Genomic DNA, 54,453 nt, shown 5'->3' on the forward strand with positions numbered 1-54,453 from the left:
GACCACGCTGTCGGCAAGCATCTTGGATGGGCGGATGCGACCGTGCTCGATCTTGTAGAGCAGTTCGCCGTTGTCGCCCTGGCGCACATGCTGACGGATGAAGTCGCGCAGCTTGCGCTTCTCTTCCACGCCGCGCAGGAACAGTGGGGCCTTATCGGTGTAGGGGATGTAGCGTGGGTCATCGATGGTCCCATCGCGAAAATGGTTGTGCAGGTAGGCACATGGCCGTAGCTGCACGCCCCCTTCGTGCACCGCTTCGTTGAAGCCCTGCAGCAGAGCCGCATACGACCAGGCTTGGTAGGACGGGTGCGGGCCTTCGGTCTCGGTCGGCCCGCCGCGCTGCGCGCGGACGATGCCGTCCTTGTCGGTAACAGCGGAGGTGGACCATTGCTTGAGTTCGACGATGATCGCGCGTGGCTCTTCGGCTTCGCCAAGCCCGCTCAGGATGAAGTCGATACGCTTGGCGGTCTGGGGGATGCCGAACTCGATGCCCACCCCCATGTCCGCGGGTAGGCTGTCGTCGCTGAGGACATCGGCCATCTGGGTCAGCGAGTGGCGCCACGCGCGAAACTCGCTATCCGGCGCGTAGCGGCCGGTCTTCTGCAGGAATGCGGTGGCGATGATCTCCTCGATTGCCTGCCGCTCTGAGTCGTGCAGGAACGCGGCACGTGTGGACTGATAGACGATCACGCTCGGCGATCCCTCTGAATGCATTCCGTTCGCTAGAACTTTGAACCGATGCGCAGTGGCTGACAAGCCTCTATATGCGGTTCCTGGCGCGACTAGCGCTGCCACGCACATTGAACGAAGAGCACAAGTCCGCCCGGACGGTGCGCGTGGGCGAGTTGGCGGTATGCATGGAACTGCTGGCGGAGCAACTGGACATGGTGCTGCGCGAGGTGCCGTGGCCGGCGCAGTGTCCAGCACCCCATATCAGACGCGCGGCCTGGGCGCCAATAGCGGACTGCCGCGAGCGAGCATCCTTTACGGTGGGCGCGTTGCCATTGTCTCCCTGCTTCCGGCCAGCCTGGAGGCCGGTCGACGCCGCGGCCGCACTGGCACGGGGGAGCAAGGCCCGCGGCGTCTACATCGAACGGGCCGGCGTCGCTTGCGTCTGCACAGTCTCCTGCTGTTGGCTACGCTGCAGTTCTTCGGTCCTGGCTTGCTGTTGCACCGCCTCCAACTGCGCGAAGCGCTGTTCCGCCGGCACCGCGAGCGCGTCCTGCATGGGCATGTGCGCTCGGTGCGCAGCGGGGTCGGGCGATGGGTGGCCGGTGCGCCACAGGTGCACCACCTCGCCGCTGCCCAAGGTGGCGGTTGGCGTGTTGGCGGCGATCTTCAGGTCGTCCTTCGCCGTGAATCCCTTTTCGCCCGCCAGCAGCAACAGGCTTGCGCTCAGCCGCTCGCTGTTCTCGTCCCACGGTTTGCCGGCTTGTTGATCCAGCCCGCGCACGCCATCGCGAATCTTCTCGAACAGCGGGGTGTCGGGATGTCCAGGGTCGCCCGGCTGAGCGCGTCCTGCTTGCGGCAGGGCGAGCTCGGGCGTTGGGCTGATGTGCTGGTGGGAATCCTGGGTGTGTTGCAGCAGGCCGGGTGTTGGCGGGGTCGTGCTGGTATCCCAGAACGCCTGAGGGGTGGCCGTGCTGCCTTGCGGCAAGGTGATGCCGTTGCGCTCCAGCAAGGTCTCGTTGAAGTGCAGACGTTGCATGTTCAGATGCATTTGCGGCGCGACGCCGTCGACCGGGTGCGCATAGGCGCGATCGGTCGCAATCGCGTGGCTCACGGCGCCGGCGCCGTAGTAATTGGGGTAGTCCGAGTCGCCGTGGTAGCCGATGCTCGTCGTCTGACTTGGCGACAGGCCGGGAGTGCCCTTTGGGCTTTTATCGAAATAGTAGCTGGCTTCTGTGACGATGTTCTCGGGTGTCATCGGGAGCGAGCCGTCGGTATTGAAGGTCAAGCCCGGCTTTGCTTGTGCTTGCCGGATGTTCGACGGATTGGGTTCGACAAAGTCATCCAGACGGCTATTGCGAAGCGTCATCATCGACGTCAGGTCTGCACCGGGATCGCGCTGCTTCACCTTGTCCAGCAATGCGTTCCATCCTGCAATCTGGGCTTTGGCTTCGTCTTGCCGATTGCTTGCGACCAACTGTTCAATCGGTACGGTGTAGTCGTTAATCGGGTTGTTGTCTTTGGCGATGGCCTTGGCAGCTTCGTCGAACTGCCGATAGGCAGCGGCCATGCTGACTTGATTGAAGGCGTGCTGGGTCTCGTGTCCCAACACAAACGTCAGGTCCGTGGCGTCGTACCGATTGAATTGGCTGGGCGATTGTCCCAGCGTGGTGGGTGGGATGCTCATCGTCTTATTCGCAGGATTGAAGGTCCCGCCTGCGACGGTTCCGCTGAGCGGTGCGAAATTTTCAAGCAACATGCGTTGTTGCCTGTCGTTGCTGTCGACGGTGGTGACCGCCCGCCTCATTTCGTTGGCCAAAGCGGGGGAGCTGTTGATGGTTGCCTGTAGGTTGGTAACCATGTCTTGGGTCACCGCCTGACTTTGCTGGTTCGCATCCATGTAGGTGCTGTGAGCGAAGCGCATGCTCATTTCCTGCAGGCGCAGAGAGCCACGCAATGCTTCGTCAGCGGACGGTCCAGGCTGGAGCGCCGGTAGGGTGACGACGCCGGACGCCTTGTCGTAAGACCCGGTCAAGGATTCTGAGCCGCTTGGGCCCAAGGCGAACCCGGTCAGATGTCCATTGGCGGCTTCTTGGGTGAGGCGCTGTGTCAGATCCCGGTCCGCGGCGATTGTTGCGCGTAATTTCGCTTCTTGATCGGCGGTCACTCCTGGCTGGTTGGCAAACTGAGCCAAGGCGGCCTCCAGCTGGGCGTTAGCGTTTGCCATACCGGTCACTCTCCAAATTTCTGGATGCTGATCGCTTTGATGCAGGCCGGGTTTTGGTGTTGTGGGACGATCTGGACATGCATGTCGTTGCGCGCGTAGTGGAGCGCCAAGAGCCCGCCGATCTCGTTTTTCGTACTTGGCCTTATACTGAATCCTGCCGCCTTCAAGGTGCGGTTGTACTCGTCAATGCCAAGGTCGCAAGGCGGATGGCTCTCGTCGACTGAATTGGTTGCCCTTATCAATTCAATCGTTACGTTCGAGTATTCCTCAATTTTGCTATCGAAGTTGTAGGTTATTCCGTATTGCCACTTCCCATTTGGCAATTTAAGCGAATAGGCTCCTGATTTTTCGTCTCCCTCGAAGGTCGCTCCGATAGTAGACTGGATCGATTTTGCCGATAAATCGTTGAAATTCTGCGTGCTCTCTATCAGCGATAAGAAACGATGCCCAAGATCGGCTGCAGTCATCTCATTGTTCGATTTCATGTTTCTTCCTTGGCTTTTGTCGGCTGCCAGACCAGCAGTTGCACAGGAGGTTGAAGAAATGGTTAGCGCCAAGGCGAGTAGGATTTTTTCAGTGCTTTTCATGCTGTTCACTCCTCCTCGGCGTCCTACGAAAGTGGATGCATTTCATGCCGAATTCGACCTTCATGCCTCAGCCTCTTGGGTGCGTTATACCGCAGTTCCTCGGTGCGTTCCTGCGCCAACATGCGGTTGTCGACGCCAGGTTCGAGACGTCCAGGAAACTTCTGCACGGGCACGCCCATCAGTTCGCCGAAAGTGCGGTAGGCGGAGTTGCTGTTGACGGTCTCGCCAAAGACCTTGAAGCCGTAGTTCGGGTAGTCGCGATCCTGCGCGTTCAATTCCGGCACGGCACGCACGGCGGTATTCCAGCGCTCCATGATCGCGTGCTTGTCGCCGGTGGCGACCGTGCGCGCCGGCTGGTCGTCGCGGATGTAGGTGGTGCTGTCGACCTTCTCGCCGATGGAGCGGGCGTAGGCGGGATCGTGCGGGTAATGCCAGGCGCGCAGCGAGTGCCGGGTCGCGTCGGTGCCGATGGGAATGGCCTGGCCGCTCTGTCTGTCGGTGGCCAGGCCGTGCAGTTCCGCCACGGCTTTGCCGTGTTCGTCGCGCAGCACCCAGAAGGCGTGGCCGGCGATGCCGACCACACCGAGCGAGCGGGCTTCGATGGCGTATTTGGGCATGGGCGTGTCCTTCCTTGGTCGATGTGACTGGAGGGGGGATCAGAACGGCCGTGCTCCGTCGTGCTCCGTTCGGTGGACTCACTGTGGTGACGTGGCGACGCAGCGGTCCAGTGCGGTCTTGAGATCCCGCATCGCCTGGTCGACGCCCAGGTCGACGAAGTAGGCGCCGGTGCCCTTGAGGGCGAGCTTGGCCTGGTTGGCGCCCGGTGGGCGCTCCAGGTGCAGGCGAAAACCGCTGCGGTTCGTTTCGGGGAAGTCGCCCGATTCCAGGATGCCCTTGGCCGGGTCTTCGCGGGTGACCTTGGGCCAGGAACTGCTGGTCTCGGCCAGGGTGGCGATGCTGGATTCGGCGCAGTCGAACAGGCGCTGGTTGGGCAGGTCGGTCGGGACGCTCAGTACCGCCGACGCCATGGGCGCCTTGCGGGCGGCGGCGGGCATGCTGCACGCGCTGGCGACGGGCGCCAGGCCAGCGACGTGGACGATGCGGTGCCATTGCTTCATGGGGCATTCCGTGCGCAGGCGGTGCCGAGCTTCCTGCTCGGCGCATGCTGCCGAATGCGCTGGGTGTTGCGGCTGGGTCAGCGCCGCGCGCGCCGCCAGGCAATCAGTGCCACGGCGGCCAGGGCGGCGACGGTGCCGACCGCGGCCACCTGCGCCGCGCGCTTGGCGCGTTGTTCGCGCAGGCGCAGGGCGTCGCCGCTGGCGTCGTCGGCGGACAGCGGCGAGCGGTACACGCTGTGCGCGGCGGCGCGACCGGTGATGGCGGCGCGGCGCGCGGGCGGGGTCGGGGCGCTGTCGGTGGCGGTGTCGTCCACGGCGTGGGCGGTGTCGGTGATCATGGTGGGTTGCATCCTCGGCGCTGCGTTCATGCGTGTCTGTCGATCGAGCGGTCGGTTGGTGGCTGACGCCCTATCTTTCCAAGCGCCACGTTAACGCGGCGCGGGGGAAAAGTAATGTGCAGACGCCGCGGTCCCGCTGACTTTGGCTCAGCCCACATCGCGGACCATCAGCAACACGCGGGTGCCGTAGGAATCGGCTTCCTGCACGGGCTGCCAGCCGTGGCGGGCGTACAGTCCGCCGTCCAGATGCTCGGTCTGCAGGTGCAGGGCACCCAGGCCCAACTCCGCGGCGTCGGCCAAGGCATGGGCAAGCAGGCGGCCAGCGATGCCGCGTCCGCGGTAGGGATCGGCGACGTACATGCCGCCCAACCAGTACGGGTATTGCGGGAAGGCGTCCATTTCCCGGTATTTCAGCTGCACGGCGGCGATCGGTCGAGGGCCGTCGAAGGCCGCCAGCACGCGCGGCAGGCCGTGCCCATCCGGGGCGCGCTGGAGCTGGCGCAGTTCGTCGTCCAGCGAGAAGCCCGCCTCGCGGCCCCAAGCCGCGTGGTACCAGGCGGCGATCTGCGGCAGTGCCGGGGCGTGCTGGTCGAGATGACGGACGTCCATGTGCGGCGTTGCGATGATAGGGGAGCAGGCAAGTGTAAGCGGGGAAAGAGCTTCGGCCAGGGCAGGGCGACGCGGCGGCCTGCGTCCGTGCGGGCTGTCGGCCGATCACGCAGGCGATGCCCGCACGCGCGGCTTGAACGGCTGCCACGTCCACTCGCGTCTCCACGCGCTCACGCCGGCAAGTTTGGCGATAATGCCGGCCTGTTCCGCCAGGATCGCCGCATGACCGCTCTCACCGAACGCTACGCGCGCGCCGTGGACTATGCGCGCATCGCCCACGCCGGCCAGTTCCGCAAGGGCGGCATGGTGCCGTATCTGAGCCACGTGCTGGGCGTATCGACGCTGGTGCTGGAGGCCGGCGGCGACGAGGACCAGGCGATCGCGGCGCTGCTGCACGATGTGGTGGAGGACTGCGGCGCCGGCCACGAGGCGGTGATCCGCGCGCAGTTCGGCGAGGCGGTGGCGGACATGGTGATGGCCTGCACCGACGCCACGGCCGAGCGCAAGGCAGTGCCCGCGGACGTGCCGGCCAAGCGCCGCGACTGGCGCATCCGCAAGCAGGCGTATCTGGCGCATCTGGCCGAGGCGCCGGATGCGGTGCTGCTGGTGTCGGCCTGCGACAAGCTCTACAACGCACGCAGCATCGTCGCCGACCTGGAAGATCCCGAGGTCGGTGTGGCAGTGTTCGAGCGCTTCACCGCTGGGCGCGACGGCACGCTTTGGTACTACCAGGCGCTGCATGCGATCTACGCCGAACGCGGCGTGGCGGTGCTGCGCGCGTTCGCCAGTGCGGTGACACGGATGCAGGCGCTGGCCGCGCGCGACGAGGATGCCGACACGCTGGTGGCGCCTGCGTTGAGCTGAGACTTGCGTCGCCGGCGAAGGCGCGCCGTTCTGCGTCGATAGCGGGCTGAACACGCCGCAGCAAAGTCGCCACGACACGCCCGTGGCAGCCGACCGGATAAGCTTGCGCGCTCCTTCGCGTTGCCGGTCAAGCCTATGTCCACGCCTCCCGCTTCCGCCGCTTCCGGCTTCGTGCGCGTCCGTGGCGCGCGCGAGCACAACCTCAAGGACGTGGACGTGGAACTGCCGCGCGACGCGCTGGTGGTGTTCACCGGCGTGTCCGGCTCGGGCAAGTCGTCGCTGGCGTTCGGCACGCTGTTCGCCGAGGCGCAGCGGCGTTATCTGGATTCCATCTCGCCGTATGCGCGGCGCCTGATCGACCAGGCCGGCGTCGCCGACGTGGACGCCATCGACGGCCTGCCGCCGGCCGTGGCGCTGCAGCAGCATCGCGGCGCGCCGAGCACGCGCTCGTCGGTGGGCAGCGTCACCACCATCTCCAACTCGCTGCGCATGCTGTATTCGCGTGCCGGCACCTATCCGCCGGGGCAGGACATCATCCATGCCGACGGCTTCTCGCCGAACACGCCAGCCGGCGCCTGCCCCACCTGCCACGGGCTGGGGCGTATCTACGATGCCACCGAGGCGTCGATGGTGCCGGACCGTTCGCTGAGTATCCGCGAGCGGGCAGTGGCGGCGTGGCCGCCGGCTTGGCACGGGCAGAACCTGCGCGACATCCTCACCACGCTCGGCCACGACGTCGACGTGCCGTGGGCGAAGCTGCCGAAGAAGACCCGCGACTGGATCCTGTACACCGACGAGCAGCCGACCGTGCCGGTGTATCCCGGCTTCAGCCTGGCCGAGACCCAGCGCGCGCTCAAGCGCAAGCAGGAGCCGGCGTACATGGGCACTTTCAGCAGCGCGCGCCGCTACGTGCTGCATACCTTCGCCACCACGCAGAGCGCGCTGATCAAGAAGCGCGTGGCGCAGTACCTGATCAGCACCGCATGCCCCAGTTGCGACGGCAAGCGGCTGGGCCGCGAGGCGCTGTCGGTGACCTTCGCCGGGCTGGACATCGGCGCACTGTCGCAGCGCCCGCTCGGCGAGGTGGCCGAGCTGTTGCGGCCCGCGGCGGAAGGCCGCATGCAGGGCCGTTCGCGGCATCCTGAGCAGGCGCTGGCCGCGCAGCGCATCGCCCAGGACCTACTGGCGCGGATCCAGGTGGTGGAGGCGCTGGGCCTGGGCTATCTGACCCTGGAGCGCAGCACGCCGACGCTGTCGCCCGGCGAACTGCAGCGGCTGCGCCTGGCCACGCAGATCCGCTCGCAGCTGTTCGGTGTGGTCTACGTGATGGACGAGCCGTCGGCGGGCCTGCATCCGGCCGACACGCAGGCACTGCTGGGCGCGCTGGATCAGCTCAAGGGCGCGGGCAATTCGCTGTTCGTGGTGGAGCACGAGATCGACGTGATCCGTCATGCCGACTGGATCGTCGATGTCGGCCCGGGTGCCGGCGAGCACGGCGGGCAGGTGCTGTACAGCGGTCCGCCGGCGGGACTGGCGCAGGTGCAGGCCTCGTCCACGCGTCGCTACCTGTTCGCCGAACCGCAGGCCGCTGCCCATGCGCCGCGCACGCCGGAGGACTGGCTGCAGTTGCGCGAGGTCAGCCGCAACAACGTGGTCGCGCTGGACGTGGACATTCCGCTGGGCGTGTTCACCACCGTCACCGGCGTGTCCGGCTCGGGCAAGTCCTCGCTGGTCAGTCAGGCGCTGGTGGAGCTGCTGGGCGCACAACTGGGGCAGCAGCCGGCCGAGGCGGAGGAGGAACTGGATCCGCTGGAGCGCGGTGCGCGCGTCGCCACCGATGGCTACATCGCCGACGGCCTGCAGCACGTGCGGCGGCTGGTGCAGGTGGACCAGGCGCCGATCGGACGCACGCCGCGCTCCAATCTGGCGACCTACACTGGCCTGTTCGACCACGTGCGCAAGCGCTTCGCGGCCACGCCGGCGGCGCGCAAGCGCAAGTACGACGCCGGTCGTTTTTCGTTCAACGTCGCCAAGGGCCGCTGCGAGACCTGCGAAGGCGAGGGCGCGGTGAGCGTGGAATTGCTGTTCATGCCCAGCGTGTATGCGCCGTGCCCCACCTGCCATGGCGCGCGCTACAACGCCAAGACGCTGGAGATCGAACTGCGCGGCCAGACCATCGCCCAGGTGCTGCGCATGACCGTGGCGCAGGCGCTGGACTTCTTTGCTGACGATGCAGCGATCGCGCGGCCGCTGCAGGTGTTGGTGGAGGTGGGCCTGGGCTATCTGCGGCTGGGCCAGCCGGCCACCGAACTGTCCGGCGGCGAGGCGCAGCGGATCAAGCTGGCCAGCGAGCTGCAGCGTGCGCAGCGCCGCGGCACGGTGTACGTGCTGGACGAACCCACCACCGGTCTGCACCCGGCCGACGTGGACACGCTGCTGCGGCAGTTGCACGGGCTGGTGGAGGCGGGCAACACCGTGGTGGCAGTGGAGCACGACATGCGCGTGGCCGCCGCCAGCGACTGGATCATCGACATGGGGCCGGGTGCGGGCGGGGCAGGTGGCAAGGTGGTGGCGGCGGGCGTGCCAGGTGTGGTGGCGCAGCAGGCCGACAGTCGGACCGCGCCGTTTCTCGCGGCGGAGTTGGCGGAGTAGCCGGTGAACGTGCGTCGCTTGCTGTAGATCCATCTAGGAGCGGAATCCGCCGCGGCGGACATTCCTCGGCATACCTGTCGCGGCTGAAGCCGCTCCTACGACGGTCGACGAGCCGGCCCGCGCGCCTGGGGCGCGCGGCGCTGCGGCCGACGAGGGCTACTGTTCGTCCAGCCCGACGTTCTGCGCTGCGCTGGCCGGCGGGACGTAGACCCGCTCGTGCGGCACCTGCAGCGCCGCCTCGCCGTGCTGCAGGTTCACCGCCTGCGCGTGCACGAAATCGGTGATGTCGGTGATCGAGATGGCCTGCCGTTCGCCGTACTGGCGCAGCGCCTGGCCGCGCAGCCCCAGTTGCAGTGCGCGACGCGGCAGCGCGCTGCCGTCGGGCGCATGATCCGGGTCCCACTGCAGGCGCACGTCGGACTGCTGGACCGCGTTCTTCCACGCGTCACGACTGGCGAAGCGCACCGGATCGAACGTCGACGGGACCGCGTCACGCAGCAACGCGTCGAAGAAGGCGCGCGGCAGCCGGATCGCCAGGATCCGCTCCTGTCCTTCCTTCTGCGCCCAACCGGCGCGGTACATCATCCACAGGAAGTTCGGTTTGATCCAGCTCATCCGGTCGTAGCTGAACGCGCCGCCGAAGCGTTGATGGGCCACCGCGAACTGCGCGATCGCGGGGCGGTAGGCCTGGTAGACATCGATCGTGTCGGCGTCGAAGCGCGCCAGGATGTGACGGCCCTGGCGGGGCCAGGTGGGCTGCAAGGCAGCGTAGGGAACGGAATGCATCTGCGCGCAGTCTACGTCGTCGCAACAGCGTCGTCGATCTGCTGCCGCGTCTTCCCGTGTCGGTTGGCTGCGGTCGCACGTGCGTGCACTGAACCACTCAGCCTGCGCTCGCCCCCCAGGCTCGCGCACTGAGACCGGCACTGGCTACCCTGGTGCACCGCCATTTCCGGAGCCCCCATGAGCCGACGTTCCGGCAGCGCCGATCTGCCCCTGCACGGTGGCCGCGTGCCGCACTGGCTGGGTGCGCGCATGACCCGGCTCGGCGCGGTGATGTGCCAGGCCATCGTGCACAGCTACGGCCGCGACGAACTGCTGCGGCGTCTGGCGCATCCATTCTGGTTCCAGTCGCTGGGCGCGGTGATGGGCATGGACTGGCATTCCTCCGGCATCACCACCAGCGTGCTGGGCGCGCTCAAGCGCGGCCTGGCGCCGCTGTCCGGCGAACTGGGCATCCATGTGTGCGGCGGCCGCGGGCGGCATTCGCGGGCCACGCCGGACGAACTGCTGGCGGTGGGCGAGCGCACCGGCCTGGACGGCGCGGACCTGGCGCGGGTCAGTCGCCTGGTGGCCAAGGTCGACAGCGCTGCGGTGCAGGACGGCTTCGACCTGTACCTGCACGGCTTCATCGTCAGCGACGACGGGCGCTGGGTGGTGGTGCAGCAGGGCATGCACGGCGCGCGCAAGCAGGCGCGCCGCTATCACTGGCTGTCGGAAGGCCTGAGCAGCTTTGTCGATGCGCCGCATGCGGCCATCGACGGTCCGCGCCAGGGCCGCATCGTCAATCTTGCCGATCACCGTGCCGCCGCGGCGCGCGCGGCGCAGGTGGACCTGCTGCAGACGCTGACACCTGAGCGCATCGCCCGCGAGTACGCCGCGCTGGAGGCCGCGCAGGCCTCGGCGCCGGTCGCCGCAGCGCCGGCCCGCACCGCGCCGCGGCCATGCGAGACGCCCGCCACCGATGCGCTGTTCGCCGAGACCGGCGACCTGTTCGCGTCGGCAGCGGCCGCGCAGCCCGAGCGTCGGCCCGCCGACCTGCCGCATCTGTCGCTGCCCGACCACCACGACGTGCGCGGCAGCGACGTCGTGGTGCGGCGCCTGCACGGGGCGCTGGCCGCCGCCGCCGAATGCGGCCCGCGCGATTTCCAGGACCTGCTGCAGGTACCGGGCGTCGGTGCGCGCACGGTGCGCGCGCTGGCGCTGGTGGCCGAGGTGCTGCACGGCGCGCCGTGCCGCTTCAGCGACCCGGCGCGTTTCTCGCTGGCCCACGGCGGCAAGGACCGGCATCCGTTCCCGGTGCCGACGCGGGTCTACGACCACACCATCGGCGTGCTCAAGACCGCGGTGGCGCAGGCCAAGCTGGGTCGCGAGGAAAAGCTGGAGGCGATCCGCCGCCTGGACGCGCAGGCGCGCCTGCTCGAGCCGACCGCGCGCGGTCCGTCGGTGGAGGACTACATCGCCGAGGAGCGCGCGCAGTCGCATGCCTATGGCGGGCGCAGCGTGTTCGGCTGGGAGCCGGCGCCGGAGGCGGTCGCGGAGTTGCGTGCCGCACGGGCGAGGTAGGGCCAGTTGCTGGTGGTCTGAGTTCGCCACGATCGGGCCGGATGCAGGTTGCCGTGCAGGCGTCAACGGCGATTCGGCCACGATAGGTGCGTTCATCGGCGCATCCGGCCGCGTTGCAGTCGGGACTGAAGTCCCTCCCACAAGGAGGAATGGGCTATCAGGGTCGCTGTCAGCGTGTGCATGGGACACCAGGGGCGTGCTTCTTTGGAAGTCCGCTGTCATGCGATGGCGATGGTCGCAGGCGGATAAGCTGCCTGCCGGCGTACCACGGTCCTTCTGGTCGAGCGATCGCCCGTATCATGGCCGCCCCCGGCGCACGGTGCCGGTAGCCCCCAACGACGCGTACGCCGAAGGACGTTTTCCAGCATGTGGTCTGCCATCAGCAACTTCGGCGACGCGGCGATGACGCTGCCGCTGGCGCTCGTCTGCGCCCTGTGGCTTGGGCTCGGCGGGAGCGGTTGGCGCGCCGCCGGTACCTGGCTTGGCCTGGTGGCGGCTGCCGCGGCGCTGGTGGGAGCGACCAAGATCCTCTATGCCGGCTGCGGCGTGGAGGTGCGCGCGCTGCAGTTCCGGGTGATCAGCGGGCACACCATGCTGGCCGCCTGCGTGTGGCCGATGGCCTGCATGCTGTGCCTGCGTGCGCGCCCACGACCGCGGCTGGCGATCGCTTGCGGATTCGCCATCGCCAGCGTGATCGCCATCGCCCGCGTCTACGCGCGTGCGCACAGCCTGTCCGAAGTCGCGGCCGGCGTGGTCGTCGGGGCCGCGACCACCGCCTGCCATCTGCAATGGCGCAGTGCGCCGCAGCTACCCGCGCGTCTGCGCGTGTACGCCATCGCCTCGGTGCTGTTGGTCTGCTTGCTGATGTACGGGCGCCACGCGCCGATCCAGCGCGCCATCCAGACCTATTCGCCGGCGCTGTGCGGTCGCGACGGCTGATCGTGGCGTCGCTGGCGTGCAGGCATGTGCACGCGCGCTTCGCCTGTCGTATGCCTGCTCTTGACCTGGGCGTTGCTACACCCGGAAGCGATGGCCGTCATGGCCGCTTTCAGGAGACGTCGCGATGCCGGAGCAATCCACCACCACCCGTGCGCGCCGCGCCAAGCGCGAAGGCAAGGCCGGCACCACCCAGGCCGGCGAATTCGTGCGCGAGGAGATCGACCGCGTGCGCGAGGGCAAGACCCAGGTGAAGTCGACCAAGCAGGCGATCGCCATCGGCCTGTCCAAGGCGCGCCGTGCCGGGGTCAAGACCGGTGCGTCGAAGACCGCGTCGAAAGCCACCAAGAAGAAGGTTGCGCAGGAAGAGGCCAAGGGCGGCAAGCAGGGCAAGCCGTCGCCGACGCGTTCGCGTGGTGCCAAGAAGGCACTCAAGACCGCCAGCAAGGGCACGACTGCGCGCAAGACCGTTGGCAGCGAGGCGCTGTCGACGCAGACCAAGCGCGCAGCGAAGAAGCGTAGCGCCGGCAGCCGCTCGGCCGCGGCGAAGAAGGCCGCGCAGACCAAGGGCGCGACGGTGCGTAAGGCCGCGGCCAAGAAGGCGGCGCAGACCCGCGCCAAGACGTCCGGGACGCGCACGTCGGCCGCAAAAAAGAGCACGGCCAAGTCCGCCTCGACGAGGAAGACGACGGCCAGGAAGGCCGCGAGCAAGACTGCTCCGGCAAAGAAGGCAGCGACGAAAAAGACCGCGACGAAAAAGACTGCATCGAAGAAGACCGCTTCGAAGAAGTCGACGGCCAGGAAGACGCCGGCGAAGAAGAGCGCCACGCGTGCGAGCAGCAAACGTGCCAGCAAGACGTCGTCCGCGCGCAAGGTCAGTACGCGGTAACAACGCCCGGCTGCCGCATGCTGCGCCGTGGCGCATGGCGGGCCTTCCTGATCGCTCAGGAACGTCCGCTGTAGGAGCGGCTTCAGCCGCGACGGGCGTTTCCGGGGAAAGCCCGTTGCGGCCGAAGTCGCTCATTGGGGGGGGGCTGGATTCGGCTTGTCGCGGAGGCCAGTGATTGGGGCGGCTTGCCGCCGCGTCGCGCGGCAACCGCCGCGTGCGCCCCTACAGCTCGGTGTACTTGGTGATGCGCCCCTTCGCGCGCTCCACCGGATACTTTGCGGCGTTGACCAGCATCTTGCGCTGCGCGGCCTCGATCGGGTCGATCTGCAGCTTGTCGCACAACTGCACCAGATACAGCAGCACGTCGGCGATCTCGCTGCCGACCTGCTGCTTTTTTTCTTCTGGAAGCTGCCGGCTTTGCGCATCGTCCAGCCATTGGAAATGTTCCAGCAGTTCCGCCGCTTCCACCGAGAGCGCCGCGGCAAGATTGCGCGGACTGTGGAACTGGCCCCAATCGCGGGCGTCGGCGAAGGCGCGCTGCGCGGTCTGCAGGTCGTGGAGGCTGTCGGGCATGGGCGTCGGCTCGCAGTGGGGACGGCGCATGGTAATGCAGCGGTGGCTCACGCACGCAGGGCATTGCCTGCAAGGCACACACCGCGGTCGCGACATCGGACTCACGGCATGGTCACCGACGATGCACGGCCTCGACGGCAACACTGCAGTCACGTATTCGCAGACGAAAGGAATGACCCATGCAAGCTTTGACCTATCACGGCACCCGGGATGTGCGCGTGGAAACCGTTCCCGATCCGGTGCTGGTCGAGACCGACGACATCATCCTGCGCGTCACCGCCACCGCGATCTGCGGCTCGGACCTGCATCTGTACCGCGGCAAGATCCCCGATCTGCACACCGGCGACGTGCTCGGGCACGAGTTCATGGGCGTGGTGGAGGAGGTCGGCCCGGACGTACAGCGGGTGAAGAAGGGCGACCGCGTGGTGATCCCGTTCGTGATCGCCTGCGGCGAGTGCTTCCATTGCCGCCTGACCGAATACGCCGCCTGCGAGACCACCAACACCGGCAAGGGCGCGGCGCTGAACCAGAAGGGCATCCGCCCGCCGGCGGCCCTGTTCGGCTACAGCCATCTGTACGGCGGCGTCGCCGGCGGCCAGGCCGAATACGTGCGCGTGCCCAAGGCCAATGTCGGCCCGCTGGTGGTGCCGGACGTGCTGCACGACGAACAGGTGCTGTTCCTCTCCGACATCCTGCCCACCGGCTACCAGGCCGCGGTGAATGCCGGCGTGCGCCAGGGCAGCACGGTGGCGATCTTCGGCGCCGGTCCGGTCGGGCTGATGACCGCCGCCTGCTGCCGGATGCTTGGCGCCGAGCGCATCTTCATGGTCGACCGCTACCCGTACCGGTTGGACTTCGCCCAGCGCACCTACGGGGTGATCCCGCTGAACTTCGAGGAGATCGACGACCCGGCCGACATCATCGTCGGCCAGACCGACGGCCGCGGCGTGGACGCCAGCATCGACGCGGTGGGCTTCGAGGCCAAGGGCAGCACGGTGGAGACGGTGATGGCCACGCTGAAGCTGGAAGGCAGCAGCGGCACCGCATTGCGCCAGTGCATCGCCGCCACGCGTCGCGGCGGCACCGTCAGCGTACCGGGCGTGTACGCCGGTTTCATCCATGGCTTCCTGTTCGGCGACGCCTTCGACAAGGGGCTGAGCTTCAAGATGGGCCAGACCCACGTGCAGCGTTTCATGCCCGAGCTGCTGGAGCACATCGGCGAGGGCCGGCTGCGCCCGAACGAGATCATCACCCATCGCCTGAGCCTGGCCGAGGCGGCGCAGGGCTATTCGATTTTTGACAAGAAGGAACAGGACTGCCGCAAGGTGATCCTGACGCCGTAAGCGCACGCAGCGCCATCGCTCCGCTGCACCGGTGGGGCGAGGGCAACGCACTGGCGATGAATGCTTCATGCGTGTGCACATCGCGGTGTGGTGCGCACACGCGGTGTGCGCGTGCACGCTGTTGTGATTGCCCACCGCCTTCGTTTCATCTCGGCCGCTTCGCATTGCAGCCTTCGGCAGTTTGCCTGGCGCGTTACCACAGAGGATTCGCTTGACCGAACTGCGTTCCCCCACCGCCCTTGGCGATGCCGCCGACCTGCGCGGCGCCGCGCTGCATGCGCTGGCGCGCTACCCACGCTTGCCGCTGCCTGGCGGCGGCGACACGCTCGACCGCTGGCGCATCCTGGCCGAGATCGCTGCGGTCGACGTGTGCTTGGCCAAGGTGCTGGAAGCGCATTACGACGCGCAGGCGATCCTTGCCGAACTCGGCGCGCCGGCACCGCCGCCCGGGCAGCTGTTCGCGGTGTGGGCGGCAGAGGCGCCGGACGCGCGCCTGGCCTACCGTGGCGATGCGCAACGCGGCGAGGTGCTTGGCCGCAAGGCCTGGTGTTCCGGCGCCGGCATCGTCGACCAGGCGCTCATCACCGCGCACGATGCGGAGCGGCAGCAGTTGGTACAGGTGCAACTGCGCCAGCCGGGCATCGCCATCGACGCACAGGCCTGGGCCGCGGTCGGCATGGCCCGCGTGGTCAGCGGGCCGGCGACCTTCGATGCCGTGCCGGCGCTGGCGGTGGGTGCGCCGGGCCAATACCTGCAACGTCCCGGGTTCTGGCACGGCGGCGCCGGGATCGCGGCCTGCTGGTACGGCGCCGCGAGCGCGGTGGCCGAGCGCCTGCGCGCGCATCCGAAGCTGCAGCGCGACGCGCATGCGGCGATGCACCTGGGCGTGATCGACCAGCAACTGGGCGCCGCGCGCGCACTGCTGCGCGAATTGGCGGTCGCGATCGATGCCGCACCCGAGCAGGCGCATCGGCACGCGGTGGTCCGGCTGCGTTCGTTCGTGGAGCGCGCCGCCACCGAGGTGCTCGATCGCGTCGGCCGTGCGCTCGGCCCGGCGCCGCTGTGCAGCGACCGCGAACACGCCATGCGCTGCGCGGATCTGGCCGTGTTCGTGCGGCAGAGCCATGCCGAGCACGACTGGGCCGCACTCGGCCAGGCCCTGGGCGAGCAGGAGCGGCCATGGCGGCTGTGAGCGCGCCGCCGCCGCAGATCCATGGCGACGGCACGCCCGAGTCGGCGTGGCAGCGGTCGGCGTGGCTGGCCGCGTTGCCGCAGCGCCCGATCGAGGACCTGCTCGCGGGCGCAGCGCGGTTGCTGGTGGTGTCGCCGCATCCGGACGACGAGGCGCTGGGCTGTGGCGGCGCGATCGCCTGCGCGCGCCGGCTCGGCGTCCCCGTGCAATTGATTGCGGTGACCGACGGCGAAGCCTGCTATCCGCACGATCCGTACTGGACGCCGCAGCGCCTGCGCACGGTGCGTCGCGCCGAACTCGCCGCGGCCATGGCCTGCTTGGGCGTCGATCCTTCCGCGATCCACCACCTTGGTCTCGCCGATGGCGAGGTCGGCGCCCAGGAGACGATGCTGTCCGAACGCCTGCATGCGCAGTTGCATGTCGGCGACCTGGTGCTGACCACCTGGCACCGCGATGGCCATCCCGACCACGAGGCCAGCGCTCGCGCGGTGGGGCAGGCCGTCGCCGCCGTCGCCGCACGGCTGCTCGAGTTCCCGGTCTGGGCCTGGCATTGGCTGCGGGCCGACATGGCGCCACAGGCCCTGCACGGCGCCGTCCGCTATGCCTTGAACGATGCCGACTGGCAGGCCAAGCAGGACGCGCTGCAGTGCTTCGCCTCGCAACTGGGCACCGCGCAGCCAACGGTGCCGGCGCCGATCCTGCCGCCGCAGATCCTGCAACGGTTCGCACGCCGCTTCGAGGTCTTTGTCGCATGAGTTCGGTCCAGGCCTATTTCGGCGCCCTCTACCGCGACGACGATCCGTTCGGCTATCGCGAGCGCTGGTACGAGGCGCGCAAACGCGCGTTGCTGCTGGCCAGCCTGCCGCGCGCACGCTTCGCGCGTGCCTGGGAGGTCGGCTGCTCCAACGGCGAACTGACCGCGGCCCTGGCGCCGCGCTGCGATGCGTTGCTCGCCACCGACCTCTCCGAGCGCGCGGTGGCCCTGGCCGCGCAGCGCAATGCCGGCGCGGCGCACGTGCAGGTGCAACAGGCCGAGCATCCGCGCACCTGGCCGCCGGGCCGTTTCGACCTGATCGTATTCAGCGAGGTCGGCTACTACCTGCCGTTGCCGCAGTTGCAGGAGTGCGCGCAGCGGCTGCGCGCCTCGCTGAGCGAGCAGGGTGTGCTGGTCGCCTGCCATTGGTTGCACCCGTTCGCCGAGGCCTGCATGGAAGGACGCGCGGTGCACGCCTGCCTGGCGCAGCGCCTGGAGCTGCCGCGGCTGTTGCGCTACGAGGACGAGGACGTGGTGCTCGAAGCCTGGAGCGCCACGCCGTATTCGGTGGCCGCGGCGGAGCGCCTGCGGTGATCGCGGTGCTGATCCCGGCGCACAACGAGGAAGCGCTGATCGGCGCCTGCCTGCGCTCGGTGGCGCTGGCGGCGCAATGCGCCGGCCTGCATGGCGAGCCGGTGCAGGTGTTCGTCGCCCTGGACCGCTGCAGCGACGGCACCGCCGGCATCGTCGCCGCGCATGGGGCGCACGCCATTGCGCTGCACAGCGGCAATGTCGGCAGCGCGCGGGCGGCGGCGGCGCAGGCGGCGCTGGCCGCCGGCGCGCGCTGGCTGGCCTGTACCGACGCGGACTCGGTGGTGCCGGCGAACTGGCTGTCGGCGCAGCTGGACTGCGCCAGCGATGCGTTCTGCGGCATCGTCACGGTGAACGACTGGGCCGACTACGACATCACGGTGCGCGATGCCTACCTGGCAGGCGAGTGCCGTACCGATGGTCACCCGCACGTGCATGGCGCCAACCTCGGCCTCAGCGCCGAGCTGTACGTGCGCTGTGGCGGCTTCCTGCCGCTGGCCGCGCACGAGGACGTGGCGCTGGTGGAGGCGCTGGTGCGCGCGCAGGCGCGGATCGCCCGTCGCGCGCAGCCGGTGGTGGTCACCAGTGCGCGGCGCGCGGCGCGTGCCTGCGGTGGCTTCAGCGACTATCTCAAGCAGATGGAGCGCCGCCTAGCCGCTGCGCTGCTGCCGGCGGCCGACGGCGACGTGCTGGCCTGAGCGCGCGCCGATTCATGCGGCAACGGGGCAGGTGATGGGCGCGGGTTATCTGACGGGCCGACCACCGTTGCGGTCGGGTACCGCAGGGGCAGGATGCCTCGCGGTGGCACCGCAGTGCAGCATCGTCGCTGCGGTGGTGCTCCCCTGACCGGGGTCGTCGGCCAGTACAGCAGAGGCCCATCGGGCGCCTGTCAGCCGTCCGTCGTCAGCACGTGAAAATTTCACGCCTGCTTCACGCGGGGTGGCTGTAGACACACCGCCCCCGGGTTCGGGATAAGTTTTTGCCGCTGCGCCTGCCAACCGCCCGCGCAGGAGCCGCTCACCGGCTTCTTGTCAAGCCTGTGACATTCATTTTTCTTCTGAATCAATCACTTGGTTGTCTGGAGGAAGTGAGGGCAGCCGAGCGCCGTTGTCCACAGGGGGTGTGGATTAGTTCTGCATAAGGGTGTGGATAAGGCCGATCCCGGCCCGTGACACAACAGTGTCAAGAGGGGTGGCGAAAAATTGACCAGGCGATTTTCGGGCCGCCAATGGGGTGGCCTGAGAGCCCCTCGTCGGGCGGATCTGGGGGCGGGGGTGGGTGATCACAGGCGCCGGATCGCGGCGCCTCGCGTCAGCTGTTCTGGCGACATGACAATCCTGGTGCATGCGCTGGTGCGCGACCATTGCCCGACGTCATGGCTGGCACGCATGGTGGCATCAGGGGCCTTCCAGATGGCTGGCTACCGTCGTCCTGATGCACCGTGTCGCATGCGGCGAGGGCGCTCCGCAACCCCCGGTGACAGGCGCCGCCGTGGCACCACTGCGTGGCGCCACGGCGATTTGCCGTGCCTGCTCAGGCGAGCAAACGCAGCTTCGGCTCGCGGCTCCACTGGCGGGTCTTGGCCGCGGTCACGAAGTCCTTGCTGTCGCTGGCCTCGACCACCCCGGCATCCTTCTGCACGTTGCCGGCCTTCAGCAGCGGCTGCGCGCCGGCGTCGGCGGCGATCGCCTTGAGGTGGGCGAAAGCGTTGCTGACGAAGTCGATGGCCGCCGACTCCTTGCTCAGCCGCTTGCCGGCCTCGGCCGACAGCACCACCGCCACCGCGTCGAACACGAACGAGGGTGTACCGGCCAGTTGGCCGTCGGCGGCCAGGCGCTTGCCGTCGCTGAGGACGGCGCCACCCAGCTTGGGCGCGACGATCTTGACCGCCGCGCCGGCGTCGGTGGCGGCCTTGCGCAGGTCGCGCACCAGTTTCGCGTCCGAGCCCTCGTCGATCAGGATGCCGATCGCGCGGCCCTGCAGGGTCGGCTTCATGCGGCCGATGAGCTGCAGCGCCGGCGACAGCGGCAGGTCCTGCGGCGAGACCGCGGCAGGAGGCGCCGGCGGCAGTGCGTCCAGGCCGAGGCCGTCGGCGACGCGCTGCGCCAGCTTGGGATCGACGTGGCGCAGGTGCCCGACCACGGCCTCGCGCACGTGCGCGGTGTCGACCTTGGACAGTTCGAACACCAGCGCCGAGGCGACGTGCGCCTGTTCCGGCGGCGTCTGGCTGCGGTAGAACAGCCGCGCCTGGCTGTAGTGGTCGGCGAAGCTCTCGGCACGCACGCGGCCCTTGGCGCCGTCGTCGGGCTGGGTGCGGTGGCTGACGAAGCCGCGCGCGGTCTCGCGCGGGCTGTCGGCCTGCAGCGAGCTGGGTTCGTAGGCGACGCGGCCCTTGGGCACGCCCATCTGCATGTGGCCGTCGCGCTGCATGTTGGCGAACGGGCACTTCGGCGCATTGATCGGCAACTGGTGGAAGTTGGGTCCGCCCAGGCGGCTGAGCTGGGTGTCCAGGTACGAGAACAGACGACCCTGCAGCAGCGGGTCGTTGGAGAAGTCGATGCCGGGCACGATGTTGGCCGGGCAGTACGCCACCTGCTCGGTCTCGGCGAAGAAGTTGTCCGGCCAGCGGTCCAGCACCATGCGCCCGACGATCTGCAGCGGCACCAGTTCTTCCGGAATCAGCTTGGTGGCGTCGAGATGGTCGAACGGGAAGGCGTCGGCCTGCTCCTCGGTGAACAGTTGCACGCCCAGTTCCCACTCCGGGAAATCGCCGCGCTCGATCGCCTCGAACAGGTCGCGGCGGTGGAAGTCCGGATCGGCGCCGGCAAGCTTCACCGCCTCGTCCCAGATCGTGGACTGCAGGCCGAGCTTGGGCCGCCAGTGGAACTTGACGAAGGTGCTGCGCCCTTCCGCGTCGAGCAGGCGGAAGCTGTGGATGCCGAAGCCTTCCATCATGCGCAGCGAACGCGGGATGGTGCGGTCGCTCATCGCCCACATGATCATGTGCAGCGATTCGGGCATCAGCGAAACGAAGTCCCAGAACGTGTCGTGCGCGCTGGCCGCCTGCGGGAAGCCACGGTCCGGTTCCATCTTCACCGAGTGGATCAGATCGGGGAACTTCAGCGCGTCCTGGATGAAAAACACCGGGATGTTGTTGCCCACCAGGTCCCAGTTGCCTTCCTTGGTGTAGAACTTGACCGCGAAGCCGCGCACATCGCGCGGCGTGTCCACCGAGCCGGCGCCGCCGGCGACGGTGGAGAAGCGGGTGAACACCGGGGTCTTCACCCCGACCTCGGTGAGCAGCTTGGCGGTGGTGTACTTGGCCAGCGAGGCGGTCAGCTCGAAGTAGCCGTGTGCGGCGCTGCCGCGCGCGTGCACGATGCGCTCGGGAATGCGCTCGTGGTCGAAGTGGGTGATCTTCTCGCGCAGGATGAAGTCTTCCAGCAGCGTGGGCCCACGCGGCGTGGCGCGCAGCGAGTTCTGGTTGTCGGCGACCGGAATGCCCTGGTTGGTGGTCAGCGGCGGATGCGTGCCGCCGGCCTGCTGATGCAGTTCGTCGCCATGGCCGCGCTGGTCGGCGGGCGCGGCGGTGGAGGCGAGGGCGGTGGACGATGCGGGATCGCTGGGCGTGCGTTTGCGGCTGGCCATGGGGGTGCTCCGGTGCGTGGCGGAAGAGGCGTCGCAGTGGTGTGCCCGGTGCGTGAAGATACGGGCGCGGCGGAAGTCCCGATCCTGGGCGGCGCGGCGTGAACGAGCCGTGCAACGCGTTGCATCGCATGCACTTGTCTACTGCCGTGCGCGCGATGCGCAGGCATAAAAAAACCCAGCCTCGCGCACGAGGCTGGGTCTCGGATGCAGCGCCGAACGAGGGCGCGGCTCAGACCACCGCGTCTTCCTTGTACGCGTCCACCGGGATGCACGCGCACATCACGTTCTTGTCGCCGTATACGTTGTCCACGCGCGCCACCGGCGGCCAGTACTTCTGCTGCTTGAGCGTCGGCAGCGGGAACGCGGCCAGTTCGCGCGGGTAGGCGTGGGTCCACTCGCTGGCGGTGACCTGCGCGGCGGTGTGCGGGGCGTGCTTGAGCGGGTTGTCCTCGCGGTCCAGGCGGCCGTCCTCGATCGCGGCGATCTCTTCGCGGATCTGGATCATCGCGTCGATGAAGCGATCCAGCTCGTGCTGCGATTCGCTCTCGGTCGGCTCCACCATCAGCGTGCCGGCGACCGGGAAGCTCAACGTCGGCGCGTGGAAGCCGAAGTCGATCAGGCGCTTGGCGATGTCCTCGGCGCCGATGCCGCTGGTCTTCTCCAGCGGGCGCACGTCGAGGATGCACTCGTGCGCGACCAGGCCGTTGCGGCCGGTGTACAGCGTCTTGTAGTACGGCGCCAGGCGCTTGGCGATGTAGTTGGCGTTGAGCAGCGCGACCTGGGTGGCCTTACGCAGCCCGCTGTTGCCCATCATGGTGATGTACATCCAGCTGATCGGCAGGATCGAGGCCGAGCCGAAGCTGGCCGCCGAAACCATGCCGACGTCTCCTTCGCCGCCGAGCGTGCGCGGCAGGTACGGTGCCAGGTGCGCCTTCACCGCGCACGGGCCGACGCCGGGGCCGCCGCCGCCGTGCGGGATGCAGAAGGTCTTGTGCAGGTTCAGGTGCGACACGTCCGAGCCCCACTTGCCGGGCTTGGCCAGGCCGACCAGCGCGTTCATGTTGGCGCCGTCGGTGTAGACCTGGCCGCCGTGCGCGTGCACCGCTTCGCAGATCGCCACCACGTCTTCCTCGAACACGCCGTGGGTGGACGGGTAGGTGATCATCAGCGCGGCCAGCCGGTCCGAATACTTCTCGGCCTTGGCGCGGATGTCGGCGACGTCGACGTTGCCGTTGCCGTCGCACTTGGTCACCACCACGGTCATGCCGCACATCTGCGCCGAGGCCGGGTTGGTGCCGTGCGCCGATTCGGGGATCAGGCAGATGTCGCGATGGCCTTCGCCGCGGGCGCGGTGGTAGGCGCGGATCGCCAGCAGACCGGCGTACTCGCCCTGCGCGCCGGAGTTGGGCTGCAGGCTGACCGCGTCGTAGCCGGTGCATTCGACCAGCATCGCTTCCAGTTCGTCGATCAGTTGCTTGTAGCCGACGCTCTGCTCGGCCGGGGCCAGCGGATGGATCGCGCCGAACTGCGGCCAGGTCACCGGGATCATCTCGGCGGTGGCGTTGAGCTTCATGGTGCAGCTGCCCAGCGGGATCATGGTGCGATCCATCGCCAGGTCCTTGTCGGCCAGCGCGCGCATGTAGCGCAGCAGTTCGTGCTCGCTGTGGTGGGTGTTGAACACCGGATGCTGCAGGAACGCGCTGTGGCGCAGCAACTGCGGCGGCAGCGCGTCGGCGGTGGCGGCGTCGAGCGCGTCCACGTCGGCCTGGGCGCCGAACAGCTGCGCCAGCGCCACCACGTCGGCGCGGGTGGCGGTCTCGTCCAGGCTGATGCCCAGCGCCGCGCTGTCGATCGCGCGCAGGTTGATGCCGGCCGCGCGCGCCTTGGCGTGGATGGCCTCGGCATCGACGCCGGTGACGTGCAGGGTGTCGAAGAAGCGCTCGCCGACGGCGACGCCGGCGCCGCGCAGCGCCGCGGCGAGGATCGCGGCCAGGCGGTGGGTGCGGCGGGCGATGCGCACCAGGCCCTCGGGGCCGTGGTACACCGCGTACATCGAGGCCATCACCGCCAGCAGCACCTGCGCGGTGCAGATGTTGGAGGTGGCCTTCTCGCGGCGGATGTGCTGTTCGCGGGTCTGCAGGGTGAGGCGGTAGGCGGGGTTGCCGGCGGCGTCGATCGACACGCCGATCAGGCGGCCCGGCATCGAACGCTTGTAGGCGTCGCGGCAGGCCATGAACGCGGCATGCGGACCACCGAAGCCGAACGGCACGCCGAAGCGCTGCGAATTGCCGACGACGATGTCCGCGCCCCATTCGCCGGGGGCGGCGATCAGGGTCAGCGCGAGCAGGTCGGTGGCGACCGCGACCAGGCCGCCTTGCGCATGCACGGCGTCGGCCAGCGCCTTGTGGTCGCCGATGTGACCGAAACTGTCGGGGTATTGCAGCAGCACGCCGAAGCACTCGGCCTGCAGCGCTTCCTCCGGGGTGCCCACGCGCAGCACGATGCCCAGCGGCTCGGCGCGGGTGCGCAGCAGTTCCAGGGTCTGCGGATGCACCGCGTCGTGCACGAAGAAGGTGTCGGACCTGGACTTGGCCGAGCGCTTGGCCAGGGTCATCGCCTCGGCCGCGGCGGTGGCTTCGTCCAGCAGCGAGGCGTTGGCGATCTCCATGCCGGTGAGGTCGGCGCACATGGTCTGGAAGTTGATCAGCGCTTCCATGCGGCCCTGCGAGATCTCCGCCTGATACGGGGTGTAGGCGGTGTACCAGGCCGGGTTCTCGAGGATGTTGCGCAGGATCACCTTCGGCGTGTGGGTGCCGTAGTAGCCCTGGCCGATGAAGCTGCGGAACACGGTGTTCTTGTCGGCGATGGCGCGGATCTTGGCCAGCGCCTCCTCCTCGGTGACGGCGTCGGGCAGCGCCAGCGCGGCGGGCGACTTGATGTTGCCGGGCACGATGGCGTCGGTCATCGCCTCCAGCGAGTCGTGGCCGACGGTGCGCAGCATGTGCGCGATCTCGGCGTCGTTCGGGCCGATGTGGCGCTCGATGAAGGCCGAGTGGTGTTCGAGGTCGCGCAGCGAAGAGGTGTGAGACATGGCAGTCGTCCGGCTGAGGAAGGCACGAGGAGGCGGGGACGCGCGCAAGGCCGTCGTCGGACCGCAGCGGCGGGCACGATCGACGGGAAGCGCGCGTCTTCCCAATGCCCCTCTGTCCTTTTGCCTGAGAGTTTGGAAGCGGCGGCTGGCGCTGCGCTTCGTGCCCCTTCGGCGCCGGGTTTGACCGGTCTCTCCAGAGTCTTGGTGCGGGTGGTATCGGGCCTGAGCGATTACGGGCGTTTGCGCCTTCGGCAGCGGGTCGCCCCGCTTCTCCCACCTTGCTGCGCCGCGATTATAGCGTGGCCGGCGCCGCCTACGGCGGGCCGTTCGCCCCCACGCCAGGCTGAATGGGCAAGCCGCGGCGGCTGCGCGCCGGCGGCGGCTGCGCGTATCATGGCCGCACTCCCTTTTCTCGCGCCCGTCCATGCCGGACGGCGCCGTCGCGCGTGCGCCGGTCCTGCGGCCGCCGCGGCCGGCTTTTCAGGATGATCTCCCCATGACGCTCCCGTCCGTGTCCACGCGCCGCATGGCCCTGCTGCTGGCCGGGCTGGCGATGTTCGGCCCGTTCTCCATCGACACCATCTTCCCGGCGTTCCCGCAGCTGGCGCAGCGCCTGCACGCCGATCCGGTGGCGATCCAGCAGACGGTGAGCGTGTACCTGTTCGCCTACGCGGTGATGGGCCTAGCGCACGGACCGTTGTCCGACGCATTGGGGCGGCGGCGGGTGATCGTCAGCGGGTTGGTCGTGTTCATCCTAGCCTCGGCCGGCTGCGCGCTGTCGCGCGACCTGCCGACCCTGCTGGCGTTCCGCGCGCTGCAGGGCGTCTCGGCCGGGGTCGGCATGATCGTCGGCCGCGCGGTGATCCGCGATCTGTTCCACGGCGACGACGCGCAGCGGCTGATGAGCCAGGTGTCGATGATTTTCGGCATCGCCCCGGCGATCGCGCCGGTCATCGGCGGCTGGATCCTGGGCAGCGGCCGCGGCTGGCCGATGATCTTCTGGTTCCTGGTCGGCTTCTCCTCGCTGCTGCTGGTGGCGACCCTGCGCTGGATGCCGGAGACGCATCCGCCGCAGGCGCGCACGCCGCTGGCGCCGCGCACGCTGCTGCGCGACTACATCGGCATCGCGCTCAATCCGCGCTTCCAGCGCCTGGCCGCGGCCGGCGCGTTCAACTTCGGCGGAGTGTTCCTGTACATCGCCTCGGCGCCGGTGTTCATGATCGACCTGCTGGGCAAGACCGAGCGCGACTTCGCCTGGCTGTTCCTGCCCACCATCGGCGGCATGACCCTGGGCGCGTTCCTGTCCGGGCGCATGGCCGGGCGGTTCGGGCCGATGCGCCAGGTGCGCTTCGGTTTCGTCTGCTGCGGCCTGTCGATGGCCGGGAACATCGCCTACACGGCGCTGGCGCCGGCGATCGCGCTGCCGTGGGCGGTGCTGCCGATCTTCTTCGCCGGCCTGGGCACCGCGCTGATCTTCCCGATCCTGGCGCTGGCGGTGTTGGACATGTATCCGCGCCAGCGCGGGCTGGCCTCGTCGCTGCAGGCCTTCACCCAGTTGATGGTGACCGTGCTGGTGGCCGGGGTGCTGTCGCCGCTGCTCAGCGGCCATGCCCTGCACCTGGCGCTGGGCTCGGGCGCGTTCTTCCTGCTCGGCTGGGGCTTCTGGCGCTGGGAGCGGCGCAGCGGCAAGCGCCTGCCGCTGCCGGACGCGCAGGTGCCGCGGCTGGAACCGGCCGACCCGCTGTGAGCGGCGTCGCGGTTGGGCTATCGTCGTCGGGTCATCGTTGAGGAAACCGCATGTCCATCCAGTCCAAGCAGCGCCGCGATCTGCGCAAGAAGCTGGCCGAGCGCCTGCGCCACCGCGCCGAGGGCGCCGCGCCGGCCGCGCCCATCGAACCGCACGCGGAGTTGCGCGACCAGCAGCGCACGCTGCTGGCCGGCATCGTGCGCCGCGACGGCGAATGGGTGCTGGGCATGGACGGGCGCATCGCCGGCCAGAGCGAGAGCGCCGCGCAGGTGCTGTCGCTGATCATGCAGGCGGCGGAACTGCACGAGCGCGCCGGCACGCCGGTGCGGCTGATGTACTCGGACGCGCTGAAGGACGCCGCGCATGCCGACGCGCAGGCGCAGGGCCTGAGCTTCGACGAGTTCAAGACGCGCCACGCCCAGGTCATGCGTCGCGACGACGGCGCGGCGGCCCCGGCCTGAGGCCATGGGCCAGAGCGCGGGCCAGGCTGCGCAGGAAGCCGTGTCGCTGGCGCGGGTGCGGCGCCGCGACGGCATCGCCCTGATCCAGGCGCACCGCGCCAGCGTCGCCCTGCATCACCCCTGGACCTATCCGTTCACCGACGTGCCGGGGTTCGAGGCCTGGTACGCGCAGACCCTGGACGGCAGCAACATCGCGCTGCTGGCGCGCGAACGCAGCAGCGGCGCGCTCGCCGGCCTGTTCACCTTCAGCCAGGTGGTCGGCGGCTGTTTCCAGAGCGCTTATCTCGGCTACCACGCCATGGCCGGCTGCGAGGGCCGCGGGCTGATGACGCACGCGCTGCGCCTGTGCGTGGCCTATGCGTTCGCCGAACTGGGCCTGCACCGGGTGGAGGCCAACATCCAGCCGGACAACACCCGCTCGCTGGCCCTGGCGCAGCGCGCCGGCTTCCGCAGAGAAGGCTATTCGCCACGCTACTTGCGCATCGGTGGGATCTGGCGCGACCACGAGCGCTGGGCGCGGTTGGCCGACGACTGAGCGGTCGTATCGCGGTCGGCCTGGGCGGACTGGTGCGGACCTGGCTGCGCAAAACGGACGGTGACAGCGCCGCTGGCCGGCTCGGGACATACCGCGACGCAATGTCGGAGTTTTCCTACCCCGATCGGCGAAACCATTGGCGTGCCTGGCTTCGCTGAATACGCCTCCCTACGGGGCCGCATGGGGCGGTGGAAATGGGATGCGCTTCATGCAAGAGTCCCGCGCAACCTGCCTCATCCGCTCATCAGGGACGACGGCCGCAGCAGGCTTCCGAACCCGACCATCCAGTGGCCGCTGACGGCGGTTCGTCGCCGCCTGCCGCCGTCCAGTCGCCGCGATGATCGCCACTTCCTGTATCGCACCAGACTTGCCGAGACCGCCATGACCCACCCCTCGACCCGTCGCCACCGCCTCTCGCGCCTGTTCGCAGGTGTCGCGCTCGCCGCCTGCCTGGTCGCTGCGCCCGCCAATGCGACGTGGATCGTCAACGACCCGATGTCGATGGCCAAGGCGCTGCAGGAATACGCCGAGCAGGCCAAGCGCTGGAGCGAGACGATCAAGCAGTACCAGATGCAGTTGGAGCACTACCAGCAGCAGCTGATCAAGCTGCAGCGGCTGCAGTTCGGCGATTCCACCATGGCCGACACCTTTCCGGAGCGGCCCCAGGACTATGGTCTGGAAGACGACTGCCCCGGCGCGAGCCAGAGCGGCATCGCCGGGCTGATCAACCAGTTCAAGGCGTTGGCGCCGGATATGAACGGCAGCGCCGTCGACGAGCAGATGAAGGTCTGCGCGCGCATCGTGCTGGCCAAGAACGCCCAATACAACGAGACGGTGCGCATGCTCAAGCGCCTGATCCAGCGCAACGAGCAGTTCAAGCAGGTGCAGGCGCAGCGCGACAGCGTACAGACCAGTCAGGGTGCCCTGGCCGCCAACGACAACGAGGTGCAGCGTTTCGTGGCGCAGAACGCCATGGACCTGGATTACTGGCAGGCGCAGATGAAGGCCTACGACACCTATATCGTGGCGCTCAAGGACGACCAGTCGCGGTTGGCGCGGCGCGCGCTGGACGGCAACAAGAGCAACATCCTGGGGCAGGTGATCCAGGCGGGCGTGCTCGCCGGGGCGCTGTCGAAGTAACGGCGCAGGCAACTCCAACACAGCACAGGACATCGGGCAGGCACGCAGCATGAACGGACTTTTCGACACCGCCACGCACTGGATGCAACCGTTGGCGGACGCCAATCTGGGGGACTTCCTGTTCTTCCGCCTGGTGAACAACTACTTCACCGACGAGATCGCCGATTTCGGCCTGGAGCTGATGCGCCGGGCGATGCATTGGGTGAGCGTGATCGCGTTGACGGCGACCACGTTCTGGGTCCTGATCCAGGGCTACCGCATCGCGACCGGGCAGTCGCGCGAGTCGGCGATGGCGACGATGGTCAAGGCGGCCAAGGTCGCGGTGATCCTGATGATCGCCTCGACGCTGGGCGCGAACGGCGCGGCGCTGCACAAGACGATGACCGACAACCTGGACAAGGAGATCCACGGGTTGTTCACGGGCGACGACACCAGCAGCGCGGCCGACTCGATCGACGACAACCTCAAGTACACCCAGTTGGCCCTGTCGGCGCTGGATGCGGTGCGTGTGGACGCCAACGATCCCGAATCGATCGAGAAGAAGGGGCGCTCGATGCTGCTGGCCAGCTTCGGCACGGCCAGTCCGCCGATGGCGGCCGGCGCCATGCTGCTGCTGTTCAAGTTCACCATGGCATTTCTGGTGGGCATCGGCCCGATCTTCATCTTCTTCCTGATGTTCGACCAGACCAAGGACCTGTTCCGGAAGTGGCTGTTCTACGTGCTGGGCACGCTGTTCTCGATGTCCATGCTGTCGGTGGTGTCGGCGATGGTCTTGAAGTTCACCGCCAAGGTGGCGGCGGCGTACTGGGCGATGAAGTTCATTCCGTTGGCCAACGCCGAAGGCCTGTCGTCCCAGGCCCTGCAGCAAGGCGGGATCGGGTTGCTGATGACGGTGCTGATCGTCACGGTGCCCACCATCGCGGCGGCGGTCTGGCAAGGCAACATGGGCACGTTCATGACCTACACGGCCTTCGGCCCTGCGGCTGCGTCTTCGCCGGGGCCGCAGGGGCAGCCGCCGGGGTCTTATTCCCTAGCCAAGCCGGAATCAAACTCCTCCGTCGTAGAATCCTCTAGGTCCACTACGAGTCTTCCTAATTCTGCGCGTGGTAGTGGAGATTCTGCGGCGCTTCATCAGCAGCCTGGATCTCGTGGAAATGCCCAAAGAAGTGAGGATAGATTTTCTTAATTACTGAAGTGGGGGTCCTGTGAGAACTGGCTTGATTACTGGATTTTTGTTACTGGGCTGCTCTGGCTTTGCCATGGCTGAAGGCGGATGTCCGCCTGGCCAGTACCCCATCGGAGGTCAGGGGGCAGCGGGCTGCGCTCCGATACCTCAGTCAGGCGCTGTGGAACAGTCAAATCAGCCTGTAGGAAGGTGGATTAAGACTTGGGGTGCGATCGCGATGGGCATGGTTGATGGCGTACCGAACTACGGTGTGCCTGTTGGGAAAAAATCCAAGGCGGAAGCGGAATCTGACGCCGTGATGCGATGTGCAAAGCGAGGCGCAACAGGCTGCGAAGTCCTTCTGAGTTACTTCAATCAGTGTGCTGCACTCTCAGAGCCAATTGGCGAAAATGGAAAAATTAGCGGTAATGTGGTGGCTGTTGGTAGTGCGACAGTAGAGCTTGCTGAAAGCAGGGCTCTTGAGAAATGCGCGCGAGAGAATGCTGGCGCTCATTGTGAAGTTTCATACAAGGCATGCTCGACACCTTTTTTTGAAAAGTATTGACTGGGTCTCGCATATGCTGTGGCGTGAATGGCCGTGATGTCTCCAATTCCCCTAGTTCCTCTGATGCTGTTTTGTGGAAGTGCCTTGGCCGAAGGTGGGTGCCCTTCTGGTCAGTATCCGGTTGGTGGCCAGGGCGCGGCCGGTTGCGCTCCGATTTCACAGAGCCAGGCGGCCCCGCAGGAGGCTCCCCGGCCGACTGGCTACTGGGTCAAGACCTGGGGTGCCATTGCGATGGGCGCGGGCGACGGCTGGAACAGCTTTGGGGTGACGACAGGCAAAGCGTCGAAATCCGAAGCGGAGGCTGACGCGCTTAAACGATGCGTCTCCAATGGTGTAAAGGATTGCAGGATTGGCTTTGTCTACAAGAACCAGGGCGCTGCCGTCGCGGAGCCACAAGTGGGGGGGAGAGGGTACCTCGATGGACCGACAAGTTTCGCCGCGGCGGGCGATGAAGAAGCAGCGAGCGAGGTCGCGATGGAGCGTTGCGAGCGAGAGAATCGCGCGGTCACCGGCATGCAATGCAAGGTCATCTACACCGCATGTTCCAAGGCGGTTTTCAAGAGCTATTGATGTCTGGTCTCAAGCGGGTCTGGAAGATTGGCACCCCCTCAAGGAGAATGGGTCGTGAAGAAGCGTGGATTGTTTCCCTTGGCGCTGTTGTCAGTGATGACGTTGCCCTCGTCGGCGCAGACCGACGGTTACTACGAGTTCATCCCGTACTACAACAACGATCCCTTCCTCTTCTGCACGATCGGCGTGCCCAGCGACTGCTGGGCGCCGATCAATCCCGCCACCGGCGCGTTCACCGTCACCAATCCTTACTGCTACAACGCGTACTCGTCGGAGATGTATGCGCGCGTGTGCCCCCATGCATTCACAAGCGGCAAGATGGGGTCAGCGGCGGCGACGCCGCGCTCTTCCGTGGTACGGGACAGCGCTGCCGTTCCCTGACTTGGTCGATGCAGGAGCCGTGACATGTCCCACGTGCTGTGGTCGAAGGAGTGGCAGCTATGCGTGCGGCGCACGTGTGCGCTGCTGACCACGGCGCTGCTCGCACTGCTGCTCACCGCCGGGATGGCGGCGCTGGCCTACCGTCATGCGGGCGGCACGGCGCTGCTGATGGCCCAGGCGCTGGCGGTGTTGGGTGCTCTGCTGCAACTGGGCATGGTGGGCATGCTGGGGCTGTTGGTCGTGCGCGCGTCGCGCGCCTGGTGGCGTCTGCGCGCCGGTGGCAAGCGCACGGTGCAGTCCAGGCAGTTGTGCCATGCCATCCTGCAGGTAGCCGGGATGACCTTGCTGATGTGGTTGTCCGCGCTGGCGGCCGTCGCGCTGCCTGGTTCCCTGCCACTGTTCATCCGGGTGCCGGAGCTGGGCCTGTCTTTGCTGATGTTGATCGCCTTGCTGCTGATGCAGCGCCTGCATGTGCGCCATGGCTGTCGCCGGCTCACCGACGCTCTCGCTGCCGCCGAGCATGCTGCGCGGCGCACCATCGTGGCCTGAGACCCTTTCCGTGAAAGCCAAGATCCCCTGTGCTTTGTCCCTACTGTTGCTGTTGACAGGATGCAACCCGATGAAGACCGCCTCGGAGAACGCCGCCAATCCACGTGCCGATGCCCATGGCGACCCGGTGTATCGCAAGAATCCGCATCCGACGCAGGCGTATCGGATCACGATGACGATTGAGGATGCGCCGGGACAGTTTGGATTCGTGGATGCTGCCGCTGTCTATCAGATGAGCAACTACGAACAATGCACGCCAGGAGAGTCGCTTGAAGGCGTGTGGACAAAACGCAAGGACGACCATATCCCTGCGGCTTTTGCGAAGGTCGATGCCAACACCTATGTCACTACGATCTATACCGATGGGATGGTGGATGCTGACTACTACGGTAAGGGTATCTGCCATTGGAGGATCAACGGCATAGTCATCGGATTGAAGGCAACAGGCAAGCAGCAGGAGACGAATTTCTCTCCCAGTCTTGAGAGGCCAGAGATCATCGAGTCCCGGTCAAAGGTCACCTACTTCTGGAAGGGCCGCTATCCCAAAGAGGATATGGATGATTTCCAGGATGTCGGTCAGCACAATGCGGAAGATTTCGACGAAAAGGCTCGCAAAAACCTGTTCAAGGTCACGCTCAAAGCAGAGCGGGTGGCCCCATGACGTTGACCAGTCAACAGTACGCAACCCTCGCATACGACGTTTATTCGAAGCCGAATGAGTTTGGGCCGAAGAGCGCCACCATTGAAATCGGTGGAGAGTTCTACCGGCGTCTTGCATACGTGGATCGACCTTCCGGCTATCAAGGCATCCTTTACCAGCGAGTGAATACCGGCGAGTTGGTTGTCGCGCATCGCGGGACCGAATTCGATCGTCAGCCGTTGCAAGATGGTCTTGCGGCCGATGGCGGCATGGTCGCTACGCGGCACAACAGGCAGGTGAAAGACGCCATCGAGTTCACGCGCGAAGCCGTGCAATATGCCGAGAAGATAGGCGAGCATGGAAGGATTCCGCCTGTCGTTGTCACCGGCCATTCCCTGGGCGGAGATCTAGCGCAGGTCACGGCGCACCACTTCGGCCTCAAGGGCGAAACCTTCAACGCCTACGGCGCGGTCAGCCTGGACCGCCGGATCCCCGAAGGCGGCACCGACGTCATCAACCATGTGATGGCTGGCGACCCTGTCAGCGCCGCCAGCCGGCACTACGGCCAGGTCCGCATCTACGCCACGCCCGAGGAAGTCGCCACGCTGCAGCGCGCCGGCTACGACAACGGCAAGGGAGGCTGGGAGGCGCGTAATCCGTTCAGCGCGGTCCGGGGGTTGATCGTCGAGTCGCACCGCATGCACAACTTCCTGCCGGTGGACGGCAACGGGCGGCCCGACCGCTCCGTGCTGGAAGATCCGGCGGCGCATCGGCGCGCCGCGCAGAACGCGCCGATGATCGGCAGGTACCGCGAGGATGTCGAATCCATGCGGATCGGTACCACGCTCCTGGCGCGCGGCGTGCGTGGGCTGGCCGGTGACGCCGTCGACGAACTGCGCGGGCCATTGCCGCCGGGCGAAGGCCGGCAGGGCATCGACGCGCCGGAATGGTCGGAACACATGCAGCGGCTGCATCTGCCGAAGAAGGACGCCCACGAACCACAGGGCTGGCATGTGCCGCTGAAGGTGCCGGAGCAGGGGGCGGCAGTGCGGGAGGAAGATCCGCTGTTTCGTGCCATCAAGGAACGATTCCCGCCCGCTACGCCGGATGCGACGCTGAGGCATGCCGCGGTACAGGCACAGCGCGACGGCATGACGCGGCCCGAGCAGATCAAGCACGTCATGGTCGACGGCGGCAATGCCTGGATCGAAGGGGATACGCCGGGGTTCCGGGTGAAGGTCGATCTCTCTGCGGTGCCATCGCAACCTGAAGAGGCGATCGCGTCACCCGCCAAGGGCGGGGCGGCGCTCGCGCTGCAGCAGGCCGACAGCGAGGCGCAGCAGGTGTCTGCACGGACGCGATGAGCACTTCAGGCATGTCGCGGCTTCTTTTCCAGCCTGGCTGATCCGCACGGCGCGCATCTCGTCTGCGCGCTTACCTGTACCGTCGTCCTGACGATTGCGCTTCGGCTTTGCGCCCGCCGCGCAGCCTCAGCCTTGCTTCTGCGCAGGCACTGCAGTGGGTTGCGCTGCCGCAGATGCCTCCCACCCGCACATCCGCCCCTGGTTCTGTTGCTTGAGCCACTCCTGCATCGGCGCGAAGTACTCCAGCAGCGGGCCGGCGTCGATGCGCTCGCTGCCGGTCAGTTCCTTGAGCGTGGCCTGCCAGGGCTGGCTGGCGCCGCGCTGCAACATCGACCAGAACTTCTGACCGGCTTCCTTGTTGCCGTAGAAGGTGCACTCGTACAGCGGGCCCTTGTAGCCGGCGGCATCGCACAGGCTCTTGTAGAACTGGAACTGCAGGATGTGCGAGAGGAAGTAACGCGTGTACGGCGTGTTGGCCGGCACGTGGTACTTGGCGCCGGGGTCGAAGAAGTCCTCGCCGCGCGCCGTCGCCGGTGCCACGCCCTGGTACTTGGCCTTCAACTCCCACCAGGCCTGGTTGTAGCGGTCCGGAGCGATCGAGCCGTCGAACACGCCCCAGCGCCAGCGGTCGATCATCAGCCCGAACGGCAGGAACGCGACCTTGCTCAACGCCATGCGCATCTGCGCGTTGATCAGCGCCTCGCGGCCGACCTGCGGTGCGTCGACCAGGCCGATCGAATGCAGGTACTGCGGGGTCATCGCCAGCACCACGGTGTCGCCGATGGCTTCGTGGAAGCCGTCGTTGGCGCCGCCCTGGAACAGCGGCGGCAGCGGGTTGTAGGCCAGGTCGTAATAGACGTGGCCGAGTTCGTGGTAGATGGTGGTGAAGTCCTCTTCGTTCGGCTTGACGCACATCTTGGTGCGCACGTCGCCGGCCATGTCCATGTCCCAGGCGCTGGCGTGGCAGACCACGTCGCGGTCCAGCGGCTTGATGAACTGGCTGCGCGTCCAGTACGTGTCCGGCAGCTTGGGCATGGCCAGCGAGGTGTAGAAGTCCTGCGCGCGCTCGGTCATCTGCCGCGCGCTGAGCAACTGCGCCTCGCGCTGCGCCATGAACCGCGCTTCCGGCGAGGTGTCGCCGTTGCGTCGCGCCAGCGCCGCGCTCAGGTTGCCCTGGTACTGCCGCTCCAGCGCGTCGGTGATGTCCAGGCTGCCGGCGCCGGGATAGGGCTGCAGCAGGTCCCACAGGTTGCTCCAGTCCTGCTGCCACATGTTGCCGAGCAGGTGCGCCGGCAGCAGGCCGCCGGCGAGTTCGCCCTTGTCCTTGCCGTACTCGGCGTCGAGCTTGCCGCGCGCGTAGCAGTGCAACTGTTCGTACAGCGGCTTGACCTGGGTCCACAGCCGGTCGGTCTCGGCGGTGAGCTGCGCGGGTGGCATGTCGTAGCCGCTGCGCCACAGTGCGCCGGTGTCGGCGTAGCCCATGTCGCGCGCACCTTCGTTGACCAGTTCGACGAAGCGTTGGTAGTCCTTGCGCATCGGTTGCACGGCGGCGTGCCAGCCCTGCCACGCATCCAGTTGCTGGTCGTAGTCGCGGCTGCGGCGCAGCACATCCTCCAGTTCGCCCAACTGCCGGCAACGCCGCGCGTCGCCCTCGCCGGTGCAGTAGGAGGCGGCGCCGTAGGCGCCTTCCATCTTGGTCGCCAGCGCGGCCAGTTCGCCCAGCCGCGCCGGATCGCGCGGCGCCGGCATCGCGGTCATCTGCTGCAGCAGGCGCAGCGCGCGCGCGCTGTCGGCCGACATCGGCTTGCCGTCGTAGCGCCGCGCCTGGGCGATCCAGCCGTTGAGGGTGGTCAGCCAACGCGCGTTGGCCTTGGCCGCCAGCCGCTCGCTGTCGCCGTTGATGTAGGTCGCCGACAGCCATTGCGCCGCGGTCAGTTCGGGCAGCAGCGCGCGGTATTCCTCGTTGATGCGGGCGACGAACTGGTCGGCGCTCTCGCCCTGGGGCTGGGCCGCGGCGGGGGCGGCGGTCTCGGCCGCGGGTTCCTTGCGGCAGGCGGACAGCGTCAGCAGGCTCGCGCCGAGGCACAGCGCGAGCAGCGGAGAGCGGAGGGTCACGGCGAATCCTTGCAGGGCGATTGCCCGGAAGGCTAGTGGCCCGCCCGCACCGCCGCAAGTTCGGGCGGCGCGCCGCTGCCCGCGCCGCGGTGTCCGGTCACGCCGTGGCGGCGCGTGGACGGGCGGTCACTGCGGCTTGCTGCACTGCGCGAACAGGTCGCGCGAGCGGTCGTAGACGCCGGTCCTGACCTGCATCAGGCCCAGCACCGACGGGAACAGGTTGTCCTGGTCGGCGTACTTGCGCGATCGCGCCTGCAGGCAGGCCAGGTCCAGGCCGCGGGCGCTGGCGAAGCCCGGCGAGAACCACATTACCATCGGCACGTGGGTCTGCTCCTGCGGCGCGATCGCATAGGGCACGCCGTGCAGGTACAGGCCCTTCTCGCCCAGCGATTCGCCGTGGTCGGAGAGGTAGAGCATCGCCGTGTCGTAGTCGGGCATGGCCTGCAGCGCGTCGATGGTGCGCGCCAGCAGATGGTCGGTGTACAGCAGCGAGTTGTCGTAGGCGTTGGTGATCAGCTCGCGGCTGCAGTTGCCCAGGTCGGCGGTGTCGCAGGTGGGAGTGAAGCGGCGGAACGCGGCCGGGTAGCGCTCGAAGTAGCTGGGGCCGTGGCTGCCGAGCTGGTGCAGCACCACCACGCGGTCGCCGGGCTTGGCGCGCACCTGCGCGGCCAAGTCCTGCAGCAGGATCTCGTCCATGCAGCGCCCGTCCTTGCACAGCTGCGGATCCTTGGCGTCGTCCAGGTGCTGGATCTGCAGGCCGTCGCACACGCCCTTGCAGCCGGACTGGTTGTCGCGCCACAGCGTGCTGATGCCGGCGTGCTCGAGCACGTGTAGCAGCGACTGGTGCTTGCGGATGTTGCTCTCGTTGTAGTCGTGGCGGCCGAACGGCGAGAACATGCACGGCACCGACACCTCGGTGCTGGTGCCGCAGGAGTGCATGTCGGGGAAGTTGATCACGTCGCGCTTGGCCAGCTCCGGCGTGGTCTGCCGCGCATAGCCGTTGAGGCCCCAGTTCTGCGCGCGGGCGGTCTCGCCCAGCACTACCACCAGCAACCGCGGCTTGCTGCCTGGTGCGCGCGCGGTGGCCTTGGCGTCGTGCTCCAGCGGCAGCTTGGGCGCCTTGCGCGTGGGGCTGTCGGACTTGAAGTTCTGCCGCAGCGCGACCAGGTAGTTGATCGGCGTGGCCAGGTAGCGGATCTCGCGATGGTTGCGCATCATCGCCGACAGATCCTGGAACGAGAGCATCGCGCCGATGCCGCCCAGCGCCAGCATGCCGACCAGGAAGCCGGCGCGGATCGCCAGCGCCTTCAGCGGCGAACGCCGGATCAGCCGCACCCGCCACAGCACCAGGATCGGCAGCACTGCGTAGAACAGCAGCGGCGCGATCAGCGCCGGGGTCATCAGCTCGCGCGATTCCTTGTGGTCGGTGGCCAGCACGTTGCGCAGCATGTCCGCGTCCAGGTAGACGCTGTAGCTGTTCATGTAGTGCGCGGCGAACGCGGTGGTGATCAGCAGCACCGTCAGCACCGGCTTGGCGATGCCGCGCCACAGCAGCAGGCCGAGCAGCAGGCCGTGCACCGCCAGCAGCAGCAGGAACAGCGACAGCGCCAGCTTGACGTCGCCGCCGTGGCCGCTCATCGCGCTGCGCCAGAACATGCCGTTGCAGGCCAGGGCGAAGAACGCGCTGGCCGCCAGCGCCAACATCTCGTTGCTCAACTGCGGACGCCAGGCCCACCAACGGGCACGGGATGCGGTGGACGGCGAGGGCGGTGCGACGGATCGGCTCATGCGGCGGCATCGTTGGTGGTGGAGAGGCGCCTGTCGGCCTGCGGCGGGGTCGCGCGCGGCCACAGCATCGCCCGGTACAGGCCCAGTGCCACGCCCCAGCACAGGGCCAGCGTCCACAGGTCGTGCGACATGAAATGCGCGCCGCGCAGCTGTTGGCCGAGACCGAACAGCAGGCCTCCCCCGAGGCCGATCGCCAGCGCTGGCCAACGCCAGGCCGGCTTGAGCGCCAACGCGACGAAGTACAGCCCCACCCAGGCATAGCCGGCACTGGAATGACCGGCGGGGAAGCATACCCCGCGCGGCATGCCGGCCGGGCGGGTCTCGAACAGGCCCACGAAGATCCGCTCGCCGCCATAGCGGGTCAGGTCCCAGGGGCAGTCCATGTGGGTCACCGACTTCAGCAGCGACACCACGCCGGTGCTCAGCCCCACCGCCAGCAACAGGTACAGCAGCGGCAGCCGGTAGCGCCGGCCATCGGGACGGCGCCACGCCCAGACCGCCAGCGCGGCGGTCACCGCCCACGCTGCGGCGCTGAGCATCTTGCCGTCGTGGTGGATCAGGCTACGGGTCAGCGCCGCATCCTTCAGCGCCCACTGCCCGCCTTCCCAGCGGTACAGCAGGTCGGCGATCCAGAAATCCCCGCCCAGGCCCATCAGCGCGGTGCTGACCAGCAGCACCAGCGCCAGCGGTACCCAGAGGTGGGAGAGATAGAAGTACCGACGTGCGCCGAGGTCGGGCGCCGCCGCAGCGGACAATCGCAGGGGCGTACTGATCATGGTCGACGAAGGCGGCCAGGGACGGCGGGAAAGTGGGGGCATGGTCGGGTTGCGGGTGTCGGATAGCTGTCGGAACTGCCGGTGAGACGGCCAGGGCTTCAGCGAAGGTTGCGCACGGCCGTGGTGATGCAAGCGCCGGGCCACAAGCGTCCGTGGCCGGCGCGAATGCCAGCCTGAGGATGTCGTGTTGGGATTCCTTCCAGGTTTTGTCGAGATTCGATCAAGGGCGCGCGGCCGTTCTGACTTCGTTCCGACACGCTTCCGCTAGCATGGGCAGGTCCGTCCCCCGAATTCGAGCGCGCCCATGCGGCTGCTGGTCATAGAAGACAACCGGAACCTGGTCGCCAACCTGTTCGACTACTTCGAGGTGCGCGGCCACACCCTGGATGCGGCGCCGGACGGTGTCACCGGGCTGCACCTGGCCACCACGCAGCGTTACGACGCGCTTATCCTGGACTGGATGCTGCCGCGCCTGGACGGCCAGCAGGTGCTGCGCGCGCTGCGCGAGGAACACCATGCCGACGTGCCGGTGATCATGCTGACCGCGCGCGACGAGCTGCCGGACAAGATCGCCGGTTTCCGCGCCGGTGCCGACGACTACCTGACCAAGCCGTTCGCGCTGCCGGAACTGGAAGTGCGGCTGGAGGCGCTGCTGGTGCGCGCCAGCGGCCGCGGCCGCAGCAAGCTTCTGCGCGTGGGCGACCTGCAACTGGACCTGTCCACGCTGGAAGTGACCCGTGGCGGGCGCACCCTGCATCTGTACCCGGCCTGCCGCAAGCTGCTGGAGGTGCTGATGCAGGCCAGCCCGGCCGCGGTCACCCGCGACCGCCTGGAGCAGGCGCTGTGGGGCGACGAGCCGCCGGACGGGGACATGCTGCGTTCGCACATCTACGACCTGCGCCGCAGCGTCGATGGTCCGTTCGCGGCCAAGCTGATCCACACCCTGCCGCGCATCGGCTACCGCCTGGCGGTGGTCGGTCCCCACGAGGGCGAGCATGCCGACTAGGGCCGGCCTGCGGCAACGGCTGACCCTGTGGCTGGTGGGCTACGCGGCGCTGCTGTCGCTGGCGGTGTTCGTGCATGGCTACATCGTCAACGACCAGGCCGAGCAGCTCACCTGGCGCTCGCTGCTGACCTCCGAGCTGGATCACTTCCTGGCGCGCAGCGCGGCCGACCCGGACTATCGCTGGATCGACACCCGCACCGTGAGCCTGTACGGCGACGAGGGCGGCGCGCCGCTGCCGCCGGCGGTGGCGGCGCTGGGTCCCGGCCTGCACGACGAGGTGCAACTGGAAGGCAGCGAGAAGGTGGTGCTGGTGCAGGACGTGCGCGGCCGCCGCCTGGCGCTGGCGCTGGACATCACCGAACTGCACGACCACGAGGACAACCTGGCGCTGTGGATGCTGGTGTCCAACGCGGTGGCGGTGCTGCTGCTCGGCGCGCTGGTGGCCTGGGGCATGGGCCGGGTGGTGCAGCCGCTGATCGACATGGCCCAGCGCATCGGCAGCCTGCGCCCGGACCGGCCCGGGCAGCGCATCGAAGTGCATCCGCGCGCCAGTGCCGAACAGGTGGTGATCGCCGAGGCGCTGAACGACTACCTGGCGCGCAACGACCTGTTCGTGGAGCGCGAGCGCGCCTTCATCGACAGCACCAGCCATGAACTGCGCACGCCAGTGGCGGTGATCGGCGGCGCCGCCGAGCTGGCGCTGGAGCAGCACGACGTGCCGCCCAGCGTGCGCAACCAGTTGCTGCGCATCCGCCGTACCGCCAGCGGCGTCGGCCAACTCATCTCGCTGCTGCTGGTGCTGGCCAAGGATCCGGCGCGGATGGCGCGCGGCAGCGACCTGGTGCGGCTGGACCAGTTGCTGCCGGAGATCGTCGAGGACCACCGCCACCTGTGCGCGGACAAGCGCCTGGAACTGGCGCTGGCGCCGATGCCGGCGTGCGAGGTGGAGACGCCGTTGGCGATCCTGCAGGTGGCCATCGGCAACCTGCTGCGCAACGCCATCGAGAACAGCGACAAGGGCCGGATCGAGATCACCATGCCGGCGCCGGGCGTGGTCTGCATCGACGATCCCGGCCACGGCATGAGTCCGGAAGAGATCAGCGCGATCTACATGCGCATGGCGCGCGGCGGCGGCAGCCGCGAGGGCAGCGGCATCGGCCTGGACCTGATCGCGCGGCTGTGCGAGCACCTGGGCTGGGCGCTGCACCTGGATTCGCTGGCCGGCAGCGGCACCCGCGCCACCCTGGACCTGAGCAGCGCGCTGAAGCGCCCCGGCGCGTCGCCGCCATCGCCCGTCTCGGTGTGACCGGCTAGTCCGGCAGCAGCCCGCGTTGCGCCAGCCAGGCGCGCGCGTCGTCGGCGTCCTGCTCGAACCAGGCGCGGGTGGAGCCGAGCCGGTAGGTGTAGCCCCAGGCGTCCATGTCCGCCATCAGCCGCGCGCGGCCCACGCCGGGCAGGGCGTCGGCCAGCACGATCTGCAGGTAGCAGGTGGCGTCTTCCTCTTCCACCGAGTCGGTGGCGTCGGTATGCACCTGCGCGCGCCGCTGCGGCGGCAGCACGATCAGGTGGCAGGCTTCGTGCAGCAGCGAATGCACCGGCGTGTCGTCGCGCACGTAGACGTCGCTGGCGATCACCCCGGCTTCCGGCTCGCCCCAGTAGCTGCCGGGAATGGCGGCGCCGTCGGCGACGCGGTGCAGGGTCAGGCCATAGCCGGCCAGCAACGCGCGTGGCGCGTCCAGGCCGATCGCGCCCACGGTGAGCACCTGGGCGGCGGCAGCGGGGAGGGCGGCGTCGGTCTGCATCGTGTGGAGGGCGTCGGGATGGAAAAGGCGCGGCGGGCGCGCCCGATCACGGCAGGCGGGTGCGTCGGTGCGCCTGCCCGGATCGACGCGTCAGCCGCGGCGTCCGCCACGGCCGACGCGCGGGCTCAGGGCGTCGGCCCTTCCGGCAGGGCGACGGAGATGTCGAGCACGTCGTGCTCGCCGTCCTTGACCAGGTCCACCTTGACCGCGTCGGCGTCGATGTTGACGTACTTCTTGATCACTTCCAGCAGTTCGCGCTGCAGCAGCGGCAGGTAGTCCGGGCCGCCGCGCTGGCTGCGTTCCTGCGCGATGATGATCTGCAGGCGGTTCTTCGCGGTCTCGGCGGTGTTCTTCTTGGTCTTGAGGAAATCGAATAGTCCCATGCTCACCCTCCGAACAACTTGGTGAAGAAGCCCTTCTTCTCCACGGAGATGAAACGCATCGGACGTTCCTCGCCGAGGATGCGCGCCACGGCGTCCTCGTAGGCCTGACCGGCCGGGGATTCGGCGTCCAGGATCACCGGCTCGCCCTTGTTGGAGGCGTTGAGCACGTCGCCGGATTCGGGGATCACGCCGATCGCCTTCAGGCCGAGCACCTCCTCCACGTCGGTGATGCTGAGCATCTCGCCGGTTTCCACGCGCGCCGGGCTGTAGCGGGTCAGCAGCAGGAACGCGGGCAGGCTCTTGCCGCTCTCGGCCTTGTGGGTCTTGGAGTCGAGCAGGCCGAGGATGCGGTCGGAGTCGCGCACCGAGGACACTTCCGGATTGACCACCACCACCGCGCGGTCGGCGAAGTACATCGCCAGGAACGCGCCCTTCTCGATGCCGGCCGGCGAATCGCAGACGATGTAGTCGAAGCCGTCGGCGGCCAGGTCCTTGAGCACCTTCTCCACGCCTTCCTGGGTCAGCGCGTCCTTGTCGCGGGTCTGCGAGGCGGCCAGCACGAACAGGTTGTCGAAGCGCTTGTCCTTGATCAGCGCCTGCTTCAGCGTGGCTTCGTTGTGCACCACGTTGACGAAGTCGTACACCACGCGGCGCTCGCAGCCCATGATCAGGTCGAGGTTGCGCAGGCCCACGTCGAAGTCGATCACGGCGACCTTCTTGCCGCGTCGCGCCAGCCCGCAGGCCAGGCTCGCGCTGGTGGTGGTCTTGCCGACGCCGCCCTTGCCGGAGGTGACAACGATAATTTCAGCCAAAGGACTATCTCCTGATACGTTCGAGGTTGGGCCGCGTCAGTCTTGCGCGGCGATCATGATCTGGTCCTGCTCCAGCCAGACCTGGACGGCCTTGCCACGCAGTTCCTTGGGAATATCGTCCAGCACCTTGTAGTGGCCGGCAATGGCGACCAGTTCGGCGTGGAAATCGCGGCAGAAGATCCGCGCCTCGGTGTTGCCCTGGGCGCCGGCCAGCGCACGGCCGCGCAGCGTGCCGTAGATGTGGATGCTGCCGTCGGAGATCACCTCGGCGCCGGCGCCGACGGTGGCCATCACGGTCAGATCGCAGTTCTCCGCGTACAGCTGCTGCCCGGAGCGCACCGCGTTCTTCTGCATGCGCCCGGGTTGCGGCCGCGCCGCCGGAGCGAGCGGCGGCGGAGGCGGGGGCGGCGGCGAGACCGGCGCCGGCGCGGCGGCGGGCGCGCCGCCATCGAAGCGCTCGTACTGCGCGCGGAACTTGGCCAGCAGCGGCAGGCCCAGCGCCACCGACAGTTCCTCGATCTCGCGGGTGCCGTAGGCCAGCGCCACCGGCAGCACGCCGGCGTCGCGCAGCCCGTCCAGCAGCGCCTGCGCGGTGGCCACGTCCGGGGTCTGCGCCAGGCCGCCGAAATCGATGATCACCGCGGCACGGCCGAACAGCTTGGGCGCGCGCTGCACGCGCTCGCGCATCTCCTGGCTCAGCCGCGCCACGTCCAGCGTGCGCACGCGCAGGTTGGCGATGCCGACCTGGCCGATCTTCAGTTCGCCGGCCTGCTCGAAGTCCAGATTCACCGACGACACGCTCAGGTCCCGGTCGGGCGCTGCGCCCGCTGCAGACGATGGGCGTGGCCGGCCCAGGGCAGGTCGGGCAGGGTGTCGCCGTAGGTTTCGCGCACCCAGGCGTAACTGCACAGGTCCTTCAACAGCATGCTCGCACGCACCTCCACTTCGTTCATCGTGTTCTGGCCCACTTCGCGGAAGCCGAAGCTGCCATGGAACAGCAGCGCCGCATCGGCGCCGTGATCCAGAAAAACCTCGCACGCCAGTTGCGGGTAGCGCAACTCGGCGTAGCTCTGCACGTCGGCGTAGAACGCCCGGCCGACGCCGCCGCCGCGGCGGCGGCTGGCCACCACGATGCGGTCGATATAGAAAAACTGCGGGTAGCGCTCGCGGAACCAGGCGAAGTTGCTGCTGTCGTGGTCGCTGTCGCTGCCGAAGCCGACCAGGAAGCCGGCCAGGTTGCCGTCGCGCTCGGCGACGCGAAAGTACTCTGCGGTGTCGTAGAAGCGGTGCAGCTTGGCCGAATCCAGCGGCAGGATCGCCAGTCCGGCGTTGTTGTTCAGGGCCAGGACCGAATCGAGCTCGTGCTCGCGCACGTCGCGGATGACGATCGACATTGAGACTCCATTGCTGATGCGCGCGCGGCCCCGTGCGGACCGCAGGGGCGGATTATCGCACGCGCGACCCGGGGCGGCGAGCCGCGCCGGCATGACTTCCGTGGGAGTGCAATGCGCGCCGTTCATCCTAAGATGGCTGCATGTTGGGATATCTCAGCCATACCCGCGTCCTGCGCTATGCCGGCCTGTTCACCTGGGCGGTGATCTGCATGCCGTTGCTGTACCTGTACTGGGAGCCGGTCGAGGAATCGGGACGGATGCCCAGCGGCGAGGTGTGGCTGCTGCTGACCAGCTACCTGGGCTTCGGCGTGGTCTATTTCCTGCTGACCCGGCGGCTGCACAGCGGCGACGGCGTGCGCTGGTACGACCGCGGCATGCTGGTGCTGCTGACCATCTGCGCGCTGGCGGTCGGCTATCTGCACCGCTCCGGGCTGGGCAGCATCCTGATGATGGTGGCGGCGGGGGTGATCCCCTGGCTGCTGCCGGTGCGCGCCGGCGTGGCCTGGCTGCTGCTGAGCCAGCTGGCGGTGCTGCCGGTGTACCTGACCATCGGCTTCCCGCCGTTCGAGGCGCTGATGCAGTCGCTGCTGTATGGCGGCTTCTCCATGTTCATCTTCGTCACCAGCCTGGTCGCGCGGCAGCAGACCCAGGCGCGCGAGGAGCAGCGCCAGCTCAACGCCGAGCTGCGCGCCACCCGCGCGCTGCTGGCCGAGAGCGCCCGGGTCAACGAGCGCACGCGGATCTCGCGCGAACTGCACGACCTGCTCGGCCACCACCTGACCGCGCTCAGCCTGAACCTGGAAGTGGCCGGCCACATCACCGAGGGCCGTGCGCAGGAGCATGTGCAGCAGGCGCATACCCTGGCCAAGCTGCTGCTGACCGACGTGCGCGAGGCGGTGAGCCAGTTGCGCGACAGCGGCGCGATCGACCTGGCGGCGGCGCTGCGGCCGCTGGCCGAGCGGGTGCCGTCGCTGCAGATCCATCTGCAGGTAGAGGAGCCGCTGACCGTGGAGGATCCCGAGCGCGCGCACGTGTTGCTGCGCTGCACCCAGGAGATCATCACCAATGCGGTGCGCCACGCCCAGGCCGACAATCTGTGGATCGAGGTGCGCCGCGACGGCCCACAGGTGGTGATCCAGGCGCGCGACGACGGCCGCGGTTGCGAGACCCTGGCCCCCGGCAACGGCCTGCGCGGCATGCGTGAGCGCCTGAGCCAGTACGGCGGCAGCCTGGACGTGGCCGCCGCGCCCGGTGCCGGCTTCCGCCTGCGCGCCGCCGTTCCCGGCGCCGCCACCCTGCTGCCGCCCGCCGTTTCCCAAGGAGTGTTGTGATGATCCGTGTGTGTCTGGTCGACGATCAAACCCTGGTGCGGCAGGGCATCCGCTCGCTGCTGGCGCTGGACGGCGGCATCGAGGTGGTGGCCGAGGCCAGCGACGGCCGCCAGGCGGTGGAGCTGATCCCGCAGGTGGTGCCCGACGTGGTGCTGATGGACATGCGCATGCCGTCGATGTCCGGGCTGGAGGCGCTGCAGGTGCTGTCGCGCGCCGCCGCGCTGCCGCCGACCATCATCCTGACCACCTTCGACGACGACCAACTGGTGCTGGCCGGGCTCAAGGCCGGGGCCAAGGGCTACCTGCTCAAGGACGTGTCGCTGGAGCAACTGGTCGGCGCGATCCGCACCGTGGCCGCCGGCGGCTCGCTGGTGCAGCCGGCGGTGACCCAGCGCCTGCTGTCGGGCCTGGAGCACATGCGCAACGATTTCGTCAGCCTGGACCGGCCCGACCCGCTGACCGACCGCGAGACCGAGATCCTGCGGCTGATGGCCAGCGGCTTCTCCAACAAGGAGATCGCCAATTCGCTGGGCGTGGCCGAGGGCACGATCAAGAACCACGTCTCCAACATCCTGTCCAAGCTCGGCGTGCGCGACCGCACCCGGGCGGTGCTTAAGGCGTTCGAGCTGCAATTGGTTTGAGGGACAGGATGCCCGGCCCGGCGCAGCGCGCCGGGCGTTCGCGGGTGCGCGCGCCAGTGGCGCGAAGGCCGCGCCCGCTCGCCCTGTCCAAGCTTGGGGTGCGCGACCGCACCCGGGCGGTGCTGAAGGCGTTCGAGCTGCAACTGGTCTGAGGGGAAAGATGCCCGGCCCGGCCGGGCGAGTCCTGGGCGGCCCGGCCCTGCGCCGCAGGTGGCCTGAACGGGACAGGAGGATGGCCCGCCGAGGCCGGTCTCGCGCAGGCCGGGCGGATTTGTTGCGACCGGAGGCCAGGCGCTGGATGCGGGCAAAGGGCTGGCACGCTTGTCTCCCGCCGGGAAGTGGTCTGGCCCGGGTCGGGCAGGCTCCGGGCATGCCGATCCGCCCGATGGCGCCGCCGTTGCTCGGTTCGATGCGATCGCGGATCGGGTGTGCAGGCCTGTCCGGTGCCGCTGCCAGGACAATGGTCTGGTCGCCCCAGGCGCCGTGCGCATGGCCGTTGCCGGCACCGCCCGAGGCCGTTGTGGCGCGGGGCGAAGCGGCATTCCGTGATGTGCTGACCACGGACAGCGAAGCCTGCTAGGATGGGCGCTTCGCTTCATCAACCCGGCCGTGGGATCGGCCCCGGAGACCTCCTGAATGACCCGTATTATCGAGTTCCTGATCGCCCTGGGGATCGTGGCTGGCCTGTTCGTCATCGTCGGCGTGGTGCTGCCCTCGGAGCGTCACATGTCCGAAAGCGTCGAGACCAATCGGCGCATGACCATCGTCTATGACACGGTCAACAGCCTGCGTCGGTTCAAGGACTGGAACCCTCTGGTGCTGCGCGACCCGCGCATCGAGCTGAAGCTCTCCGGCCCGGACTCCGGCGTCGGCGCGCGCCTGGACTACAGTTCCAAGGAGGGCTACATCGGCAAGGGTAGCTGGACCATCACCTCGACCGAGAAGAACAAGGACGTGGTCATCGCCATCGAGGACGAGACCAAGGGCAAGGACAAGACCACCAGCTTCAAGCTGGAGCCGACCGGCAAGAACGGCCGCAACGTGAAGATCACCCAGGACTACACCGTCAAGTACGGTTGGGACCTGCTGGGTCGCTACGCCGGCCTGTACGTCAGCCGCCACGTCGGCGACGACATCAAGCTGGGCCTGTCGCGCCTGAGCAACGTGCTGGCCACCGTGCCGAACGTGGACTACCGCTCCGACGACACCCCGCTGAAGGACCTGAAGGTCGTCGACGTCCCGGCCGAGGATTTGCTGGTGGTCAACGCCGGCAACATCGACCGCGACAACGACTCCATCAAGAAGTCCATCAAGGACAACCAGGAGTGGATCAAGCGGGTGATGGACGCCAACGGCCTGGAAGCGGCCGGTCCGGTGCGCATCGTCACCACCGACTTCGGCGCCGACAAGTACGCCTTCGACGTCGCCCAGCCGGTGCGCAAGCGTGCCGGTGGCGCGCCGAAGGACGACGCCAAGAAGGATGAGAAGAAGGACGACAAGAAGGACGACGCGGCCGCCGCGCCGGTCGATGCCACCCCGGTTGCCGCCTCCGGCGAGCCGCTGAAGGTGACCATCCCGCAGGGCGCCCCGGTGACCTACGTGCGTACCGAAGCGCACCGTTCCGCCTTCGCCAGCTACACCGGCCACATGGCCGGCCTGGATGCGGCGCGCAATGCGCTGCGTGCCTGGGCCGCGACCAGCGGCTACGACGTGACCGACCGTCCGTACGAAGCCTGGAAGGGCGGCGTGGACAAGTCGTTCTCGCCGGAAGGCACCTACGACATCTACTGGGCGATCAAGTAAGTCCTGCCCTGGTGGACGAGTGAACCGGAACGCGCCGCATCTTGCGGCGCGTTCTGTTTATGGGGCCGGCAAACGCTGCCGCGCTCCTGGAGAAACAGCCTATGTTGACGTTCGATCGCCGTGCGCGCGGGCCGTTCTGGCTGTGCAGCGCCGGCGCGCTGCTGGCCGCCGCATCCATCGGCCTGTCCGCCTATGCCTCGCACGGCGTGGCCGAGCCCCTGGCGCAATCGCACCTGCAGACCGCGGCGCTGTACGCCTTCGGTCACGGCGTGGCGCTGGCGGCGCTGGGACGCCGAAGCGAGCGCCTGCTCGGGCGCCTGGCGCTGTGCCTGTTGCTGCTCGGCACCTTGTTGTTCTCCGGCAGCCTGGCCGGCAACGCGCTGGCGCAGTGGCCGACCCGGCTGGCGCCGATCGGCGGCACTACGCTGATGCTGGGCTGGCTGCTGTGGGCGGTGGATGCGCTGCGGCGCTGAGCCGGATTCACCTCGGCATCGGGTGATGCAAGCCAGGCGCAGCGGGTAAGTGCGCAACGACGTACTTGAGACTTGCAGTTGCGCAACTTGAGCAGTTCGGCTCGATTCGGCCGCCGCGGTGGGGGACTCAGGGTGTCGGCGCTGCAGGCGCGCTGGCGGTCGTGGCCGCGTTGCTCGGTTCGGCGCTTGTGGATGGGGTGGATGGCGGGATTGTGGGCGTGCGGAACAGTGGGTCGTCGCTCAGCCTTGGCCGTTGCGACGATGGGAAGCGTCGTTCCTGTTGCAGCCAGCGGTGGTATTGGAAGGTGCCCCGCGCTGCGCTCAGATAGGCCAGCGCGATCAGTACGGCGATGCCCAGGCCATTGATGCTGCCCCCCAGCAGATAGCCGACGCGGATGAGGACGTAGACCGCCAGTTGCAGGCACGCGGCGATGCGGCTCTTGCGGTAAGTGCCATAGGCGAGTCCGGCGACCAGCAGCGTGCCGAGGCCATAGGCGATGCCCTCGAAGACATCGTCGCCGAGGAAGGCGCGTACGCCCAGCGCAAGGTTGATCAAGGCCATCAAGCTGGCGACGATCCAGCCGGCGGCGATCTTGCGCAGGATGGTATCGGGCGCTTCGGCCAGGAACGCCGCGATCTGTGCGCTCTGCGCATGCGGCGCGGCGTAGGGATTCTCGGGCACGAATGCAGCTTCCGTTTGCGTCGGGCGATCCCTCGACAACGGCTTGCGATGCCAAAACTTTACCGCGCGATGCGTGGCCTGCGTGGGCGATCGCCCGCGCTGGGGTGTGCCACGCGCCGCGCTCAGCGGTCGCCGACCAGCTCCACCTGCGTCTGCAACCGCACCCACGCGTCCTGGCTGGGGTCGTTGACCGTGACCTGCACGGTGTAGGTGCCGAGCGGGTCGCTGTCCTCGAAGCGCAGTTGTACCGACAGCGGCGCCAGTTCCAGCAGGCCGGTGGCGGCCGGTGGGCCGCCCATGCCTAGGGGGCGCATCGGATCCTGCAGCGTCGTGCCGCCATCGGGGCCGAGCATGCGCAGGCTCATCTGCGCATCGCAGGCGCCGCCGTTGTTGGGGCTGGGCGCGCAGCCGGAATACAGCAACGCCACCCGCACCAATTGCCCGCGGCGTACGCGCGCGATCGTGCGCAGGTTGGGCGCATGCGCGGCATCGGTCTGCCCCCACTCCTGCGCGAAGGTGGCGAAGTCGGCGTCGTCGGCGATCTGCAGCGCAGCGGCGAAGGCCTTGTCGTGGCCGCGCTCGGCGCTGTCGGGCAGCGCGCGCCCCTGCGGGTCATGCCATTGCGCGGCGGCGCAGGTGGGCAGGGCCAGGGCCAGGAGGGTCAGTGCCTGCCAAGTGGCGGTGCCGGCGCGCGACCGGCGCGTGTGGGAGCGGATCATGTGCGAGCGGCCTCCTGCCAGCACCAGTGCCAGGGTTCGTAGACGATGCCATGCGGGTTGTCGCGTGGATAGCTCATGCGGTAGCCGAAGGCGCCGGCGTGCGCGCGCAGCCAGGCGAAGGCCGGCGTGCGCTCGAAGCTTTCCTCGGCCGGCGGCTCGCCCAGCGTGCCGATGTCCAGGGCGTGCCCGCTGTGGTGCTCGCTGAAGCCCGGCGCGGCATTGACCGCGAGGATCTGTTCCAGGGTCTGCCCGCGGGCGAACTTGCGCGCGAAGATGCCGAGTTGATACGCGTGGCTGCGATAGCCCGAGATCGCCTCCAGCACCACGCCATCGCGCGCGGCGGCATGGCGCAGCGCATGCCAGGCGCGTGCGGCGCCTGCGCTCAGCCACAGCGGGCGGCGGTAGCGGTCGGCGCCTGCCGCGTGCAGGGTGGCCGGTTCCGGCTGCAGCGGCAGGCCGGTGCGCTGCGCGTAGGCGTCGGCGGCCAGGCCCAACTGGTCGAGTTGCGCCTGCAACGCGTGCAGCGGCAACCAGGCCCCGGCATCGCGTGGTGTGCCGCGTGCGGGAAGGGCGTCGAGCCGATCCAGCGCGGCCTCGATGCCGGGTTCGTGCATCAGCCGCGGCACCAGTGCGTGCAGCCCGTGTGCGTTCGCGCTCGCCAGGTAGCGCCCGTCGTGCTTGCGCCGCAGCAGCCAGGTCGCCTGGGCGAGCTGACGCGCGTCGGCGTTGCTGCGGGCGCGCAGCCGCGCGGCCGGCAGCAGTTCGATGGCTTCGGTGTTGAGCAGCAGGTGGGGGACGGTGCGCATCGGCACAGGGTAGAGCCAAGCACCGTGGGCGGCCAGTCGCCGGGTGATCCAGTCGCGACCCACACGACAGGGGCAGGCGCGGCTCAGAAGAACTCGTCGAGCAACTGATGGAACTGCAGCCGCGTGAGGTCCGGCGTGGCGATGCCGTATGCGGCGAAGAAGTGGTCGGCGAGCGCCGGGCCGAATTCGTCCAGGCAGTTGGCCAGGATTGCCAGGTCCTGGTACGGATCGGCGACCCCGGCGCGGCCGAGATCGATCACCCCGACGACGCGGTCCGGCGCGTCGAGCAGGATGTTGTCCAGCGAATAGTCGCCGTGGCACAGCACGCGTTCGCTGGCCAGCGGCAGCAGCGCGGTCATCGCCTGCCACACCGCGTCCGCCGACCAGCCGGCACGCGCCTCGTTGAAATCCTCGGTGTCGACTTGGCCCGCCTGCAGCCGGCGTTGCGCGGCGGCCAGGCGCAGCGGGTGGCTGGCGTCGAACGGGCAGGTGTCGATCGGCGTGGCGTGGAAGGCGCGCAGGAACTCGGCCAGCGCCTGCACGATGCGCTCGGCCTGCGCCGGCGCCTCCTGCAGCCATTGGTAGGCGGTCTTGCCCAGCAGCGCTTCGCTCAGCAGCCAGGCGCCGGCGGCGTCGGCCTCGAAATGCAGCACGCGCGGCACGCCGCGTGTTCCGCGCAGGCAGTGCAGCCGTGCGAACTCGTCCACCACGTCGTCGTGCGAGGTGCCGGTGCCACGCTTGAGGTACAGATCCGGCGTGCCGGCGCCGCCGAGCCGATAGACCTGGGCGCCGGCTTCGCCGACCAGATTGCGGTGCCAGTGCAGCCCGTGCAGCCGCGCCGACAGCGTCGGCGGCAGCGCCGGTGCGGTGGCGGGAATCTCGCGGGGCGCTACGTCGTCCATCGGGCCGATCCTCGAGGCGTCATGTGGCGGGCGACGTCGTCGCCGTCGTCGCGACGCGCGTGGCTGGCGACGAGGACACGCGTGGCGGGTGTTCCAGCATATCGCCTCGCAGCTGCCAGAACGCTCGTCGCGGTGTGCTCCACGGATCGGGCGCGTCGCACCGCGAGACCTTGCCGCACCGCGCAGCATGTCGTGCCCGGCGCGGCCGGTCGCAGCAGCGGCCGACGCGGCGAGGCGAGACGCGCCGGACTCAGGCCATGCGGCGCGCCGTGCTGCGGGTGTCTTCGCCGCCGCGCGCCGTCGCCGCGAGCGTCTGCCATTCCAGCAGCACCTGCCGGGGATGTTCGACGCTGAGCAGCAGCCAACCGCCGTCGTGCAGCGGAACGGCCAGGACGCGGTCGCTGGTGATCAGGCAGAACGCCTTGTGTCCGTCGCGGGTGCGGTAGTGGCCGGCGTGGAAGCCGGGATAGCCGAAGCCGAACAACTTCAGTGCCGGCTTGAAGCCGGTATGCTCGGACAGCGCGACCACGCGCGCGCTGTCCACGCGCAGGGCGGCCAATGGCACGCGCTTGGTCAGGAAGGTCGCACGCACTTCCAGCAGGCCGTCGCGCAGCAGCACGCGCTGCCGCGCGAAGGTGGCGGTGCCGGCCACGCCGATCAGCGCCAGCAGTCCGAAATGCCACCAGAGCGCGCCGGGTCGCGCGGCGTGCAGCGCGAACGTGCCGATCACCGCGGCGACCAGCAGCAGCGGCAACCACAGCCACAACGCCAGGCCCAACCGATGCGCCGGCGCCACCGGATACTGCCGTGCCGGCGAGGGCGATGCGGATCGCAGCCGGCTCATGGAGCGGCGCCGTGGCTGGCGGGCAGGGTGCGCATCCAGGCGCCGACATCGGCGATCAAGGCCGGGTCGACGTGGCCGGGCGTGGCGTACTCGGCCGGTCCGGGCGCGCCGGTGCCGGCGATGCCAAATTGGTTTAAAGCGGGGGAGCGGCGCAGGTCGGATTCGACCTCAGCGAACTCGCCGGCCTGCAGGCGATCCAGCAGCGCGCTGGCGGTGCGGTGCGGCGCCGTGGCCAGCGAAGCGAGCTGGCCCAGCGGCGCCACCCGTGCAGGCGCGATGACCGGATGAGGGCGCACGTCAGGCCTCCCGCTTGAACATCAGCAGCGGTTTGGTACCCGGCAGTGCGATGACGTTGACCAATTCCCAGCCGAGCTTCCCGTGCTTGTTCAGATCGGCCTGCAATTCGTCCAGTTTCAGCCCCAGCATCAGATTGGTCTTGGCCTCGACGGTGAGGTACTCCCAGCGCTTGCTCATGCTTCTGGCTCCTTGTCGTCACGCGGCTTGGGCAGCCGCCCTGCCTTGCGCAGCGCGTCGCGCAACACGTATTCGATCTGCGCGTTGAGGCTGCGCAGTTCGTCGTCGGCCCAGCGCTGCGCCGCCGCCAGCACGTCGGCGTTGATGCGCAGCGGATAGGCCTTCTTCTCGCTCATGACCGCTCCCGCCGCGCCGCGTCACTGCGCCGCAGGTGCAGCAGCATCGACACGATCAGCGCGTTCACCGTCAGCAGCAGTGCGATCGCCACCGCGTAGACGCCGGTGCGCTGGCCGCCGGTCCAGTACAGCGCCGCCGCGCCGATCAGGATCGCCAGGCCGATCAGCGCCCAGCGCAGGCCCAGCCCGCGCGCGCGGTCGTCGCCCTTGCCGCCGACCCAGGCGGCGATGACCAGGGCCGGCAGGCCGGAGAGGGCGAGCGCCAGCGGCGCGAGGGCGGCATGCATGGACATCGGCACCTCAGTACAGCGAGCCGGCGTTGACGATCGGCTGGGTGCCGCGATCCGAGCACAGCACGGTCAGCAGGTTGCTGACCATGTGCGCCTTGCGCTCCTCGTCCAGCGCGACCACGCCGTTCTTCTGCAGTTCGGCCAGGGCCATTTCGACCATGCCCACCGCGCCGGCGACGATGCGGGTGCGCGCGGCGATCACCGCGTTGGCCTGCTGCCGCTGCAGCATCGCCTGGGCGATTTCCGGTGCGTAGGCGAGGTGGCTGATGCGCGCCTCGATCACGTCCACGCCGGCCTGGGTCAGGCGTTCGTCGAGGTGGCGCTTGAGCTGTTCGCTGATCTCGTTGGGATGGCTGCGCAGCGAGATCTGCCCGTCCTCGTGCTGGTCGTAGGGATAGCTGGTGGCCATCGCGCGCAGCGCCGCCTCGGACTGGATGTGCACGAAGCTCTCGTAGTCGTCAACGTTGTAGACCGCTTCGGAGGCATCCATCACCTGCCAGACGATCACCGCGGCGATCTCGATCGGGCTGCCGTCCAGTTCGTTGACCTTGAGCCGGCCGCTCTCGAAGTTGCGCACGCGCTGGCTGACCTTGCGCTTGCTGAAGAAGGGGTTGTTCCAGCGCAGGCCGGGGTCCTTGACCGTGCCCACATAGCGGCCGAACAGGCTCAGCACCGCGGCCTGGTTCGGTTCCAGTGCGTACAGGCCGACCACCAGGAACAGCGCGACGGCCAGCACCGGGATCGCGACCAACAGGGTCCACGGCATCGCCGACGGCTGCAGCACGCCGGTGGCAATGATCGCGCCGGCGCCGGCCACGAACACCAGGACCAGGCCCACGATCATCGGAATGCCGGGCAGGGAGGAACGGGGCTGCTCTTTCATGGTGGACGTCCTTGGGTGGTTGGACGAGAAGATATCAAATTGATATCAGGTTGCAATAGGGCTGGGATGGGGGAATCGGGAATGGGGAATCGTGGAAGCGGGTTCATGGGGACCGGTGGGTCTAGGGGAACCTTATGAATCTCCGCTTCCCGCCCACGCGCGGTATCCGCTTTTGAGGATCGGTAGGGCACTGAAGTCGCGAGGTATGAAGGGGCAGGTGCTGCGATGGCTGCCCGGGCGTCGATTTGGCGGGCGTCGGCCGGTGTGCATCCGCCGGCCGCGTGCTGTCACGCCGCGGCAGACCCAGCGCTTTTACGATTCCCCAATCCCGATTCCCGATTCCCGGCCGCCGAGGCGGCCACTCACCCGCCGAGGATCAACACCGGCGTGCGGAAACCGCTGAGGTGATGGGTGCCGGTGGCGATGTCGCTGCGGTAGCGGCCGGGGATCTCGATCTGGCAGCGTTTGCCGATGCGCACGCCGGGGCCGATGTCCACCTGCCGGCCGAGCGTGGCCTGGGCGCCGATCTGCGCTTCGGCGCCGAGCGTCGCGCCCGCCTCGATCCACGCCGAGGCGCCGACCTTGACCGCCGATTCCAGCACCGCCGCCGCGCCGATCCAGGCGTTGAAACCGATGTCGCAGTGCGCATCGACGATGGCGCCGGCGCCGATCGCGCAGTTCTCGCCGACGCGCGCGCTGGCCGCCACCTGCGCGCCGCGGCAGATCAGTGGCGGCATCTTGAAACCGCGCGCCTTCAGTTCGCCCATCAGTTCCTGGCGGCGGAAGTTGAGGAACTGCGGGCCCCAGGC

56 protein-coding genes, 2 pseudogenes and 1 riboswitch (2 of these 59 running past the window's edge) are annotated in these 54,453 nt (G+C 68.3%); of the genes and pseudogenes, 28 read left to right on the top strand and 30 right to left on the bottom strand.

Annotation, left to right across the window (positions count from 1 at the left end; genetic code table 11):
• Nucleotides 1–690, bottom strand: partial view of a DUF2075 domain-containing protein gene (locus PG878_RS05225; protein ID WP_209029432.1) — the beginning only. 1,152 nt of this gene lie to the left of the window's left edge; only the first 690 of its 1,842 coding nucleotides appear in the window; its start codon is at nucleotides 688–690; its stop codon lies off the left edge, out of view.
• A gap of 74 nt (nucleotides 691–764) precedes the next feature.
• Here PG878_RS05225 and PG878_RS20820 point away from each other — a divergent pair.
• Nucleotides 765–848 (top strand): annotated as a pseudogene (locus PG878_RS20820) (hypothetical protein); the annotation flags it as partial.
• 236 nt (nucleotides 849–1,084) lie between these two features.
• On the opposite strand, the gene PG878_RS05230 reads toward PG878_RS20820, so the two are convergent.
• The 6 genes from PG878_RS05230 to PG878_RS05255 form a co-directional block, all read right to left on the bottom strand.
• Entirely contained in the window at nucleotides 1,085–2,896 is a 1,812-nt protein-coding gene (locus PG878_RS05230) for an XVIPCD domain-containing protein (protein WP_244672423.1), read from the bottom strand.
• A 5-nt stretch (nucleotides 2,897–2,901) separates the two neighbouring features.
• Nucleotides 2,902–3,483, bottom strand: a complete 582-nt coding sequence (locus PG878_RS05235) for a hypothetical protein (protein ID WP_209029433.1) — start codon at nucleotides 3,481–3,483, stop codon at nucleotides 2,902–2,904.
• Nucleotides 3,484–3,506: 23 nt separating this feature from the next.
• Nucleotides 3,507–4,100, bottom strand: a complete 594-nt coding sequence (locus PG878_RS05240; protein ID WP_209029434.1) for a hypothetical protein — start codon at nucleotides 4,098–4,100, stop codon at nucleotides 3,507–3,509.
• Between the two features lie 78 nt (nucleotides 4,101–4,178).
• Entirely contained in the window at nucleotides 4,179–4,601 is a 423-nt protein-coding gene (locus tag PG878_RS05245) for a hypothetical protein (RefSeq protein ID WP_209029435.1), read from the bottom strand.
• 77 nt (nucleotides 4,602–4,678) lie between these two features.
• Complete coding sequence (locus PG878_RS05250) at nucleotides 4,679–4,939, bottom strand: hypothetical protein (protein ID WP_244663481.1); 261 nt, start codon at nucleotides 4,937–4,939, stop codon at nucleotides 4,679–4,681.
• 147 nt (nucleotides 4,940–5,086) lie between these two features.
• Entirely contained in the window at nucleotides 5,087–5,548 is a 462-nt protein-coding gene (locus PG878_RS05255; protein ID WP_209029437.1) for a GNAT family N-acetyltransferase, read from the bottom strand.
• Between the two features lie 222 nt (nucleotides 5,549–5,770).
• Between PG878_RS05255 and PG878_RS05260 the strand changes: the two genes are divergently transcribed.
• Both PG878_RS05260 and PG878_RS05265 read left to right on the top strand, forming a co-directional pair.
• The gene (locus PG878_RS05260; protein WP_209029438.1) at nucleotides 5,771–6,412 is read left to right on the top strand and encodes an HD domain-containing protein; all 642 of its coding nucleotides are present in this window, start codon (nucleotides 5,771–5,773) and stop codon (nucleotides 6,410–6,412) included.
• Nucleotides 6,413–6,547: 135 nt separating this feature from the next.
• On the top strand, nucleotides 6,548–9,064 hold the full coding sequence (locus tag PG878_RS05265; RefSeq protein ID WP_209029439.1) for an excinuclease ABC subunit UvrA: 2,517 nt from the start codon (nucleotides 6,548–6,550) through the stop codon (nucleotides 9,062–9,064).
• Between the two features lie 156 nt (nucleotides 9,065–9,220).
• On the opposite strand, the gene PG878_RS05270 is transcribed toward PG878_RS05265, so the two are convergent.
• Entirely contained in the window at nucleotides 9,221–9,850 is a 630-nt protein-coding gene (locus PG878_RS05270) for a DUF4291 domain-containing protein (RefSeq protein ID WP_209029440.1), read from the bottom strand.
• 177 nt (nucleotides 9,851–10,027) lie between these two features.
• On the opposite strand from PG878_RS05270, the gene PG878_RS05275 reads away from it, so the two are divergent.
• The 3 genes and pseudogenes from PG878_RS05275 to PG878_RS05285 form a co-directional block, all read left to right on the top strand.
• Entirely contained in the window at nucleotides 10,028–11,410 is a 1,383-nt protein-coding gene (locus tag PG878_RS05275) for a DUF763 domain-containing protein (protein WP_209029441.1), read from the top strand.
• Nucleotides 11,411–11,776: 366 nt separating this feature from the next.
• Entirely contained in the window at nucleotides 11,777–12,349 is a 573-nt protein-coding gene (locus PG878_RS05280; protein WP_209029442.1) for a phosphatase PAP2 family protein, read from the top strand.
• A gap of 124 nt (nucleotides 12,350–12,473) precedes the next feature.
• Nucleotides 12,474–12,968: pseudogene (locus PG878_RS05285) on the top strand (DUF6496 domain-containing protein); the annotation flags it as partial.
• Between the two features lie 489 nt (nucleotides 12,969–13,457).
• On the opposite strand, the gene PG878_RS05290 reads toward PG878_RS05285, so the two are convergent.
• Nucleotides 13,458–13,808 (bottom strand): nucleotide pyrophosphohydrolase, encoded by a 351-nt coding sequence (locus PG878_RS05290; RefSeq protein WP_209029443.1) that lies wholly within the window; start codon nucleotides 13,806–13,808, stop codon nucleotides 13,458–13,460.
• A gap of 179 nt (nucleotides 13,809–13,987) precedes the next feature.
• Here PG878_RS05290 and PG878_RS05295 point away from each other — a divergent pair, with 179 nt between their 5' ends.
• From PG878_RS05295 to PG878_RS05315, 5 genes are all read left to right on the top strand, one after another.
• The gene (locus tag PG878_RS05295) at nucleotides 13,988–15,151 is read left to right on the top strand and encodes a zinc-dependent alcohol dehydrogenase (protein ID WP_010340268.1); all 1,164 of its coding nucleotides are present in this window, start codon (nucleotides 13,988–13,990) and stop codon (nucleotides 15,149–15,151) included.
• A 211-nt stretch (nucleotides 15,152–15,362) separates the two neighbouring features.
• Nucleotides 15,363–16,343, top strand: coding sequence for an acyl-CoA dehydrogenase (locus PG878_RS05300; RefSeq protein WP_425510494.1), 981 nt, complete (start codon nucleotides 15,363–15,365; stop codon nucleotides 16,341–16,343).
• Nucleotides 16,331–17,098, top strand: coding sequence for a PIG-L deacetylase family protein (locus PG878_RS05305; protein WP_209029444.1), 768 nt, complete (start codon nucleotides 16,331–16,333; stop codon nucleotides 17,096–17,098). Before PG878_RS05300 ends, PG878_RS05305 begins: the two co-directional genes overlap by 13 nt.
• Nucleotides 17,095–17,691, top strand: coding sequence for a class I SAM-dependent DNA methyltransferase (locus PG878_RS05310; RefSeq protein ID WP_209029445.1), 597 nt, complete (start codon nucleotides 17,095–17,097; stop codon nucleotides 17,689–17,691). The genes PG878_RS05305 and PG878_RS05310 overlap by 4 nt, the downstream gene beginning before the upstream one ends.
• Nucleotides 17,688–18,386, top strand: a complete 699-nt coding sequence (locus PG878_RS05315) for a glycosyltransferase family 2 protein (RefSeq protein ID WP_209029446.1) — start codon at nucleotides 17,688–17,690, stop codon at nucleotides 18,384–18,386. The genes PG878_RS05310 and PG878_RS05315 overlap by 4 nt, the downstream gene beginning before the upstream one ends.
• Before the next feature lie 835 nt (nucleotides 18,387–19,221).
• On the opposite strand, the gene PG878_RS05320 is transcribed toward PG878_RS05315, so the two are convergent.
• Both PG878_RS05320 and gcvP read right to left on the bottom strand, forming a co-directional pair.
• Nucleotides 19,222–21,336 carry a catalase gene (locus tag PG878_RS05320; RefSeq protein WP_209029447.1) on the bottom strand — a complete coding sequence of 705 codons (2,115 nt, stop codon included), beginning with the start codon at nucleotides 21,334–21,336 and terminating at the stop codon, nucleotides 19,222–19,224.
• Between the two features lie 229 nt (nucleotides 21,337–21,565).
• Nucleotides 21,566–24,427, bottom strand: a complete 2,862-nt coding sequence (gcvP, locus tag PG878_RS05325; RefSeq protein WP_209029448.1) for an aminomethyl-transferring glycine dehydrogenase — start codon at nucleotides 24,425–24,427, stop codon at nucleotides 21,566–21,568.
• Between the two features lie 102 nt (nucleotides 24,428–24,529).
• Nucleotides 24,530–24,634, bottom strand: a riboswitch (glycine riboswitch).
• Nucleotides 24,635–24,923: 289 nt separating this feature from the next.
• Here gcvP and PG878_RS05330 point away from each other — a divergent pair.
• The 11 genes from PG878_RS05330 (at nucleotide 24,924) to PG878_RS05380 (ending at nucleotide 33,544) form a co-directional block, all read left to right on the top strand.
• Nucleotides 24,924–26,174: a multidrug effflux MFS transporter gene (locus PG878_RS05330; RefSeq protein WP_244663480.1), complete on the top strand. Its 1,251-nt coding sequence runs from the start codon at nucleotides 24,924–24,926 to the stop codon at nucleotides 26,172–26,174.
• Between the two features lie 50 nt (nucleotides 26,175–26,224).
• A complete protein-coding gene (locus tag PG878_RS05335; RefSeq protein ID WP_048491498.1) occupies nucleotides 26,225–26,635 on the top strand; it encodes a hypothetical protein in 411 nt (136 codons plus the stop codon).
• Nucleotides 26,636–26,639: 4 nt separating this feature from the next.
• Entirely contained in the window at nucleotides 26,640–27,170 is a 531-nt protein-coding gene (locus PG878_RS05340) for a GNAT family N-acetyltransferase (protein ID WP_209029449.1), read from the top strand.
• Between the two features lie 501 nt (nucleotides 27,171–27,671).
• Nucleotides 27,672–28,310, top strand: coding sequence for a hypothetical protein (locus PG878_RS05345; RefSeq protein ID WP_209029837.1), 639 nt, complete (start codon nucleotides 27,672–27,674; stop codon nucleotides 28,308–28,310).
• A gap of 49 nt (nucleotides 28,311–28,359) precedes the next feature.
• Entirely contained in the window at nucleotides 28,360–29,496 is a 1,137-nt protein-coding gene (locus PG878_RS05350; protein WP_209029450.1) for a TrbL/VirB6 family protein, read from the top strand.
• Nucleotides 29,497–29,713: 217 nt separating this feature from the next.
• Nucleotides 29,714–30,040, top strand: coding sequence for a DUF4189 domain-containing protein (locus PG878_RS05355; RefSeq protein WP_244663479.1), 327 nt, complete (start codon nucleotides 29,714–29,716; stop codon nucleotides 30,038–30,040).
• 84 nt (nucleotides 30,041–30,124) lie between these two features.
• Entirely contained in the window at nucleotides 30,125–30,610 is a 486-nt protein-coding gene (locus PG878_RS05360) for a DUF4189 domain-containing protein (RefSeq protein WP_209029451.1), read from the top strand.
• 54 nt (nucleotides 30,611–30,664) lie between these two features.
• Entirely contained in the window at nucleotides 30,665–30,991 is a 327-nt protein-coding gene (locus PG878_RS05365) for a hypothetical protein (RefSeq protein ID WP_209029452.1), read from the top strand.
• A 24-nt stretch (nucleotides 30,992–31,015) separates the two neighbouring features.
• On the top strand, nucleotides 31,016–31,540 hold the full coding sequence (locus PG878_RS05370; protein WP_209029453.1) for a hypothetical protein: 525 nt from the start codon (nucleotides 31,016–31,018) through the stop codon (nucleotides 31,538–31,540).
• A gap of 70 nt (nucleotides 31,541–31,610) precedes the next feature.
• Complete coding sequence (locus tag PG878_RS05375; RefSeq protein ID WP_209029839.1) at nucleotides 31,611–32,201, top strand: hypothetical protein; 591 nt, start codon at nucleotides 31,611–31,613, stop codon at nucleotides 32,199–32,201.
• A complete protein-coding gene (locus PG878_RS05380; RefSeq protein WP_209029454.1) occupies nucleotides 32,198–33,544 on the top strand; it encodes a Tle-like phospholipase domain-containing protein in 1,347 nt (448 codons plus the stop codon). Before PG878_RS05375 ends, PG878_RS05380 begins: the two co-directional genes overlap by 4 nt.
• 126 nt (nucleotides 33,545–33,670) lie before the next feature.
• On the opposite strand, the gene PG878_RS05385 is transcribed toward PG878_RS05380, so the two are convergent.
• The 3 genes from PG878_RS05385 to PG878_RS05395 all read right to left on the bottom strand — a co-directional run bounded on the left by PG878_RS05385 (nucleotide 33,671) and on the right by PG878_RS05395 (nucleotide 38,223).
• The gene (locus PG878_RS05385; protein WP_209029455.1) at nucleotides 33,671–35,659 is read right to left on the bottom strand and encodes a M2 family metallopeptidase; all 1,989 of its coding nucleotides are present in this window, start codon (nucleotides 35,657–35,659) and stop codon (nucleotides 33,671–33,673) included.
• Between the two features lie 126 nt (nucleotides 35,660–35,785).
• Nucleotides 35,786–37,447 (bottom strand): phosphoethanolamine transferase, encoded by a 1,662-nt coding sequence (locus PG878_RS05390; RefSeq protein WP_209029456.1) that lies wholly within the window; start codon nucleotides 37,445–37,447, stop codon nucleotides 35,786–35,788.
• On the bottom strand, nucleotides 37,444–38,223 hold the full coding sequence (locus tag PG878_RS05395) for a phosphatase PAP2 family protein (RefSeq protein WP_209029457.1): 780 nt from the start codon (nucleotides 38,221–38,223) through the stop codon (nucleotides 37,444–37,446). The genes PG878_RS05390 and PG878_RS05395 overlap by 4 nt, the downstream gene beginning before the upstream one ends.
• Before the next feature lie 304 nt (nucleotides 38,224–38,527).
• Here PG878_RS05395 and PG878_RS05400 point away from each other — a divergent pair, with 304 nt between their 5' ends.
• Together PG878_RS05400 and PG878_RS05405 are read left to right on the top strand one after the other, a co-directional pair.
• Nucleotides 38,528–39,229: a response regulator transcription factor gene (locus tag PG878_RS05400; protein WP_010340248.1), complete on the top strand. Its 702-nt coding sequence runs from the start codon at nucleotides 38,528–38,530 to the stop codon at nucleotides 39,227–39,229.
• Entirely contained in the window at nucleotides 39,219–40,535 is a 1,317-nt protein-coding gene (locus tag PG878_RS05405) for a sensor histidine kinase (protein WP_209029458.1), read from the top strand. Before PG878_RS05400 ends, PG878_RS05405 begins: the two co-directional genes overlap by 11 nt.
• 4 nt (nucleotides 40,536–40,539) lie before the next feature.
• Here the strand turns inward: PG878_RS05405 and PG878_RS05410 are convergent, their stop codons facing one another.
• The 5 genes from PG878_RS05410 to PG878_RS05430 all read right to left on the bottom strand — a co-directional run bounded on the left by PG878_RS05410 (nucleotide 40,540) and on the right by PG878_RS05430 (nucleotide 43,620).
• Nucleotides 40,540–41,031: a hypothetical protein gene (locus tag PG878_RS05410; protein ID WP_209029459.1), complete on the bottom strand. Its 492-nt coding sequence runs from the start codon at nucleotides 41,029–41,031 to the stop codon at nucleotides 40,540–40,542.
• A 125-nt stretch (nucleotides 41,032–41,156) separates the two neighbouring features.
• Nucleotides 41,157–41,414, bottom strand: coding sequence for a cell division topological specificity factor MinE (gene minE, locus PG878_RS05415; RefSeq protein ID WP_017910131.1), 258 nt, complete (start codon nucleotides 41,412–41,414; stop codon nucleotides 41,157–41,159).
• A gap of 2 nt (nucleotides 41,415–41,416) precedes the next feature.
• Entirely contained in the window at nucleotides 41,417–42,226 is an 810-nt protein-coding gene (minD, locus tag PG878_RS05420) for a septum site-determining protein MinD (protein WP_209029460.1), read from the bottom strand.
• Between the two features lie 36 nt (nucleotides 42,227–42,262).
• The gene (gene minC / locus PG878_RS05425) at nucleotides 42,263–43,024 is read right to left on the bottom strand and encodes a septum site-determining protein MinC (RefSeq protein ID WP_209029461.1); all 762 of its coding nucleotides are present in this window, start codon (nucleotides 43,022–43,024) and stop codon (nucleotides 42,263–42,265) included.
• A gap of 2 nt (nucleotides 43,025–43,026) precedes the next feature.
• Nucleotides 43,027–43,620 (bottom strand): GNAT family N-acetyltransferase, encoded by a 594-nt coding sequence (locus PG878_RS05430; protein ID WP_209029462.1) that lies wholly within the window; start codon nucleotides 43,618–43,620, stop codon nucleotides 43,027–43,029.
• Nucleotides 43,621–43,760: 140 nt separating this feature from the next.
• Here PG878_RS05430 and PG878_RS05435 point away from each other — a divergent pair, with 140 nt between their 5' ends.
• From PG878_RS05435 to PG878_RS05455, 4 genes are all read left to right on the top strand, one after another.
• The gene (locus tag PG878_RS05435) at nucleotides 43,761–44,951 is read left to right on the top strand and encodes a sensor histidine kinase (RefSeq protein WP_041500026.1); all 1,191 of its coding nucleotides are present in this window, start codon (nucleotides 43,761–43,763) and stop codon (nucleotides 44,949–44,951) included.
• A complete protein-coding gene (locus tag PG878_RS05440; protein WP_209029463.1) occupies nucleotides 44,951–45,592 on the top strand; it encodes a response regulator in 642 nt (213 codons plus the stop codon). The genes PG878_RS05435 and PG878_RS05440 overlap by 1 nt, the downstream gene beginning before the upstream one ends.
• Nucleotides 45,593–46,228: 636 nt before the next feature.
• Entirely contained in the window at nucleotides 46,229–47,395 is a 1,167-nt protein-coding gene (locus PG878_RS05450) for a polyketide cyclase (RefSeq protein WP_209029465.1), read from the top strand.
• 101 nt (nucleotides 47,396–47,496) lie between these two features.
• On the top strand, nucleotides 47,497–47,868 hold the full coding sequence (locus tag PG878_RS05455) for a DUF423 domain-containing protein (RefSeq protein WP_209029466.1): 372 nt from the start codon (nucleotides 47,497–47,499) through the stop codon (nucleotides 47,866–47,868).
• A 127-nt stretch (nucleotides 47,869–47,995) separates the two neighbouring features.
• On the opposite strand, the gene PG878_RS05460 is transcribed toward PG878_RS05455, so the two are convergent.
• The 11 genes from PG878_RS05460 to PG878_RS05510 form a co-directional block, all read right to left on the bottom strand.
• Nucleotides 47,996–48,550 (bottom strand): hypothetical protein, encoded by a 555-nt coding sequence (locus PG878_RS05460; protein ID WP_311186024.1) that lies wholly within the window; start codon nucleotides 48,548–48,550, stop codon nucleotides 47,996–47,998.
• Nucleotides 48,551–48,672: 122 nt separating this feature from the next.
• Complete coding sequence (locus PG878_RS05465) at nucleotides 48,673–49,269, bottom strand: hypothetical protein (protein ID WP_209029468.1); 597 nt, start codon at nucleotides 49,267–49,269, stop codon at nucleotides 48,673–48,675.
• On the bottom strand, nucleotides 49,266–50,075 hold the full coding sequence (locus PG878_RS05470; RefSeq protein ID WP_209029469.1) for a M15 family metallopeptidase: 810 nt from the start codon (nucleotides 50,073–50,075) through the stop codon (nucleotides 49,266–49,268). The genes PG878_RS05465 and PG878_RS05470 overlap by 4 nt, the downstream gene beginning before the upstream one ends.
• Nucleotides 50,076–50,158: 83 nt before the next feature.
• Nucleotides 50,159–50,977: an APH(3') family aminoglycoside O-phosphotransferase gene (locus PG878_RS05475; RefSeq protein WP_209029470.1), complete on the bottom strand. Its 819-nt coding sequence runs from the start codon at nucleotides 50,975–50,977 to the stop codon at nucleotides 50,159–50,161.
• 250 nt (nucleotides 50,978–51,227) lie between these two features.
• Entirely contained in the window at nucleotides 51,228–51,821 is a 594-nt protein-coding gene (locus PG878_RS05480) for a PH domain-containing protein (RefSeq protein WP_209029471.1), read from the bottom strand.
• The gene (locus PG878_RS05485; protein ID WP_209029886.1) at nucleotides 51,818–52,117 is read right to left on the bottom strand and encodes a hypothetical protein; all 300 of its coding nucleotides are present in this window, start codon (nucleotides 52,115–52,117) and stop codon (nucleotides 51,818–51,820) included. The genes PG878_RS05480 and PG878_RS05485 overlap by 4 nt, the downstream gene beginning before the upstream one ends.
• A 1-nt stretch (nucleotide 52,118) precedes the next feature.
• Nucleotides 52,119–52,295, bottom strand: coding sequence for a DUF4177 domain-containing protein (locus PG878_RS05490; protein WP_209029472.1), 177 nt, complete (start codon nucleotides 52,293–52,295; stop codon nucleotides 52,119–52,121).
• Nucleotides 52,292–52,471 (bottom strand): type II toxin-antitoxin system antitoxin, encoded by a 180-nt coding sequence (locus tag PG878_RS05495; RefSeq protein WP_010341193.1) that lies wholly within the window; start codon nucleotides 52,469–52,471, stop codon nucleotides 52,292–52,294. Before PG878_RS05495 ends, PG878_RS05490 begins: the two co-directional genes overlap by 4 nt.
• On the bottom strand, nucleotides 52,468–52,758 hold the full coding sequence (locus PG878_RS05500) for a hypothetical protein (RefSeq protein ID WP_209029473.1): 291 nt from the start codon (nucleotides 52,756–52,758) through the stop codon (nucleotides 52,468–52,470). Before PG878_RS05500 ends, PG878_RS05495 begins: the two co-directional genes overlap by 4 nt.
• A gap of 13 nt (nucleotides 52,759–52,771) precedes the next feature.
• Entirely contained in the window at nucleotides 52,772–53,644 is an 873-nt protein-coding gene (locus PG878_RS05505) for an SPFH domain-containing protein (RefSeq protein ID WP_209029474.1), read from the bottom strand.
• Nucleotides 53,645–54,006: 362 nt separating this feature from the next.
• A protein-coding gene (locus PG878_RS05510; RefSeq protein ID WP_209029475.1) for a DapH/DapD/GlmU-related protein crosses the window boundary here: on the bottom strand, nucleotides 54,007–54,453 show its 3' portion. 180 nt of this gene lie beyond the right edge of the window; only the last 447 of its 627 coding nucleotides appear in the window; its start codon lies beyond the right edge, outside the window; the stop codon is at nucleotides 54,007–54,009.

This window comes from Xanthomonas hawaiiensis, assembly GCF_031834635.1.
Taxonomy (GTDB): Bacteria; Pseudomonadota; Gammaproteobacteria; order Xanthomonadales; family Xanthomonadaceae; genus Xanthomonas_A; species Xanthomonas_A sacchari.

Coding starts and splice junctions, on each gene's coding strand:
- PG878_RS05230 (WP_244672423.1), bottom strand. CDS start 2,896: ATGGCAAACGCTAACGCCCAGCTGGAGGCCGCCTTGGCTCAGTTTGCC.
- PG878_RS05235 (WP_209029433.1), bottom strand. CDS start 3,483: ATGAAAAGCACTGAAAAAATCCTACTCGCCTTGGCGCTAACCATTTCT.
- PG878_RS05240 (WP_209029434.1), bottom strand. CDS start 4,100: ATGCCCAAATACGCCATCGAAGCCCGCTCGCTCGGTGTGGTCGGCATC.
- PG878_RS05245 (WP_209029435.1), bottom strand. CDS start 4,601: ATGAAGCAATGGCACCGCATCGTCCACGTCGCTGGCCTGGCGCCCGTC.
- PG878_RS05250 (WP_244663481.1), bottom strand. CDS start 4,939: ATGATCACCGACACCGCCCACGCCGTGGACGACACCGCCACCGACAGC.
- PG878_RS05255 (WP_209029437.1), bottom strand. CDS start 5,548: ATGGACGTCCGTCATCTCGACCAGCACGCCCCGGCACTGCCGCAGATC.
- PG878_RS05260 (WP_209029438.1), top strand. CDS start 5,771: ATGACCGCTCTCACCGAACGCTACGCGCGCGCCGTGGACTATGCGCGC.
- PG878_RS05265 (WP_209029439.1), top strand. CDS start 6,548: ATGTCCACGCCTCCCGCTTCCGCCGCTTCCGGCTTCGTGCGCGTCCGT.
- PG878_RS05270 (WP_209029440.1), bottom strand. CDS start 9,850: ATGCATTCCGTTCCCTACGCTGCCTTGCAGCCCACCTGGCCCCGCCAG.
- PG878_RS05275 (WP_209029441.1), top strand. CDS start 10,028: ATGAGCCGACGTTCCGGCAGCGCCGATCTGCCCCTGCACGGTGGCCGC.
- PG878_RS05280 (WP_209029442.1), top strand. CDS start 11,777: ATGTGGTCTGCCATCAGCAACTTCGGCGACGCGGCGATGACGCTGCCG.
- PG878_RS05290 (WP_209029443.1), bottom strand. CDS start 13,808: ATGCCCGACAGCCTCCACGACCTGCAGACCGCGCAGCGCGCCTTCGCC.
- PG878_RS05295 (WP_010340268.1), top strand. CDS start 13,988: ATGCAAGCTTTGACCTATCACGGCACCCGGGATGTGCGCGTGGAAACC.
- PG878_RS05305 (WP_209029444.1), top strand. CDS start 16,331: ATGGCGGCTGTGAGCGCGCCGCCGCCGCAGATCCATGGCGACGGCACG.
- PG878_RS05310 (WP_209029445.1), top strand. CDS start 17,095: ATGAGTTCGGTCCAGGCCTATTTCGGCGCCCTCTACCGCGACGACGAT.
- PG878_RS05320 (WP_209029447.1), bottom strand. CDS start 21,336: ATGGCCAGCCGCAAACGCACGCCCAGCGATCCCGCATCGTCCACCGCC.
- gcvP (WP_209029448.1), bottom strand. CDS start 24,427: ATGTCTCACACCTCTTCGCTGCGCGACCTCGAACACCACTCGGCCTTC.
- PG878_RS05330 (WP_244663480.1), top strand. CDS start 24,924: ATGACGCTCCCGTCCGTGTCCACGCGCCGCATGGCCCTGCTGCTGGCC.
- PG878_RS05335 (WP_048491498.1), top strand. CDS start 26,225: ATGTCCATCCAGTCCAAGCAGCGCCGCGATCTGCGCAAGAAGCTGGCC.
- PG878_RS05340 (WP_209029449.1), top strand. CDS start 26,640: ATGGGCCAGAGCGCGGGCCAGGCTGCGCAGGAAGCCGTGTCGCTGGCG.
- PG878_RS05345 (WP_209029837.1), top strand. CDS start 27,672: ATGGCCAAGGCGCTGCAGGAATACGCCGAGCAGGCCAAGCGCTGGAGC.
- PG878_RS05350 (WP_209029450.1), top strand. CDS start 28,360: ATGAACGGACTTTTCGACACCGCCACGCACTGGATGCAACCGTTGGCG.
- PG878_RS05355 (WP_244663479.1), top strand. CDS start 29,714: ATGGGCATGGTTGATGGCGTACCGAACTACGGTGTGCCTGTTGGGAAA.
- PG878_RS05370 (WP_209029453.1), top strand. CDS start 31,016: ATGTCCCACGTGCTGTGGTCGAAGGAGTGGCAGCTATGCGTGCGGCGC.
- PG878_RS05375 (WP_209029839.1), top strand. CDS start 31,611: ATGAAGACCGCCTCGGAGAACGCCGCCAATCCACGTGCCGATGCCCAT.
- PG878_RS05380 (WP_209029454.1), top strand. CDS start 32,198: ATGACGTTGACCAGTCAACAGTACGCAACCCTCGCATACGACGTTTAT.
- PG878_RS05390 (WP_209029456.1), bottom strand. CDS start 37,447: ATGAGCCGATCCGTCGCACCGCCCTCGCCGTCCACCGCATCCCGTGCC.
- PG878_RS05395 (WP_209029457.1), bottom strand. CDS start 38,223: ATGATCAGTACGCCCCTGCGATTGTCCGCTGCGGCGGCGCCCGACCTC.
- PG878_RS05400 (WP_010340248.1), top strand. CDS start 38,528: ATGCGGCTGCTGGTCATAGAAGACAACCGGAACCTGGTCGCCAACCTG.
- PG878_RS05405 (WP_209029458.1), top strand. CDS start 39,219: ATGCCGACTAGGGCCGGCCTGCGGCAACGGCTGACCCTGTGGCTGGTG.
- PG878_RS05410 (WP_209029459.1), bottom strand. CDS start 41,031: ATGCAGACCGACGCCGCCCTCCCCGCTGCCGCCGCCCAGGTGCTCACC.
- minE (WP_017910131.1), bottom strand. CDS start 41,414: ATGGGACTATTCGATTTCCTCAAGACCAAGAAGAACACCGCCGAGACC.
- PG878_RS05430 (WP_209029462.1), bottom strand. CDS start 43,620: ATGTCGATCGTCATCCGCGACGTGCGCGAGCACGAGCTCGATTCGGTC.
- PG878_RS05435 (WP_041500026.1), top strand. CDS start 43,761: ATGTTGGGATATCTCAGCCATACCCGCGTCCTGCGCTATGCCGGCCTG.
- PG878_RS05440 (WP_209029463.1), top strand. CDS start 44,951: ATGATCCGTGTGTGTCTGGTCGACGATCAAACCCTGGTGCGGCAGGGC.
- PG878_RS05450 (WP_209029465.1), top strand. CDS start 46,229: ATGACCCGTATTATCGAGTTCCTGATCGCCCTGGGGATCGTGGCTGGC.
- PG878_RS05455 (WP_209029466.1), top strand. CDS start 47,497: ATGTTGACGTTCGATCGCCGTGCGCGCGGGCCGTTCTGGCTGTGCAGC.
- PG878_RS05465 (WP_209029468.1), bottom strand. CDS start 49,269: ATGATCCGCTCCCACACGCGCCGGTCGCGCGCCGGCACCGCCACTTGG.
- PG878_RS05470 (WP_209029469.1), bottom strand. CDS start 50,075: ATGCGCACCGTCCCCCACCTGCTGCTCAACACCGAAGCCATCGAACTG.
- PG878_RS05475 (WP_209029470.1), bottom strand. CDS start 50,977: ATGGACGACGTAGCGCCCCGCGAGATTCCCGCCACCGCACCGGCGCTG.
- PG878_RS05480 (WP_209029471.1), bottom strand. CDS start 51,821: ATGAGCCGGCTGCGATCCGCATCGCCCTCGCCGGCACGGCAGTATCCG.
- PG878_RS05490 (WP_209029472.1), bottom strand. CDS start 52,295: ATGAGCAAGCGCTGGGAGTACCTCACCGTCGAGGCCAAGACCAATCTG.
- PG878_RS05495 (WP_010341193.1), bottom strand. CDS start 52,471: ATGAGCGAGAAGAAGGCCTATCCGCTGCGCATCAACGCCGACGTGCTG.
- PG878_RS05500 (WP_209029473.1), bottom strand. CDS start 52,758: ATGCATGCCGCCCTCGCGCCGCTGGCGCTCGCCCTCTCCGGCCTGCCG.
- PG878_RS05505 (WP_209029474.1), bottom strand. CDS start 53,644: ATGAAAGAGCAGCCCCGTTCCTCCCTGCCCGGCATTCCGATGATCGTG.